The 57,671-nt window shown below is 40.6% G+C and carries 39 protein-coding genes and 1 pseudogene (1 of these 40 running past the window's edge); 27 read left to right on the top strand and 13 right to left on the bottom strand.

Features of this window, described 5'->3' with window-relative positions; translation table 11 throughout:
- The 5 genes from H6541_05650 to H6541_05630 all read left to right on the top strand — a co-directional run.
- Positions 1–493, top strand: partial view of a hypothetical protein gene (locus tag H6541_05650; protein MCB9015262.1) — the 3' portion only. 491 nt of this gene lie to the left of the window's left edge; 493 of the gene's 984 nt are visible here — the last part of the coding sequence; its start codon lies beyond the left edge, outside the window; the stop codon is at positions 491–493.
- Positions 494–550: 57 nt separating this feature from the next.
- Positions 551–1,414: an EamA family transporter gene (locus H6541_05645; protein ID MCB9015261.1), complete on the top strand. Its 864-nt coding sequence runs from the start codon at positions 551–553 to the stop codon at positions 1,412–1,414.
- A 92-nt stretch (positions 1,415–1,506) separates the two neighbouring features.
- Entirely contained in the window at positions 1,507–3,864 is a 2,358-nt protein-coding gene (locus H6541_05640; GenBank protein MCB9015260.1) for an OmpA family protein, read from the top strand.
- A gap of 150 nt (positions 3,865–4,014) precedes the next feature.
- Positions 4,015–4,908: a hypothetical protein gene (locus H6541_05635; GenBank protein MCB9015259.1), complete on the top strand. Its 894-nt coding sequence runs from the start codon at positions 4,015–4,017 to the stop codon at positions 4,906–4,908.
- Positions 4,909–4,917: 9 nt separating this feature from the next.
- Entirely contained in the window at positions 4,918–5,376 is a 459-nt protein-coding gene (locus tag H6541_05630; protein ID MCB9015258.1) for an HIT family protein, read from the top strand.
- 45 nt (positions 5,377–5,421) lie between these two features.
- Here the strand turns inward: H6541_05630 and H6541_05625 are convergent, their stop codons facing one another.
- The gene (locus H6541_05625) at positions 5,422–6,342 is read right to left on the bottom strand and encodes a DMT family transporter (GenBank protein MCB9015257.1); all 921 of its coding nucleotides are present in this window, start codon (positions 6,340–6,342) and stop codon (positions 5,422–5,424) included.
- A gap of 331 nt (positions 6,343–6,673) precedes the next feature.
- Here H6541_05625 and H6541_05620 point away from each other — a divergent pair, with 331 nt between their 5' ends.
- The 5 genes from H6541_05620 to H6541_05600 all read left to right on the top strand — a co-directional run bounded on the left by H6541_05620 (position 6,674) and on the right by H6541_05600 (position 11,197).
- A complete protein-coding gene (locus tag H6541_05620; GenBank protein ID MCB9015256.1) occupies positions 6,674–7,288 on the top strand; it encodes a YigZ family protein in 615 nt (204 codons plus the stop codon).
- A 244-nt stretch (positions 7,289–7,532) separates the two neighbouring features.
- Positions 7,533–8,969: a chromosomal replication initiator protein DnaA gene (dnaA, locus tag H6541_05615; protein MCB9015255.1), complete on the top strand. Its 1,437-nt coding sequence runs from the start codon at positions 7,533–7,535 to the stop codon at positions 8,967–8,969.
- An 84-nt stretch (positions 8,970–9,053) separates the two neighbouring features.
- Entirely contained in the window at positions 9,054–9,530 is a 477-nt protein-coding gene (locus H6541_05610) for a low molecular weight phosphotyrosine protein phosphatase (protein ID MCB9015254.1), read from the top strand.
- A complete protein-coding gene (locus H6541_05605; GenBank protein ID MCB9015253.1) occupies positions 9,527–10,471 on the top strand; it encodes a pyridoxal-phosphate dependent enzyme in 945 nt (314 codons plus the stop codon). Before H6541_05610 ends, H6541_05605 begins: the two co-directional genes overlap by 4 nt.
- Positions 10,472–10,483: 12 nt before the next feature.
- Positions 10,484–11,197, top strand: a complete 714-nt coding sequence (locus tag H6541_05600) for an SAM-dependent methyltransferase (GenBank protein MCB9015252.1) — start codon at positions 10,484–10,486, stop codon at positions 11,195–11,197.
- Positions 11,198–11,251: 54 nt separating this feature from the next.
- On the opposite strand, the gene H6541_05595 is transcribed toward H6541_05600, so the two are convergent.
- Positions 11,252–11,758, bottom strand: coding sequence for an FKBP-type peptidyl-prolyl cis-trans isomerase (locus tag H6541_05595; GenBank protein ID MCB9015251.1), 507 nt, complete (start codon positions 11,756–11,758; stop codon positions 11,252–11,254).
- 101 nt (positions 11,759–11,859) lie between these two features.
- Here H6541_05595 and H6541_05590 point away from each other — a divergent pair, with 101 nt between their 5' ends.
- Positions 11,860–12,858 carry an ATP-binding cassette domain-containing protein gene (locus H6541_05590; GenBank protein MCB9015250.1) on the top strand — a complete coding sequence of 333 codons (999 nt, stop codon included), beginning with the start codon at positions 11,860–11,862 and terminating at the stop codon, positions 12,856–12,858.
- Between the two features lie 21 nt (positions 12,859–12,879).
- Entirely contained in the window at positions 12,880–13,692 is an 813-nt protein-coding gene (locus H6541_05585; protein MCB9015249.1) for an ABC transporter permease subunit, read from the top strand.
- Here the strand turns inward: H6541_05585 and H6541_05580 are convergent.
- Positions 13,687–16,035, bottom strand: coding sequence for a transglycosylase domain-containing protein (locus tag H6541_05580; GenBank protein ID MCB9015248.1), 2,349 nt, complete (start codon positions 16,033–16,035; stop codon positions 13,687–13,689). The genes H6541_05585 and H6541_05580 overlap by 6 nt on opposite strands.
- A gap of 224 nt (positions 16,036–16,259) precedes the next feature.
- Between H6541_05580 and H6541_05575 the strand changes: the two genes are divergently transcribed.
- Entirely contained in the window at positions 16,260–16,691 is a 432-nt protein-coding gene (locus H6541_05575) for a hypothetical protein (GenBank protein MCB9015247.1), read from the top strand.
- Between the two features lie 3 nt (positions 16,692–16,694).
- Here the strand turns inward: H6541_05575 and H6541_05570 are convergent, their stop codons facing one another.
- The 3 genes from H6541_05570 to H6541_05560 all read right to left on the bottom strand — a co-directional run bounded on the left by H6541_05570 (position 16,695) and on the right by H6541_05560 (position 20,930).
- Positions 16,695–17,930: a M48 family metallopeptidase gene (locus H6541_05570; protein ID MCB9015246.1), complete on the bottom strand. Its 1,236-nt coding sequence runs from the start codon at positions 17,928–17,930 to the stop codon at positions 16,695–16,697.
- A 77-nt stretch (positions 17,931–18,007) separates the two neighbouring features.
- A complete protein-coding gene (locus H6541_05565) occupies positions 18,008–20,095 on the bottom strand; it encodes a hypothetical protein (GenBank protein MCB9015245.1) in 2,088 nt (695 codons plus the stop codon).
- A 148-nt stretch (positions 20,096–20,243) separates the two neighbouring features.
- Positions 20,244–20,930 (bottom strand): hypothetical protein, encoded by a 687-nt coding sequence (locus H6541_05560; protein ID MCB9015244.1) that lies wholly within the window; start codon positions 20,928–20,930, stop codon positions 20,244–20,246.
- A 496-nt stretch (positions 20,931–21,426) separates the two neighbouring features.
- Here H6541_05560 and H6541_05555 point away from each other — a divergent pair, with 496 nt between their 5' ends.
- The 3 genes from H6541_05555 (at position 21,427) to H6541_05545 (ending at position 24,389) form a co-directional block, all read left to right on the top strand.
- Positions 21,427–22,956: a KamA family radical SAM protein gene (locus H6541_05555; GenBank protein MCB9015243.1), complete on the top strand. Its 1,530-nt coding sequence runs from the start codon at positions 21,427–21,429 to the stop codon at positions 22,954–22,956.
- A 446-nt stretch (positions 22,957–23,402) separates the two neighbouring features.
- Positions 23,403–23,705, top strand: a complete 303-nt coding sequence (locus tag H6541_05550) for a hypothetical protein (protein ID MCB9015242.1) — start codon at positions 23,403–23,405, stop codon at positions 23,703–23,705.
- Positions 23,706–23,729: 24 nt separating this feature from the next.
- Entirely contained in the window at positions 23,730–24,389 is a 660-nt protein-coding gene (locus H6541_05545; protein MCB9015241.1) for a hypothetical protein, read from the top strand.
- Between the two features lie 120 nt (positions 24,390–24,509).
- Here the strand turns inward: H6541_05545 and fabG are convergent, their stop codons facing one another.
- The 5 genes from fabG to H6541_05520 form a co-directional block, all read right to left on the bottom strand.
- Positions 24,510–25,256 (bottom strand): 3-oxoacyl-[acyl-carrier-protein] reductase, encoded by a 747-nt coding sequence (gene fabG / locus H6541_05540; protein MCB9015240.1) that lies wholly within the window; start codon positions 25,254–25,256, stop codon positions 24,510–24,512.
- 118 nt (positions 25,257–25,374) lie between these two features.
- Positions 25,375–29,634 (bottom strand): alpha-glucan family phosphorylase, encoded by a 4,260-nt coding sequence (gene glgP / locus H6541_05535; GenBank protein MCB9015239.1) that lies wholly within the window; start codon positions 29,632–29,634, stop codon positions 25,375–25,377.
- Between the two features lie 118 nt (positions 29,635–29,752).
- Positions 29,753–31,306 carry a polysaccharide deacetylase family protein gene (locus tag H6541_05530; protein MCB9015238.1) on the bottom strand — a complete coding sequence of 518 codons (1,554 nt, stop codon included), beginning with the start codon at positions 31,304–31,306 and terminating at the stop codon, positions 29,753–29,755.
- Between the two features lie 32 nt (positions 31,307–31,338).
- A complete protein-coding gene (locus H6541_05525) occupies positions 31,339–32,622 on the bottom strand; it encodes a glycosyltransferase family 4 protein (GenBank protein ID MCB9015237.1) in 1,284 nt (427 codons plus the stop codon).
- A 52-nt stretch (positions 32,623–32,674) separates the two neighbouring features.
- Positions 32,675–34,624, bottom strand: coding sequence for a glycogen debranching enzyme family protein (locus H6541_05520; GenBank protein ID MCB9015236.1), 1,950 nt, complete (start codon positions 34,622–34,624; stop codon positions 32,675–32,677).
- Positions 34,625–35,114: 490 nt separating this feature from the next.
- On the opposite strand from H6541_05520, the gene H6541_05515 reads away from it, so the two are divergent.
- The 7 genes and pseudogenes from H6541_05515 to H6541_05485 all read left to right on the top strand — a co-directional run bounded on the left by H6541_05515 (position 35,115) and on the right by H6541_05485 (position 47,101).
- Positions 35,115–37,967 carry a S9 family peptidase gene (locus H6541_05515; GenBank protein ID MCB9015235.1) on the top strand — a complete coding sequence of 951 codons (2,853 nt, stop codon included), beginning with the start codon at positions 35,115–35,117 and terminating at the stop codon, positions 37,965–37,967.
- 185 nt (positions 37,968–38,152) lie between these two features.
- On the top strand, positions 38,153–38,842 hold the full coding sequence (locus H6541_05510) for a cysteine hydrolase (GenBank protein ID MCB9015234.1): 690 nt from the start codon (positions 38,153–38,155) through the stop codon (positions 38,840–38,842).
- Between the two features lie 188 nt (positions 38,843–39,030).
- Positions 39,031–40,489 (top strand): annotated as a pseudogene (locus H6541_05505) (N-6 DNA methylase).
- Between the two features lie 355 nt (positions 40,490–40,844).
- A complete protein-coding gene (locus H6541_05500) occupies positions 40,845–41,708 on the top strand; it encodes a restriction endonuclease subunit S (protein MCB9015233.1) in 864 nt (287 codons plus the stop codon).
- Positions 41,705–43,366 (top strand): AAA family ATPase, encoded by a 1,662-nt coding sequence (locus H6541_05495; GenBank protein MCB9015232.1) that lies wholly within the window; start codon positions 41,705–41,707, stop codon positions 43,364–43,366. The genes H6541_05500 and H6541_05495 overlap by 4 nt, the downstream gene beginning before the upstream one ends.
- A 12-nt stretch (positions 43,367–43,378) precedes the next feature.
- A complete protein-coding gene (locus H6541_05490; GenBank protein ID MCB9015231.1) occupies positions 43,379–45,769 on the top strand; it encodes a DEAD/DEAH box helicase family protein in 2,391 nt (796 codons plus the stop codon).
- Between the two features lie 597 nt (positions 45,770–46,366).
- Complete coding sequence (locus H6541_05485; protein MCB9015230.1) at positions 46,367–47,101, top strand: TerC family protein; 735 nt, start codon at positions 46,367–46,369, stop codon at positions 47,099–47,101.
- Positions 47,102–47,187: 86 nt separating this feature from the next.
- Here the strand turns inward: H6541_05485 and H6541_05480 are convergent, their stop codons facing one another.
- Positions 47,188–51,282 (bottom strand): PAS domain S-box protein, encoded by a 4,095-nt coding sequence (locus H6541_05480; protein MCB9015229.1) that lies wholly within the window; start codon positions 51,280–51,282, stop codon positions 47,188–47,190.
- 497 nt (positions 51,283–51,779) lie between these two features.
- Between H6541_05480 and H6541_05475 the strand changes: the two genes are divergently transcribed.
- The 3 genes from H6541_05475 (at position 51,780) to H6541_05465 (ending at position 55,123) form a co-directional block, all read left to right on the top strand.
- Positions 51,780–53,249 carry a hypothetical protein gene (locus H6541_05475; protein MCB9015228.1) on the top strand — a complete coding sequence of 490 codons (1,470 nt, stop codon included), beginning with the start codon at positions 51,780–51,782 and terminating at the stop codon, positions 53,247–53,249.
- Positions 53,250–53,373: 124 nt separating this feature from the next.
- Positions 53,374–53,910 (top strand): GNAT family N-acetyltransferase, encoded by a 537-nt coding sequence (locus H6541_05470; GenBank protein ID MCB9015227.1) that lies wholly within the window; start codon positions 53,374–53,376, stop codon positions 53,908–53,910.
- A 34-nt stretch (positions 53,911–53,944) separates the two neighbouring features.
- On the top strand, positions 53,945–55,123 hold the full coding sequence (locus tag H6541_05465; GenBank protein ID MCB9015226.1) for a hypothetical protein: 1,179 nt from the start codon (positions 53,945–53,947) through the stop codon (positions 55,121–55,123).
- Between the two features lie 51 nt (positions 55,124–55,174).
- Here H6541_05465 and sucD read toward each other — a convergent pair whose 3' ends face one another.
- Positions 55,175–56,047, bottom strand: a complete 873-nt coding sequence (gene sucD / locus H6541_05460) for a succinate--CoA ligase subunit alpha (GenBank protein MCB9015225.1) — start codon at positions 56,045–56,047, stop codon at positions 55,175–55,177.
- 142 nt (positions 56,048–56,189) lie between these two features.
- Between sucD and mnmE the strand changes: the two genes are divergently transcribed.
- Entirely contained in the window at positions 56,190–57,593 is a 1,404-nt protein-coding gene (mnmE, locus tag H6541_05455) for a tRNA uridine-5-carboxymethylaminomethyl(34) synthesis GTPase MnmE (protein ID MCB9015224.1), read from the top strand.
- Positions 57,594–57,671 lie beyond the last annotated feature (78 nt).

Here is a 57,671-nt window from a genome sequence, read left to right as displayed (position 1 = left end):
CCAACACGCTGACACATCCGTCAGCCTCGACGAAGTCCTGAAAACTTATTCACTAAACAAGAACACAACCATACTTTTTGATTGTATTGACCAGGTTTCCGGCATCGATACAGACCAGACAAATAAAATCAACCTGAGCACCATCAATGAATGTAATTTTTTAATTGAAGACCATGCACATATTATTTGTGGGTTATCAGTTAAAATATCAGAGTTTATCAAACTTACAGAAACAAAATGGCCTCAGTTTTCAACTTTATTATTCAGTGAGGTCCCGATATATTTAAGAGATTTTTATTCAGTCGGAAAACTTATCCATGACAAGCCAAGTATTTTCGATTTATTGAATCAGGCATACAAATGTGAAACAAGCATCATTTGCATGTTCAACGATGGAACTCAACAACAACAAAGCATTGATTCGGTGAATATTCACCGCAAATCAGATGAAACTGCAAGAGGATTACCCATTTTTTTAAGTATCCGCAAATAGCCGAAAACCTTACTTGAAAGCTGTAATGAAAGTTCTATTTTTGCCAAAAAATTCCTGATGATTTACCTGCTACTGGCAATTGCGGCTTCCACCTCAATTCTTATCACATTTAAGATATTTGAAAAATACGGTATTGATAATTTCACTGCGATTACTGTGAATTATATCATCGGAGCAATATTTGGATACAATTACATTCATTTTGACCTCTCTGTTGGTTCAGTTTTAAATGCCAGCTGGTTTGTCATGTCAGCTTTAACCGGAATAGTTTTAATCATTGGCTTTGTGGCATTTTCACTTTCAGCTCAGAAAGCAGGGATTGCGATTACAGCCATCAGCAGCAGAATGGCAGTTATTATTTCAGTCTTATCGGGCATTTTACTCTTTAATGACACAGCACATCTGCCCAAAATTGCGGGAATTGCATTGGCAATAGTTGCTTTCTATTTCACTTTGAGCAAAGAGAACGTTGATAAACCAGAATTTAAAGTCCTTTTATTGCCTTTTATGGTATTTATATTTATGGGAATGAATGATTTGGCATTAAAAGTTACCCAATTCTACTTTATTGAGCCTGGGCATGATACAGCGCAAACTGCTTATGCCGCAACATCCTTTTTATGGGCTTTTGCAATAGGCACTCCGGTGCTCATTTACAGGGCCTTTCGCTTAAATCAAAAAATAAAGCTGAAATCCGTTTTGGCCGGCATTTTTTTAGGATTGATTAACTGGTATTCAATATTTTATCTGCTGAAAGGTCTGGAAGTAATGGAAATTTCGGTTTTTATTCCTCTTTTAAACATCAGCGTTGTATCACTTTCTGCAGTTACCGGCTATTTTATATTTCACGAGAAGCTTAGCCTTAAAAACTGGCTGGGCATAATTACAGCTATTATAGCCATTTTGCTGATAGCCTATTAGTGAAAATATTGGTTAAAACTATACAGCAGGGCCGTAACAATTTCAAGTTTTTAACATTATATTTGAATAGAAGTTAAACTAAGAAAAAAGCCATGGAAAGATATCTGAAATCAACAATGATTGCTGTTAGCGTTCTATTATTGTTAACGAAAATAGCTTTGGCACAAGACATCACCCCATTCTCGCAGAGCACTTACGCTGGTGTCAGTGCACTTTCCATTCAGCCTGCTTCCATCGCCGACAGCCGTTACCGGTTCGATATGACATTACTCGGACTTAATACCTCATTTAACAACAATTACATTGCACTTAAAAGAGAAGCTGTATTTAAAACTGGCAACTGGAGTGACAAAAATTTCGGCGACAACTACCTTGTTGAAAACCTTGACAATAAAGACAAAACCGGCATTTTTCATTTTGGAGCAGTATTGCCTTCATTCATGATAAATATCTCAGAAAACAGCGCCATTGCCTTTTCTTCAAGGATAAGATCCATTACAAATGTTGACAATATTACGCAAGACTTTGCCAGGCTTGTGGCCGAAGACTTTGATTATGAACCACTTTTATACAGAACACTTACCAATGCTAATTTCAGCTTTCAAACTAACACCTGGTCTGAAATAGGAGTATCGTTTGCCACTATCCTGTTAAACAAACAGAAACACTTTTTAAAAGGTGGTGCTACCATTAAATACCTGCAGGGCATTGCATCAGGTTACGCATTTATTCGTGAATTAAACTACCGTTTTGATGGTTCTGATACCATTTCGCTCTTCCAATCAAAAATAAATTACGGATTATCAAGCAATTTTGAAGAAGATGGCATAAAACCTTTCAATGTGGTTTCTGATCCCGGCGTAGGATTTGATATTGGGTTTGTATATGAATACCGCCCAGATATTGATAATTTCAAATACCAGAAAAATGGCCGTGAAGATTTACTGAGGCCTGACAAAGAGAAATATAAATTAAGAGTGGGCTTGTCACTTCTTGATTTTGGCCGAATTAATTATAAGAAAGGATATTATAGTCAGGATTTTATTGCTGATGTACGCGACTGGAATGTTGGTGATATCCAGATTAACTCCGTTCAGGATTTAAATGACACTTTAAGAAATCGCTTCCATTTTGATGACAATGCAGAACAAACTTTTTTGATGGGTCTTCCAACTGCCTTAAGCTTACAAATTGACTACCAGGTTATTGATGGTTTTTACCTTAATTTCAGTCCATATCTTGCATTAAGAAAAGGAACCAACATGACCACTAAAACGCACTATTTTACCAATTACAGCTTTACTCCCCGATATGATCTTAAGTGGTTTGGCGTTGCTTTACCCTTGCAATTTGATCAGTTCAACAGAATCAACTCAGGAATAGGATTTCGCCTGGGGCCTGTCTGGATTGGCTCTAACAGCATATTTTCCAACGTCTTCAGCAAAAAATCATATGGCACCGATGTTTACATGGCCATTAAGATACCTGTATTCAGAAACATAGATAAGGACATGGATCAGGATGGCATATCTGATAAAGATGATAAATGCCCTGAAATAGCCGGATTGTGGGAACTCAATGGGTGTCCGGATACCGATGGCGACGGAATTGCAGATCAGGATGATTTATGCCCATACGATAAAGGATTAGCTACACTTTTTGGCTGCCCTGACAGGGACATGGATGGCATTGCTGACAAAAATGACAAATGTCCTGATCATTACGGATTGATAGAAAACGATGGGTGTCCTGACACAGATAAAGATGGCATTGTTGATTTTGATGATGCCTGCCCTGAGCAAGCCGGCCCGGCTGAACTCCAGGGTTGTCCCGACCGCGATAATGATGGAATTGCAGATAAAGATGATCTTTGCCCTGATTTAGCCGGAAAACCTGAATTTAAAGGTTGTCCGTTTGCCGATAGCGACAATGACGGTATTGCCGACGACAAAGACGAATGTCCCGCTCAGCCCGGACCGGCTAAGTTTAATGGATGCCCTGACACTGATAATGACGGAATCCCCGACAAATCAGACCTTTGCCCCAACACACCCGGTGTTGCCGAAAATAAAGGCTGTCCTCCAATTCTGAAAGAAGAAACAGAAATCCTTAACCGTGCCTTCTCAAATCTTGAATTTGAATCAGGCAAATCTGTCATCAAAGCAGTTTCCTACCCTTCACTTGACGAGCTGGCTTCTCTCCTGATTAAAAAAGAAATGTGGAAAGTCAAACTTTCAGGTCATACCGACAATACCGGAAATCCTGATAAAAACATGGAGCTTTCCAAAAACAGAACCCAGGCTGTAAAAGACTATCTAATTAAATCGGGGGTAAAGGAATTCAGAATCAAAACTGAATGGTTTGGGCAGGAAAAACCGGTGGCCGATAATAAAACAGCTGCAGGACGACAAAAAAACCGCCGTGTTGAAATGGAAATAATTTTCGAATAACACACCTTAACTTATTACTGGTTAATTAATTAGCATAAGCAATCAATGAATGTAAAAACGAATGCAGAACAATGTTTAAAAGTTGGTTTAAGGTTAAAAGGATTGCCGGTTAGAGCGCAGTTTTTATGCAGGCCGTTTCTAAAAAAAACCATGCCAGATGAAACTAAAGCTGCCATGCTTTTTTATGCAGTGGCTATTTGTCATCAAACACGTGCGCTTAAAAGTGAAACCTTGCAATTGTTTGGATGGGAGTATATTGAAGATTCATTTCTGAAACTTGCAGAAATCAACTCCTGGTTGCTTGACCCTAAAGCTATTATTCACGCAGATTTATCAACAATAAAAAATGCATTAGCTGTTGCTTTCAGCGACAATGGTTTAGCAGAGCAAAGTACACTTGACAGGCTCGGGGAACGAAGCATTTTAATGAAAGACACCAGTACTCTGGTTCTTAATGAAGCTGATGGCAGTTTCATCAAGCTGCTGCAACAAACCGACAGCTTCCTTATAAATAACGGAAAGGGATATTATGAAATACTGTCAAAGTACGATACGTTTAGCGACCCGATGCGTAAAAAATCTTCATTTCTTGCTAAATTGCTAATGGATGCCGGTCTGTTCTCGATTCGCGACAACCACCATTACATTCCTATAATGGATTACCATATGCAACGGGTACTTTTAAGACTGGGCTGTGTGGAAGTATTATCTGAATCATTGAAAAAATCACTGCAAAACAGAGAGCCACTTCCAACCGATGCTCCTGTAAGACAAGCTTGTATTGAAGCTATAAATCTTATTTCAACAGCTTCAGGAACAGCAAAATGGCAAATGAACGATTATTTCTGGACTTTAGGACGCTCGTGCTGCGACGAAACCACCCTTTGCCATGACAAACACTGCGCTAAACATCCATGCTCATTTGAATCAATAATTTCAGTTTCTGACCACAAGCACTGCAGTTTCGAACAACAATGCAAAGGTTATAGTGACATAACTTATAGAATGTTACGCGAACCTATGGTTAACACTCACTTTTACTAAATCTTAAAAATGAACAACTGCCCCTTTTGCCATCTTACCATAGCTCATAAAGCATTTGCCGAACTTGACGGTAACATTGCCGTGTATAACATTTCTCCTATTCTTGAGGGTCACAGCCTGATCATCCCCGTTAAACACTACGAAAGCCTTTTTGAAATGACCGAGGATGAAATTTCATCCTTTTTCTCCTTTGCCAGAAAAGTTACGGCATTTTTATGTGAGATTTATGAAGCTGATGCGTGGGATTGGTCTTTACAGGAAGGCGAAGAAGCAGGACAAAGTGTCAAACATCTTCATTTGCACATAATTCCCCGAAAACCATCAGATTTAAAAGAAGGAGAAGAGTGGTACCAAAAACTCAGACAGCAGCAATTTGAAGCACCTGATAACAACGGGCGTCATAGATTAAGTGAAACGGATTACAGCAAAATTTCCGGGCATCTGCGCAACAGCTGGAAAAAGCATTAGCTTAACCGGCAATGCCTGCCAGGTGAGCCGGGTTAAACAAACCAATTAAATAAAAAACAGGGAAACACCCACCACAGCGATAACAGCGCCTATAATTTCCCTTAAACTGACCTTCTCTTTCAGAATAAAAACTGATGGAGCAATAATCATTACAGGAACAATTGACATGATGGTTGACGCAATGCCTGAGGAGGTGAATTTGACAGCCATTAAAGAGAACGAAACGCCTAAAAATGGGCCGAAGAAGGCGCCAATTGAAAGGTTTTTCATTGCCGGCAGGTTCGAAAAGGCATCTTTCACCCTGAACCAGGCACCGTAAATAGTAATAACTAAAGCAAATCCCAGCACACCAGTTATTACCCTTATCTGGCTTGCAGCAAAAACATCATAATCCTGCATTCCATATTTACTAAGCACCAGCCCTACACCCTGTCCGGCCGCACCACCAAAAGCTAGAAGCAATCCTTTGACGGGATACTTAAACCTGATATTTAAGCGGTTGCCTGATGAAGATTCAGGATTTTTTTCTTTACGGGAAAGGATCGTCAGGCTGATTCCTGCAAAAGTTATCACCATTCCGGCTAATGATTGAAAATTCATCTTTTCACCAAGCATCAGCCATCCTGTAACAGCAGCAATGGGAGGTGCCAAAGCCATAATGAGCATAGAAATTCTGGCTCCCACAACAACATATGACTGAAATAAGAACAAATCACCAATTACAAATCCTACCAATCCTGAAACAGAAAGCCAAACCCAATTATGATAACTGGCATGCGCAGGAAAGAAAAACCCGGTTGAAAAAAAACCGAAGATTCCCAAAAAAATGAATGCAAGAAATAACCTGAGGATATTAACAGCCAGTGAGCCAATTTTCTTACTGGCAGATTCAAAGGCAATAGCTGTAATAGTCCAGAATACAGCTGTTAATAAAGCGGCAAGTTCGCCAGTATAGGTATGTGACATATTTTAAAAATAGTGAGCGCAAAATTAACACCCTTATAAAAGCAAAATGCAGTTTACTATAAATGTTATGAACACATTGTTTATTACTTTAGAGATTTAACTTGCAATACATTAACTACCCATATGCAAAACAAAAATCTGGAAAATGTTGATTATCAAACGACCAGAGATTTAAAATTCAATCACTATTTGGAATCTGTAAAAATTCAAAAATAAAAACACAAAAAAGCCGGATTTCACCATGTTTTTATTAAGTTTGAAAAATGTATAATGAGATGACCATTCTGCTACAAAACACTACTAATTAGCTAATAAACCATTTAATTTTATTATGTTATTTGATGACACCTACCGTACTATTGCTGCTCGGTCGACCGGACTTTATAAAGAGAAGGGAAGCAAGTTTATTGCAATAGCTACACCAGTTAAAAATGACACAGAAGTTAAATCGATACTCGAACAATTAAGGAAAGAATACTACGACGCCCGGCATCATTGTTATGCATACGTTATTGGATTTGACAAATCGCAATGGAGAGTAAATGACGATGGAGAGCCATCGGGAACGGCGGGAAGGCCAATTCACGGCCAAATACAATCGCACGATCTTACAAACATTCTGATTGTTGTAATCCGGTACTTTGGAGGAATAAAGCTTGGCGTAAGTGGTTTGATAAATGCATATAAATCAGCTGCTGCTGACGCTCTGGCTCAAGCAGAAATAGTGGAAAAGACTGTAAATGAGATTTATGAATTAAAGTTCAGCTACGAGGCCATGAATGATGTTATGAAAATAGTGAAAGATGAGAACCTTGAACTGATCAGCACTCAATTTGATCTTGAATGCAGTCTGACTTACCGAATCAGAAGAAACGATGCCGATAAAGTGAATGAGAAATTCAGAAAAACATATAAATGTAATATCATATATATCAAGTCTGAATAACTCTTATCAATCAAGGCCGGTCGCTGGATCAACGGCTTTCATTGTACGCATATTTTTCTGATTTTGCAAGTGAAAAATTTATTTTTTTTTTAACTTTTTTTCTGTCAATTTTGTTGAAAAATGCAATCAGAAGGATTAAAAACTAAAAGTTCTGACAATGAGAGAGAATGCATTTTTAGATTAATTCATTAATCAGGAAAGACCAGAAGTTATTTTTTGATTACAACTTTTTACGTAAGGGAGAATGAGAGAAGTACATCAAGAAGTTTGGGAGAATTGCCTAAAGATTATCAAGGACAACATTAATTATCAAAGCTACAAGACATGGTTTTCACCTATCAAACCTATTAAACTAGACGACAGCGTATTAACTATTCAGGTCCCCAGCCAGTTTTTTTACGAATGGCTTGAGGAGCACTACATCAACTTGTTGAAGAAAACTATAAAGAATGAGCTTGGTCCATCTGGTAGGCTGGAATACAGTATTATTATGGAAAATTCAAGCGATCAGCGAGGTCCTTATACCATAAAGGTTCCTACCAGCAACCGAAGTGTTTTAAATAATCCTTCGGTTTCAATGCCTATTGACCTGAACAAAGGCTCTTCAAAAGAGATCCCCAACCCTTTTGTGATTCCAGGTCTTCGCAAAATACAGGTTCATTCTCAGCTTAATGAATCGTATTCGTTCGATAACTTTATTGAAGGTGACTGTAATCGCCTGGCGCGTTCAGCAGGTTATGCTGTAGCAACCAACCCCGGCAAAACGGCCTTTAACCCTATATTTATATATAGTGCTAACGGCCTTGGAAAAACACACCTCGCCCATGCTATCGGCATTCAGGTGAAAAACAATTTCCCTGATAAAACAGTATTGTATGTTACCGCTGAGCAGTTTATTCAACAATTTGTGGACGCAGTCAAAAATCAAAACCAAAATGACTTCGTACATTTTTATCAAATGATTGATGTGCTGCTTATTGATGACATTCAGTTCCTTTCCGGTAAAGAAAAAACCCAGGATGTATTTTTCCACATCTTCAACCATCTTCATCAAAACGGAAATCAGCTCGTTATTACGTCTGATAAAGCTCCTGTTGAAATGAAGGGCATTGAACCCCGGCTTCTTTCGCGTTTTAAATGGGGATTGGCAGCTGATTTACAGGTCCCGGATCTAGAAACACGCATCGCTATCCTGAACAAAAGGCTTTATAAGGACGGCATCGACATGCCACAGGATGTAATTGAATACCTGGCATATAGCATCACTACAAACGTAAGGGAACTTGAAGGTGCTCTTATCTCACTGATGGCTCAATCTTCGCTCAACAAAAAAGCGATTACCATTGAGCTGGCCCGCCAGATGATTGATAAGTTTGTAAAAAACACCTCAAAAGAAATTTCAATTGATTATATCCAAAAAGTGGTGTGCGATTTCTTTAACATTCATGTGGAACATCTCAACTCAAAAACCAGGAAACGTGAAATTGTTCAGGCCAGACAACTTGCCATGTTCTTTTCCAAAAAACACACCAAATCATCGCTTGCCACCATTGGCCTGCATTGCGGAAATAAAGATCATGCCACTGTATTACACGCCTGTCGCACTGTAAACAACCTCATAGAAACTGACAAAAATTTCAGGAACTATGTAGAAGAAATTGAAAAAAAGATTAAAATCTGATTGATTGATTGAAAATATTTATCAATATAAAATAACCTCATCCGGTATATGCCGCGATGAGGTTGTTTGTTAATCGAAACCCTTATGATGAAAATATTAATGGTTTGCCTGGGAAATATATGCAGATCCCCTCTTGCTGAAGGACTTATGCGCCAGAAACTTAACAAATTTCACATTGATGGTGAGGTAAATTCCTGCGGATTCGAGAGTTTTCATATCGGAGATTCTCCCGATTACAGAAGCATTCAGGTGGCTTCAGCTCATGGTGTTGATATTACCCAGCACCGGGGAATTCAATTTAAACCATCGTTTTTCGATTACTACGATCGGATTTATGTCATGGACAGGCATAATTATATGGATGTCATCTCAAAAGCCAGAAATGAAAACGATAAAAAAAAGGTGGATTTTATTATGAATGCTGTCTACCCGGGCAAAAACGCAGCAGTGCCTGACCCATATTATGGCCAGATTTCTGATTTCGAAAAAACATGGGAATTGCTCGACATGGCCACTGAAAAGATTGCTGAAAGTATGATCAATAAACAAAAACGGCCATGATAAAACCAGATAAAACCACCATTGATCAGGCAGCCGGCCGGATAGCACCTTATCTGCACAAAACCCCTCTGCACACATGCAATGCCATCAATCACATGTTTGGCGGCCAAATATTTTTCAAATGCGAAAACTTTCAGAAAGCAGGCGCATTTAAATCCAGAGGCGCAACAAATGCTGTTTTTCAGCTCAGCGAAGCTGAAATTGCCAATGGAGTTGCAACTCACTCCTCAGGAAATCATGCTGCTGCACTTGCATTGGCCGCCAAGCGCCGAAACGCACGGGCTCACATTGTGATGCCTTCAAATTCCAACAAATTAAAAATCAAGGCAGTACAGGAATACGGAGGATTGATTACCTTTTGCGAACCCACTCTTCAGGCACGTGAAAATACCCTGCGTGAAATTCTATTACAAACCAATGCAACTGAAATTCATCCATACAACGATTTGAGAATTATTGCAGGTCAGGCAACTGCTTGCAAGGAAATGATTGAAGAAATAAACGACCTTCAAATATTGATGGCACCGGTTGGAGGTGGAGGTCTGCTGAGTGGCACAGCCTTAGCCGCTCACTATTACGGAAAAGAAATAACAGTCGTTGGGGCTGAACCAAAGGGTGCTGATGACGCATACAAATCGTTCTACTCAAAATCGTTTATACCTTCAGTTAATCCAACAACCATCGCTGACGGATTACTCACCTCACTGGGCAGCATCACTTTCCCTATTATTCTTGACTATGTTCATCAGATGACAACAGTAAGTGAATCATCTATTACAGAAGCCATGAAATTAATTTGGGAACGCATGAAAATAATTGTTGAACCTTCTTCAGCCGTTCCACTTGCCGCCATCCTTGAAGGTAAAGTAGATATCAGACAAAAGCGGGTTGGCATTATCCTCTCAGGAGGAAATGTAGATCTTACAGCATTACCATTTTAATTTCAGAAGAAGATGAAAAACCCAAAAGGTACTTTATTTCTAATCCCTTCTACCATGGGCGACTCAGAGCCTGAAAGGGTACTTCCTGCTTTCAATATGGCATTATTGCAACATATTGATGTGTATATTGTAGAAGAATTGCGCACTGCCAGACGATTTTTAAGAAAATGTGGTTATAAAAAGGACTTTGAAACAACAACTTTTCATTTACTGAATGAGCACACGCACCATGAAGAGTTACATCACATGCTTGATGAAGCCCTAAACGGGAAGGATATCGGGGTGTTGTCAGAAGCCGGATGTCCGGCAGTAGCAGATCCGGGTTCACTGGCTGTAAGAATGGCGCATGAAATGGGCATAAAAGTCGTCCCGCTTGCAGGCCCTTCGTCCATCATTATGGGGTTAATGGCTTCAGGATTCAATGGCCAATACTTTACATTTCACGGATATCTCCCGGTTAAGGAAGCAGACAGAATAAAAAAAATTAAGGAGCTTGAACGGGACATGTACCGTACCAACCAAACGCACATTTTTATTGAGGCACCTTATCGCAACAAACAAATGATAGGCTCATTGCTTTCATCGTGCAGCGACACAAGTATGTTATGCATAGCCAGCAATCTGAGTCTTGCTGACGAATCTGTACGTTCTGCCAGTATAGCCTTCTGGAAAAAAAACATACCCGATCCGGGAAAAAAGCCAACAGTTTATCTGCTTTCAAAATAAAAAAAACGGCCTCAGTCTGCTGAAGCCGTTGATTATAGTCACTTTACCAAAATCTTAGTGATGATGTCCGTGAGGGCCATGCACATGACCGTGGCTTAGCTCCTCTTCGGTTGCATCGCGCAGATCAAGAATTTTACCCGTAAAATAAAGGGTTTTTCCTGCCATTGGATGGTTGAAATCCATTTTAACCTGGTCATTTTCAACTGCAACAACAACACCGTCCATCGGATGGCCTTCATTGTCCTGCATCGGAATAATATTACCAATGGTAAGCATATCAGGATCAATTTTACCTTCAACCATAAAAATATCTATGGGAAGATCAATAATTGCTTCTTCAATAAAATCACCATAAGCATCAGCCGAAGCCAGGGTAAACTCAAAGTTATCATTCACTTTAAGATTGGCCAGATTTGATTCGAACTTGGGGAGCATGTTGCCGGCTCCATAAAGGAACACCAATGGTTCTGAAGCATCAGCCATATCAACAACTTCTCCGCTGGCATTATCAAGCTTAAGTTCATAGGTGAGCGAAACCACCTTGTTTTCTGAAATCGTCATTATTTTCTTTTTTATGAATTGATATTATCAACAGCAGTTTGTTGACTTTGACTTATTAAAGTACAAAACTACATATAATAGCCTTATCAAGACTCATTATCATGTTTTTTTGTAATTTTCAGCTGTCGTATGAGTCTAAACATATCATAACTGCACTCTGGTATTTTGGAAAATGCATAAACACTAGTAACTTGGAAGAAACAGTATTAAGAATGACCAACCTTAGCAAAAGCTATGGCAAAATTAAGGCTCTTGAGGGACTTGATCTTGAAATTGGAAAAGGACAGGTATTTGGGTTGCTGGGCCCCAATGGTAGCGGCAAAACCACTACACTGGGAATTGTTCTGGGAATATTGAACGCCCAAAACGGTCATTTCGAATGGTTTAATCAACCATTATCGACCGGTTCGCTCCAAAAAGTAGGTGCTATTCTCGAACACCCTAACTTTTATCCATACCTGAATGCGACGGATAATTTGCGGATTACTGCCCAGGTTCGGGGTGTTCATCCGGCTGACATTGATCGGGTGCTGGCGCTTGTCAACCTTTCTGACAGAAAGAAGCATAAATACCAAACCTACTCATTTGGCATGAAGCAAAGACTTGCCATTGCCTCGGCCATGCTGGGCAACCCCGAGGTACTAATCCTTGACGAACCCACCAATGGACTTGATCCAAGCGGCATAGCCGAAATCAGAAACCTGATACTGAAAATTGCAGCAGAAGGAACCACCATTATACTGGCCAGTCATTTACTCGATGAAGTGCAGAAAGTGTGCAGCCATGTTGTCGTTCTGGAAAAAGGAAGAAAACTCTTTTCGGGTAAAGTTGATGACATGTTAAGTAATACGGAAATCATTGAACTAAGCGCTGACAACATACCTTTACTTGAAACCGTTGTAAAAGCTTACCCGGCTTATATCTCGCACAAAGTTTCGGGCAACATCCTTGAACTAAAAACCGAAGGCAAATGCGATGCAGCGGCTATAAACAACTTTCTGTTTTCAAATGGAATTGTATGCTCACATATATTTATCCGCAGAAAATCGCTCGAAAATTACTTTCTCGAACTGGTTGGACACAACAATGAAATTCATTAGGCTGAAAGATAAGGCGCAATTATGAAACGTTTACAATCTGCAATCAATGCTGAATTGATTAAAATAATCAATTATCGCACTTTCTGGGTACTTACAGGACTTTATATCTTAACATTAATTGTAGTTCTGTTTGGTATTCAGGCTTTTCTAAACAATGTAACAGTAAATATTAATAACAAGTCACCTTTGCCCGTTCCATCCATAACCGTGTACGCTTTCCCTATGGTATGGCAAAATTTGGCTTATGTAGCCGGCTATTTGAAAGTTTTTCCGGCATTTTTGATCATCATTCTGATTACCAACGAATTCTCATTCAGCACTTTAAAACAGCAACTTATTTCTGGCACCAGCAGGGCAATTTATTTATCTGCCAAAATTATACTTATTGCTTGTTTTTCCATAGCCATCGCTCTAACAGTAGGCTTATGCGGACTGGTTGCCGGACTCCTGCAGCCTACGCCTGATTATTCAAAAATTATTAATCCCGGACTTTGGTTTATTGGTGCTCATGCATTCGAAATATTCAGCTACCTGATTTTTACTGCTTTCATTGCCATTATATTTAAAAGGGCCGGAATTTCTGTGATTCTATTGATGCTTTACACCCTGGTAATTGAAAAAATTCTCGTTTTCAGGCTTCCTGAAAGCCTGGGACAAAAACTCCCTCTTGAATCTATCGGCAATCTGATTCCATTACCTAACAGTCCATTGATGAAGCTTTTTGGAGTATCATTCAGAAACCATACAGCCTGGCAGGACATAGCAAGTTGTTTGATATACAACCTGATATTCATCGCCCTGATGTATCTGATATTGAGAAAAAAGGATTTATAAAGAATCAGGAAATTCTGTTTCAGGCGTTTCTATTGAAGTAGTATCGGGCTTTGTGTATGCAGAAACGCAGGAATAAGGTTTAGAAATTTCAATTTCCGGTTTACTGAATTTCCCTCTGTATTGCTTGAGTGTGGGGTCTTGCAAAACTTTCTCCATATAATATCCGTATTCAGGAAGGGCTGTGCGCAAACCTTCGCCCAGCTGTGAAGTGCGAAATCTCGTATTCCGGTGTTCTCCACCCACCCATACTCCTGAAACCAGTTTAGGCGTTATTCCGATAAACCAGCCATCCGAGAAATTGGATGAAGTACCTGTTTTGCCACCAAAATCAGTATCGTATCTGAACAAATCATACTCCCACAAACCTTGCGTGGTACCTCCCGGTTCAGTTAGTCCTGAGCGCAGCATTATACTCATCAGAAAGGCAATTTCCTCACTTATTACGCGCTTATTGGAAGGTTGGTACTCATATATCACTTTTCCTTCCTGATCTTCAATACGTGTTACAAAAACCGGCTCATTCAACATGCCTCCATTTAAAAAAGCGCAATAGGCATTCACCATTTCGAGCAATGTAACATCACTTGACCCCAGGCAAACAGAAGGCACATTTTTCAGCGGAGAATCTACACCCATGCGCTGAGCACATTCAATAACCTTGTCCCAGCCCACTTCTTCGGTCAATTGAACGGCAATGGAATTTACCGATCGCGCAAATGCATTTTTCAACGTAATACTTCCTCCTGAAAAATTCCAGTCGGCATTGTGAGGCGACCATGTTTTAGCTTCACCATTCTCTGTATACTTAATCGTTACAGGTCTGTCGGCCCGTGTATCGCAAGGACCAAGTCCATGTTCAAAAGCAGCGGTATATACAAATGCTTTAAAAAGCGAGCCTGGCTGCCTGCGCGCCTGATTTACATGATCATACTTAAAATAGTGAAAGTTCACCCCTCCTACCCAGGCTTTAATAAAACCAGTTTTTGGATCCATACTTACAAAACCGGTATTCAGCAAATGCCTGTAATATCGAATGGAGTCCATTGTACTCATCAATGTATCGTTTTTGCCATCCCAGGAAAAGATGCGAAGGCGATGTGGCTTATTCATATAATAATTGATGGAATCTTTGTTTCCATTGTATTTTTTAGATAAGCTCTCAAAATAAGGTGTTTCCTCTGCCAGCTCTTCAATAAAACCCTTAATTTCTTCACCTTTACTGTTAATCCATGGGTTTTCGCCCTTCCAATGCTCAAAAAACCTTTTCTGCAGGCGTTTCATGTGCTTCTCCACTGCCTGCTCAGCATAAGCCTGAAGTTTGGGATCAATGGAAGTATAAATTTTCAGACCTCCTGTGTAGATATTATATCCGCTTTCTTTACTCCATTCCTGTAAACTTCTGGCAACAGCTTCTTTAAAATAGGTAGCGTCATCATCATCAACTCTTTGCCTGAAATGTAACTGAAGTTTAGTATTCATCAGTGAATCAGCTATATTTTTATCCAAAAAGCCATATTTACTCATCTGCGAAAGAATGCTGTTTCTTCTTCTGAGGGCATTTTCAGGATTCTGAACAGGACTATAATAGGAAGGCGCTTTCAACAACCCAATAAGTACTGCCGCTTCTTCAGGCGTAAGCTCTGCGGGTGTTTTATTAAAAAATACAGATGCTGCTGACTTAATTCCAAAGGCATGACTACCAAAATCAACTGTATTCAGATACATGGTCAAAATTTCATCCTTTGAATAAAAAAACTCAAGCTTCAGGGCATTTATCCATTCTTTTGATTTATCAATTATAACCCTCACTCCCGGAATGTAGCCCAACAATCCCTTCCGGTTTTTATGACGGGTTTTGTAAAGGTTTTTAACCAATTGCTGGGTAAGGGTACTTCCCCCTCTTTTATCACCCGTTGCAGTACTCCATACAGCAGCCAGAGTGGCTTTGAAATCAATGCCGTGATGTTGATAAAACCTGATATCTTCAGTGGCAAGTAAAGTATTGATAATAACGGGCGATAATTCAGAAAACTCAACCGGGCTCCGGTCTTCAAGGTAGTATTTTCCAATGATTGAACCGTCAGCAGCATAAAGCTCAGAGGCAACGCTCAAATCGGGGTCTTTCAGATCAATAATCCGGGGAGAAGGACCGAAAAGGCCTAATAAATTGAAATCAACCGATAAAATGACCACCAAAATGAGCATCAGCACCTGAAATATTCGCATTAACAGCCTTTTCCAGGTGGATGATGCATAAGCAGGCAAACTAAAAAAGATGCCAAACACGAACTTCAACACCCTTTTTGCGTAAACTTTGAATACAACAAAATACTCTTTAAGCATTCACGAAATTTTAAACAGTTGATTACCAGTTTATTGTAAATTACAAACAATACATTGAAATTTCGTGCAAGTTACTACCTAATATCGATTGTTAATGCAAAGAAAGTGTAACTTTTTATCGACCTTTACCGTCAGAACTCTAACAAGGCCGCTGTTTAAACAGAAGAACAGCTTTTTTGTTAACTTTATCAACTGTTACAGGATTCCCCATTCAAGACATATTCATGAAAAAGATACTATTACTTCTGATGGTGATGCTTTTGACAAATGTAAGTTTAGTTGCATTTCCTCAAAACAAAGCAGGTCAATATGTAAGAGCCGCTCTTGAAGCCACAAAAAATAAGAACTTTTCTCAGGCTATTTTGTTATGTGACGCAGCCATAAACCTGGATAATACATATGAAACGGCCTATTATCACAGGGGATACAATAAATTACTGCTAAAAGACTACGCCGGGGCGCTGGTTGATTTTACGGTTTGCCTCGACCTTAATTCGGAGAACCTGTATGCCTACCTTTACAGGGGGCTGGCCAATCAAAGAATGGGCAACCGTTGGGCTGCAACCGAAGATTACAATGCAGCCAGAAAAATTGACGCCATGGAAACCCTCGCCTTTCTGACCGGCAATATTTTCAGATCCGGGATAGGAAAATAATTTTTACTTTTCAGTCCCCTGAATCTTCTCCAGACGCTTTTTAAGTGGTGGATGTGAATAATTTACCCAAACATATAAAGGATGGGGAGTCAGGTCTGATAAATTATCAGACGCCAGAATCCTGAGCGATGATGCCAAAGCTTCTCTGCCTGTGTGCTGCACTGCAAATGCATCTGCTTCAAATTCAAATCTGCGCGAAATATTATTTGAAAACAAAGAAAGCAGGGTTGACACCGGGCTATAAAGGATTACAAATACAATGAGTCCGAGATGGAAACTCTGACGGCTGCTTCCCAATGCTTCGTAAATAATAGGATTACCAACAATGATTGAAAAAAGGAATAACAGAAGGCCTGTTTGCAGAACAGACATAATCAGCCCTTTAATGGTATGTTTTCTTTTATAATGGCCAATCTCATGTGCCAGAACGGCCGCAATCTGATCGCTGCTCTGATGCTGAATAAGCGTATCATACAGCACTATTCTGCGACGGGAACCAAATCCTGAAAAATATGCATTTGAACGGGTTGATCTTTTTGAACCATCAATCACATATATGCCAGTGATATCAAACCCTGCCTGAATTGCCAGCGTATTAAGCTTGTCGCGCAGTTCACCGGGTTCAAGTGGGGTTTGTTTATTAAATAAAGGAACAATCAATGTGGAGTAAAACAGACTGAAAAACAATGAAAAAGCAGTGATTACAATCCATGCCAGCCACCAGAATGACGACCCAAGCAGTGAATAAAGCCATATAATAAGGGATAGCAATCCGCCGCCTATCAATACAGCTAATAACCATGATTTTATCTTGTCAAGAAAATAGGTTGCCAGTGTCATTTTATTGAAACCATATTTTTGTTCAATTACAAAGGTGTCGTAAAGATCAAAAGGCATACTCAATAAATCGGCGGCTAAACCCAAAAGCCCAAAGAATAATAAACTCTGTAAAATACGATTATCAACCCATTGACTAACCATATCATCCAAATACACAAAGCCGCCCCATAACATAAGCAGTGTAGCTGCAAATGAAAGCCAGCTCACCAACAATCCAAAGCGATAGGAGTCAGATTTATAATGTATATAAGTATCATAACGCTCTTTTGTATACACATCGCTTAAAACAGATGGAACACTGCCTGAACGTGACAAGTGATTGAGAAATGAGATCAGTTGCTCAAACAAAAAACCTGCAATTACAAACAGAAAAATGAAATAATACAAAAGCTGAGACATGGTCGGTTACTTTAATCCGGGAACAACACAAAAAACATCAAGCCATTTGGCTTATCACCATTATAACAGAAAGCAAATCAATAGCTTCCGTTATATTTGCGAATAAACCATTCTGTAGCCATCAGTAAAATAACGAGCGCGAGCAGAGGGTAAAAATTAATCAAATCGGTCAGTCGTTTTCTTACATACGTCACTGGTTTAACATCTGCCCTACCCTTGAGCAAAGCTGCAAGCTGGCCTATTTCATCAGGATATACTGACTTTCCGCCCGAAACCGAAGCCATTGAATTTAACAGGCGGTGATTGGCTATTGTGTTCATATCTTCAAGGTTCAGAGCAGTGATGGTATAACTCCCTGACTGCGTAAGAACTCCGCTGCCACTCTCCACTTTTGCCGTAAATGAATAAATACCCGGGGGGAAATTCCCGGCATTCAATGTATAAGCTTCACCTGTTGCTGTAAAATCAAACTCGTAATTCTTTTTATCTTCACCGGTGATGATGATTGAAACGGGTTTATCATTGATCAATTCATCACTTTCATTAAAAAGCGTGGCACCAAATTCAATACTTTCATTTTCAGCATAATAATTACGCCACGAGACTTTAAATCTGCTTTTTTCAGTTTCAACTGACAAATACTGAACCATCTTTCCTATCAGTTCGTCAAAAGCTGCATGAGAATTGTTCAGTGCATAATCGGTCAGTCGCCATTTCCATATGCCTTCACCTGCTATCAAACCTGTACGCCTGTCGGTTGATTGGTTAAAGAAAATAAGAGGCATCTGAGTAGTCAAATTTCCGATAGACTGATAAGAGTATACATATGCTGAATTATTCAGTTGATACCTGGCAAAAGGGCTTTGTAACGGAGGAACCTCGCTCAACAATTTTTTCAGTCCTGAAGAAGTTGTGAAAAGCGGAAATGCTTCATTAAGAACCGGTAAGGCTTCATTTACAGAACTTTTATAATCTGTGAGCAGCAAACCTGTTTTCAACGTATTTAATCTTAAAACATCGGACTGATTGCCCATAATAAACAACACCGGTTTCTTTTGCTTTGAAATCTCAATCATCAGCCCTGTAAGCGTGTTGGTAGCAGAAGGCAGCTGATGCAGGATAAACAGACTATAATCAGATACTTTTCCGGTAAAATTATCGCTGTAAAACAGTTCAGTTTCAAAATTATTGCTGTTGCCGATGGCTTGTTCAATGGCCGACAAATCAGGGTGAGGTGAATTGGCAATAATGGCAATCTTCTGTTTATTCTCTTTTACGTTGATAAAAATATCGCGACTGTTATTTGACAGATTTGTTTCATCGGTCAAAGGTTCAATGCTTACGCGATACCTTTGCTGCCCGGTTTCATCGGCCTGCAACATAACAGGCACAGTAACAACCTGATTATCTGAAGAAAAGGAGAGCTCTTGATGAAAAACCTCAGCCCCGTTATGTTCAATTTTTAAAGCAGCAGCCTCCCCAGCGGCTTCAATCGACTGCACAAGAATTTCGACAGGGAAGCGATTTCCTTTATAAGCAATACGGTTGTAATTCATCTTTTTCAACAGCAAATCGCGATACATGGTGGTGTCACCCAGATTCACGGTAAATACCGGATATGAAACACTTTTGAGCTGATACAAAGGGTCAGTTCCGGCATTATAAATTCCATCAGTTGCGATGATGACTGCTCCGAGGTTTCTGTTATAAAAACGACTGTTTACCTGATTGAAAAACGATGAAATATCTGACTGCTTATCTTTAAAATCGATTGTATCAGCCTCCATTGTCTTTTGGCCAAAGCGATATTTTACCAATTCAAAATCACCGCCAAGATTTTCGGCCAGCTGATTAAACCTTATCAACAAACTATCAGACACCAAGGTAGAGTCAGGGCCCAGAAGCACAGATGCCGAATTATCAATTCCGATAACAATCGTTGGTTTTTCAGTGGTACGGACCAATGTTTTAACCATTGGTGAAAGCAATAGAAAAGCAATCAGGCTTGCTGAAAAAAACCTAAAAAGGGAAAGTATCCAAACCAGCTTGCGGGGATAATCATCTGATGTATTTTTATAATACAGCACAATAGCCATGACTGCACCAAACAGAAAACACAAGGGCAACAGCCAGAGAGAAAAACCAGAAACAATTTGAAAACCCAAAACAAAAAGATTTGATATTAAAGTGCAAATTTCAGAAAAAAGCCAGTTAGTTAAACGCAGCAGGATTAAATTATAACAATAAAAAAAGGTTGTCGTGAAGCAGAAAAGAATAACCTCACCGACAACCTTTCATTATAAAATGACTTATTTATTCATGAAAAGCAGAGAGTACGGTATAACCCGACAAATTGCCTTTTTTATCGTATGTTTCAGTCTTCACAGCACCAATATGCCTGGCCACCCATTGTGTGGCTTTTACGGTCATTTTCATAATTGATTTGATATCCATATCGTAAGTAAGTTTATAACACTCGAAAGTACCTGCCGGAGTAGTAACACTCTCAATTGCCTCAACCTTACGATTATACATTTTAACAGACATGCTCATAATTTGCATACCACCTGACAAAACGCCCATATTGATATTTCCGTCGTTTAATGTCTGACCAACCTGCAGAACATTGGGAAACTCCAAATCAAGTCCATCAACAGTCATTTCCATATCCTTCATTCCTCCCATCGTTTTGGGATCCAGGAAGTTCTTCATATCCATATAAAAAACTCCGTTCTCACAGCGCATACCAAGTACCTGCGAAAAAGTTGGCTTATCCTTGTCATCAAATTGTTCGCTTTGTACTTTCATGGTAAGGCCTGTTGCCATAGGCTCAACTGCCAGAATGGTTTGTTGGTTGGTTCCGGTCAACCTGCCTTTGGCATCATAGCTTTTGGTTTCGATAAAAGTACCGCTCTTTGCCGGAAAGTAACCATCACAGTCCTGTGCTTTCAGTCCGGTTAAAATCAGAAGTGAGAATAAAAATAAAATTGACTTTTTCATAAGAAACTTTTGTTTAATGTTTCACAAATATATAAAGACTTGTAATCATTTAAAAACTGCAAGTCATGATTATTCATAATTTTATCAGATTAACACAGGATTTGAAGGCAGCTTTGAGCACTCATTCTGCTATAAATATTTCTGATACAAGTCATTATATTTTTAGATTACATCAATTATAAAATATCACTTGAAAATCAAGCCGTATTCAACCTGATAAATATCCCTGAAAAGCTCACTGTAAACCCTTTTGGTAAACTGTTTCATAAAAAAACGTATCTTTGTAAAGAGGTCAGATACTCAATCTGTACATTTTCAAAACAGACCCGATGGCCGGAAAAACATGGTGAAATCATATGACAGTATCCTATAGCTGTATCACCAAAATCAGGTAAACAATCCAGGTATATTCGCCTGATTCGCTCCGGATTCATCAACTTTAACTCATACTACTCATATTGCTCAACACAAGGCAATGCTAAATACTTTTAAAACAATGACGCACACCGATTCAGTTTTTTACAAACCCAGAAACTATAAGTCTATTGATTTATGGAAAGACATTACTGAAGCCCAATGGAATAGCCCCGATTGGCAATTAAAAAACTCTATAAGAACCATAGAGCAACTCAAGCTGGTCATTAAACTGGAAGAATACCAGGAAAAGGAGATTGAAAGAACAATAAAGAGCTTAAGAGCTGAGGGGAAAGATGCTTTAAGAATAACGCCCTATTATGCTACGCTGATGCATGAAGACCCCTTTCATCCGGTGAGTTTTGCCGGTGAGAAAACAGAAAATAAACTTGACCCTATTTTCTGGCAAAGTGTACCGACTCCTGCCAATCTTTTATTCCCTGACACAGGCCTGGAAGGGGCCATGAGTGAAAGCTCCAGAAGCTTTGGAGCTGCTTACCAGCGATATCCTAACAGGGTTGCACTATTTGTTGCCGAAAACACGAGCTGCGCTTCCTATTGTATTCATTGCCAAAGGGCAAAATCATTGGATAGCACCATTGAAGTATCATCAACAGAGATTAACAAAGGATTGTTTTATATTGCCTATAACAAAAACATTGATGAAGTTTTGGTTACCGGAGGCGATGCACTCAGAATAAGTAAAAACAGATTGGCCTACATTCTTGAAGAACTCAGTAAAATACCTCATCTGCGTGTCATCAGAATTGCCACCAGGGTGCCGGTGGTGATGCCGATGGGCATAACTGATGACATCCTTGAACTGATTAACACTTCGGCCAATAAATACAACCAGGGAGTTGAGAAATACGTGTATTTCATGACACATATTAACCATTTCCATGAAATTACAGAAGAATTGGCCGCTGCTGTCAAACGAATCAGACAACATGGATTCAGCATAAGAAATCAAACAGTTTTTCTGAATCATATCAATGATAATTATAAAACTTTGGCAGAAACCTTCAGAAGAATGCTCTGGATAGGCGTCCATCCATATTATTTGCTGCAGTGTCATAAAGAAAAAGGAATCGTTCATTTTATAGCTCCGATTCAGGTAGGTAAAATATATATCAGACATCTGCAAGGTTGGCTTTCAGGCATTGCCATGCCCCGTTATGCAGCCAATGTTGAAGGCGGTGGCGGAAAAATTCTTCTGATGCCATCAGGGCACGACACGCTCAATCGGGGAAATCATCTTGAAAAGAAAATTTCCGAGAGTTTTGCTGATATCTCTACCTGGGATGGCAGAAAGCTTTACAAATATGAAGCCCTGGGCCGGGCTACTGCTGAAGAATTTGAAAATGCAGTGAACATCATGGATGCATTTATTGGCCGAAAAGGAGTTTTCTTACCCAAAGTAATTATTGTTGATGAAAATGGAAATCACCTCAGCACAACAAACAGGACAAAATTACCATCCATAAAAAAAATCAAAAAAACCGAATTGTTGAATTATGAAGTTTTTGGGGAAGATATGCCACTGACCAATCCGGCTGATATTGCAGACAAACTTGAAGGATTGTTTGCAAACTCTGATTATTGCAGATAATTTATTATATCATAAATTTCCAATGCCTGTACCCTAACATACTGGCATGCACTTTCATGTTTTGCTATCATCGCGTTCCGTAATTTTCCCGGAACGCGATTTCTACTTTTGCATTTCTAAATTCCCCACACACTACAAATGGAGCATATACACATGTATCCAAACAATAAAATAAATTTCCATTCCTTGGTTTTCACAAATTTGTTTTGTATATTTAACACTTAAATCCTGCCCGAGTTACTTACCTGCGAACAACCAAACCATTTAGAATTCTACTCTAAATTAATTCACATTAGCTGAACTAAAGATAAAATCACCTGCCCCGTAAAAGGTTGTTCAAGCACTCCGGAATTCATTCTACACTATACTCCTTTGTTAGGACTCACTATTATTTTCAAAATAGTGTTCTCTGAACTTTTTATTCACATATTAAAAAGGAGGTTAGCATGTTTAAGAAAATTCTGGCACCATTGGTTATGTTTAGCATGGTGTTTTTTACGCAATGTACAGATGATTCGTTTGATCAGGAATCAAATTATCCATCACTCAAGGCCGGTGGAGGCAACGGTGGTGGTGGTGGCCACACCGAACCTGCCGGCAACAATCTGTCATTTCCGGTTTTTGCTTCTGATGGGTTTAGCATCAGTATGATATCAGAGGCTAACTTTAAATTTGAGGTTCCCTATACTGGACCATTTACCGGATTAACCGCAGAAGAACTTGTTTATCTGAATGAAAACGGCCCCTAGTATGCTCAAAAGGAAACAGGCAATTTGTGGCAGGCTGAGTTCGCCAATGCCAATCAAGACCTTTATGTCACTTTTATTGATTGGGGCGATGTTATTGAAGCAGTAAACCCTAAGATTGGTAGGCCTTTCAGACTGGAGGTTACCCTGTATTACGACATTTCAGATGCACCGATGACAGGATTTCTCATGGCATTACTTGCCAACACCAGCAGTAAGAACGAAATTCAGGGAACGAATGCAACTACGTATGAGGGAAATTGGGCAACTATTGTTTCCAATTCACCGAAGCTCATCGTGCAACCCCTTGCTGCTGATGCTATTCCTGTTTGGGATGATGATGCAGGAATGTGGATAGGCGAAGGTGTTTCGGCTCCATTAACTGGGTTTGGTTTTGCACCTGAACTAAATGTAGGAGGCAAATACATTTATGGTGCTTCACAAGGTGGATGGAAACCTACTGCTTTAGGTCTTTACCGGCTCACTTTTTACATGAGCGGTAATGGCAATGCTTCATTTATACATCTTGAAGATGCAGTCATAGGCAATTATACCGGAAATACAGCCGGGCAATGGGGTTCTCCTGAAACAACCGCATCTCAACCTGTTGTTGACACCTTGAACAATCTGAGTTATGTTGATGTAACAGTAGTTACAAGCGGAGGTGGAGGTAGTGGCGGCCACTGAGCAAACTGGTAAAAAATAATGGTGGGCTGCTGAAAGCAGCCCACCATTATTTTTTATACTACTATGCTAAACTACAAGCAATAAGTTACCACCTGTATTTAACATTAATTGGTTCAATAATTACATCTGCATACCACCGCAAACGCTTATCACCTGACCGGTTACATATGATGAGAGGTCGGAAGCCAAAAATAAACTGACATCTGCCACATCTTCAGGTTTACCGCCACGTTTGAGCGGAATACCTTCAATCCATGCTTTGCGAACATCTTCCGGCAATTTTGCTGTCATATCTGTTTCGATAAAGCCGGGCGCTATGGCATTGCAACGAATACTGCGTGAGCCCAACTCCTGTGCCATTGATTTAGTAAAGCCAATCAATCCAGCTTTAGAGGCTGAATAGTTTGACTGGCCGGCATTTCCGCCAACGCCAACTACCGAACTCATGTTGATAATTGAACCTGAACGTTGCTTGAGCATCACCCGCTGAACAGCTTTGGTCATGTTAAATACTGATTTCAGATTCACTTTAATCACCAAATCCCAATCGGCTTCTGTCATTCGCATCAGTAAATTGTCGCGTGTTATACCCGCATTATTTACCAACACATCAATACGACCAAAATCAGCCATTACATCGTTAATCAGTTTATCACTGCCATCAAATGAACTAGCATCCGATGCATATCCTTTGGCTTTCACACCAAAAGCAGCCAGCTCCTTTTCGAGGGATTCTGAGGCGGCATCATAATTTAGATCAGAAAAAGCCACATCAGCTCCTTCAGCAGCAAACTTCAAAGCAATAGCTTTTCCAATACCACGGGCACCTCCCGTAATTAAAGCCGTTTTTCCTTCGAGTAATTTCATATTCTTTGTTTTGGTTTAGTTTTCAGATTTGTTTGCCAGGGCTACCATCAATCTAACCAATGGCACTTCAATCAATTATTTTTTAAAAGCCCACTCTATTCCATATTTCTCATTCAGATTATTCTACCTGAGAAATCCATCTTATCAGGTTAAAATCCTGGCGGTGAGGCAACAATGGATGCTTTGGAAAGAGCCTGAATGCAAAATCGAATACGCCGGCCTGCAAAGTAGGAATTTCGATAAAGAAAGTCACAATATTTCCATTTACTCCGATTACGGCCATTTCTTCAACAAATGTCAGTTTTTTTACCTCATCGTTATCCTTTTGTCCGAATAAAATTTCAAGACCAACATTATGGGCTGACAATTCATTCACATTCAGAACCACTTCAGCAACAAAATTCTGACCAAGGCGCAAAGGTTTTTTAGATGAATCGGGGACATTGACCGAAACCACCTCAATACTATCCCAGCCTCTGTTTACTTTCCGTTTCCACGATGACAATAATCTGATATTTTCATAATCCTTGGCAAACATCATAGACGAGCGTCCGATAAGCTTATTATAAAACTGCTTATAGTAATCATCTATCATGCGTTTCATGGTAAATTCAGGGGCAATTCCGGCAATGGTTTTTTTGATGGATGCGACCCATTTTTCAGGAATCCCTTTTTCGTTACGGTTATAGAAATTGGGGACAATTTCTTCCACAAAAATATTGTAAATATTCTCAGAATCAAGTTCATCCTGAAACTGTTGATTATCGTAGGTTCTCTCTTCCTGAAGTGCCCATCCGGCATCGGGTTTGTAGCCTTCGGCCCACCAGCCGTCCAGTACACTAAAATTGACCACGCCGTTCATCACAGCTTTTTCACCGCTTGTTCCGGAAGCTTCGAGCGGACGGGTAGGCGTATTTAACCATACATCAACGCCTTGTACCAGTTTGGCACCCAGGGTCATATCATAATTTTCGATAAAAATGATTTTACCGGAAAACTGCGGCATTTTGGAGACTTCCAGTACGCGCTTAATCAAATCCTGTCCGGCTTTGTCGGCCGGATGAGCTTTGCCAGCAAAAACAAACTGAACCGGTTGTTTGGCATTATTGACCAGTTGAGACAAACGATCGAGATTGGTAAACAGCAGATGAGCTCTTTTATAAGTCGCAAACCTGCGTGCAAATCCGATGGTTAAAACCTTATCATTTAATGTATCAAGCGTTCTCAGGATAAACTTTGGATTTTCCTGACGACGTTTCAAATCATCTCCAAGTCTGATTTTCAGAAAATCAATCAGATCCTTGCGATGTTGCTGTCTGAGTTCCCAAATCTCTTCATCGGGAACTTCATAAATTTTTTCCCAGATATTTTTGTTTGTTTGGTTCGCAATATAATCGTCACCAAAAACTCTTTTGTACAGCGCCTGCCATTTAGGAGAAGCCCAGGTGGGGAGGTGAACTCCGTTGGTTACATGGCTGATATACAGTTCGTCAGCGAAATATCCTTCAAACATTCCCTGGAACATTTCGCGGCTTACGCGTCCGTGAATGCGGCTCACTCCATTCATTTCCTGAGACAGACGGGCCGCAAGCACGCTCATCGAAAATTTTTCATCCTGCTTGTCTTCAACAAATCTTCCCAGATTCATAAACGTATTCCACGAAATATTCAATCTATCGGCATAATGAGGAATATAAGCCCTGAGCACATCCTCAGAAAACGCATCGTGTCCGGCCGGAACTGGAGTGTGTGTTGTAAACAGCTGGGTAGCCCTTACAATTTCCAGGGCCTGATCAAATGGAAAGTTCTTTTCCTGAACAAGCAATCGCAAACGTTCAATTCCAATAAAAGCAGCATGCCCTTCATTGCAATGATACACCTGTGGTTTCATGCCAATGGCATTAAGCATGCGGATACCACCCACGCCAAGCAACAATTCCTGTTTAAACCTGTTATCCCAATCTCCTCCATAAAGCTGATGGGTAATAAAACGGTCGGCCTCGCTGTTTTCTTCAATATCAGCATCAAGCAAATAAAGCGGAATACGTCCCACATCGAGTTTCCATACTTTAGCATACAGATTTCGTCCGGGCAAAACAATAGAGATCATGACCCATTCGCCATTACTATTGCGAACCGGCTTTAGGGGCATATGGGTAAATTTCTGAGGATTATAGCTGGCCACCTGATCGCCGAACATGGAGAGGTGCTGGCGGAAATAGCCATACCGGTAGAGTAACCCCACTCCTATCATATTTGCATTTGAATCGCTGGCCTGCTTCAGGTAATCGCCGGCAAGAATTCCCAAGCCACCTGAAAAAATCTGAACAGTATCGTGCAAACCATATTCCATGCTGAAATAGGCAATCTGATGTTTTGGTTTTTCAGAGGCTTTTTTCATATAGGCCTCAAACTCGCCATAAACTTTATCAAGCTTAGCAATAAAAGCTTCATTACGCTCCAGTTGCATCATTTGCTTTACAGTGAGCGACTCGAGCAGCGACATGGGGTTATGATTCAGTGCTTCCCACTGAATCGGATCAATCATTCTGAAAAGTTCTACCGTTTCAGGGTTCCATGTCCACCATAAGTTACGCGATAAGCGTTTCAATCCTGTAAACCTGTCGGGAATACCCGGCTTAATGAGCACTTTATGCCACACCGGGGCCTGGTATCTTTTAGGCTGAAAAGCCATGAGTACATCAGGGGTCCTTTTGTCACGGAAAAGTTCTTCACGGCCTGCTACCTTATTAAGCGCAATGCTGTATGCTACACCATAATTGATTGAAAGTTCATCCCACAAGGCACTTCTTGAAATTTCAAAAGCCAGGGTTCGGGCTGCTTCAATCTTTTTGGCATCAAATCCTGCATACATCTGAATAATTTCAGCAATTTTCTCAACAACCTGAGCCTGATTTTTATCATCTCTGTCGATCACCCATGCACCGGGCTCATATTTTTCAACCTTTTCTTTAATCCACAATCCGAAGCCTGCCAGGTTGGTAGTAATAGTTGGAATATGAAAAGCAAGACTCTCGAGGGGGGTGTAACCCCATGGTTCATAATAAGATGGAAAAACAGAAAGGTCAAAACCAATAAGCAGTTCGTAATACGAAAAATTAAAAATTCCATCCTGGCCGTTGAGATAAGATGGTATAAAAACCAGTTTCACCTTATCATCAGGCCTATTCATCAGGCCAGCGGCATGTGCTTTGTTTAGAACCTGGTCGTACTCAGGGTAATGCAGCCCATGGGTCAGATACTGGCCATCGGTAGGCTGGCTAAAGTCAGGCTCATTTAACCGGGCTGCAAGCGCCTGAGAAGGGCCCGAATGGTTAGCAGGTACTGCAATAAAACCAATGATGTTTCTGTCAAGGTCCTTATTCTGATTTAAACGCGCCAATGCATCAATATAAAGGTCAATCCCTTTGTTACGAAACTCATACCTGCCACTGTTGATGGTAAGAATAGTATCTTCCGGAAGGTCAGAATTGAATAAGGCCCTGGCTACCTGCATTATTTTATTTTTGGCCATCAACCGGCGGTTGTCAAATTCAGCGGCGGGAGGCACAAAACTATCGTCAAATCCATTCGGGGTAATCAAGTCAACTTGTCGTCCAAGAAAGTGGCTGCATTCCTTTGCAGTAATTTCACTAACGGTTGTAAAAGCATCGCAGCTCTGAGCAGCAGCCCTTTCGAGCGAGAATTTTGACACAATCTCAAACCGGCGGGCTGTCATATCAGGAATATAACCGGCCATATCGCCATACAACGGAAGGTGATTACCTGCAATAGCTCTTCCCAGCGCAGTTGCGTGGGTTGTGAACACACAGCCAACCTGTGGCACATATTCGCGCAGATACAATACACCTGCCCCGGTCATCCATTCGTGAAAATGAGCAATTATCCTATCGTGAGCCGTGAGATTAAACTCATAAAAGCTTTCGATTACTTTACCGGCAGCATATCCAAATAACACAGGTTCAACATAATCCCATTGTCCGGAAATAGAATCCAGTTTAAATTTTTCCCAAAAATCAGTAAAGATTTTATCTTTAATCTGAATGTACGGAGTAAAATCAACCAGAACAACAATCGGACTACTTTCAATATTCCATCTTCCGATTCTGATATGGAGTCCGTTTGTTTCAGCATGCTCGCGCCACGATCTGTAAATAAACTTATCTTCCTTGAAATCAGGATTCTGATTGGTTTCTTTCCAGACATCAGGACCAATCAGTATATAGTTGTCTTCAAATTCCTTTTGAACTCCCGGAGCCTTTGTAGAAACCACCGTATAGATTCCGCCGACTTTATTGCAGATTTCCCAGCTGGTTTCAAATATATAGTCAGGCTTAATTATTTTATTTTCAGTCATTTCATTTATTGTAAAATTGAACAATAGAAACACTTGAGAACAAGTGTTCTTGATTTTTTACCCTTTAGTCTGGTGGTGAATGAATTCAAAAGTCAAAATTGACTTAGCATCATGATAATCAATGTTTAAACAAAGTCTGAAGCAACTCTGAAATCTTTTTCTGATGAGCGTCAATAACCGACTTCCGTGGTTTTTTCAGTGCCTGCAAAGCTTTTGCAAGTTCGTTTCGGTAGGCAACCGGAAGGTTTTTGCGGAGTTGTTCAACCTCTTCTTCTGCCCTGTTAAAAAGAGCATAAGCCAGGTTTTTCATATCTATCTGCCCGAGAGCATGTTTGAGTTCTTTTTTCGACAGGCTGAATAAGACTTCAAAGTTACCGGTTTCATTTTCATCGGCATCATCCGGTTGAGGGGTTACTTCCTGAATTTTCCTGGTAAGTTTTGAAGGATCCGGAATATTGAGTTCAGCTACAGGTTGCGTTTTCTTCTCCTGGTTGTTCTCAACCCGGCCAATAAAATCGGAAAGCACGTTCATATAATTAATAAACGCCTCATAGGGAGTGCTGTAAGGATTAAAATAATTATGAACAGCACCATCTGAAAACCATTTTGTACACATATAGTAAAAATGGTCGGAGGATTGCAGGTACAGCCAATCTTTCTGAATATCTTTATTATCAGACTTATTGACTTTATCAGCCAAATGATACAGGCTATCGAAGGCTTCATCCTGCATTTCGTTACCCAGCCATGCAGTTAAATCGCGCTCTTCATCGGCCCATGAAATGGCATGTGGCACATTTACTGCTGAAACAGGCTGCAATCGGTTAGCAATTTCAGTTGGAGTTGAAAAAGTAAAATCTGTGGTTGCAAATATCTGTCGTGGCAGAGCTTTCATAAAGTCGAAAATACCGGTTTCGGCCCATTGGTGCTCACCAAAAGTTTCGTAATCAAGAAAAATATTGACCACCTGTTGATTTTTATCATAGGCTTTGAGCCAGCCGGCAAATTTTTCAGCAGAAAGCGGCCATTCAATCCAGTTTTGATTAGAGAACCTGAAGCCAATGTCATCACTCAGCTGGTAATTGCGCAGCAAAAGTTTCAGTTTAGGATTGATGGCATTGCAATACAAGAAGTTGGGGCTTTTCCATCCCAATATGTGTTTGGCGCCTTCGGTAAGCAATACATTAAAGCCCAGGTCATGCACCATAGCTCCTATCTGATCGGAATAAATCAACTCGGTATTTCTGAAAGCTGTAGGTTTAACGCCAAAAACCGATTCAATCCGATCGGCATGTTTCTTCACCTGAAATCTGAATTCATCGGGATTTTTCAAAGCAGCCATAGAATGAGCGTATGTTTCGGCCAGAAACTCAACATTGCCGGTAGCTGCCAATTTTTTAAAGCTTTCAAGAGCTTCCGGAGCATACATTTCCATTTGGTCAATAGCAATACCCGAAATGGAGAAACTGACTTTAAATGCAGCTCCATATTCTTTAATAAGGCTGAGCAAAAGGTTATTCATCGGGATATATGAGCGTTCTGACACCCGCCTGATGATAGATCTGTTCTGGTAATCGTCGAAATAGCGGTGGTTTTCACCTATATCGAAAAACCTGTATGTCCTCAGACGAAAAGGTTGATGCACCTGAAAATAAAAACAAATTGATCTCATAATCCGAAGTATTTTTCTATTTAACCAATTAATTACCTGTAAACCTGTTCATAAACATCTTTGATATGCTTGGAGGCATTCTCCCACTTCAAATTATCAACTTCCTGGGCACCATATTTGGAGAAGACAGAAGAGAGGCTTCTGTATTGAAGCAGTGCATAAATGGCATCAGCCATTGCATCAATATCCCAGAAATCGACCTTTAAAGCATGTTGTAAGACTTCTGCCACGCCCGATTGTTTGGAAATAACTACCGGTACATTGGAGCGCATGGCTTCAAGAGGTGAAATACCGAACGGCTCTGACACTGAAGGCATTACATAAACATCACTCATGGCAAACATGCGGTCAACATTTTCGCCACGCAAGAAGCCTGTAAAATGGAATTTGGTGGCAATGCGAAGTTGAGCAACCCGGCGTATCATTTTTTCGAGCAGGTCGCCTGTTCCAGCCATTACAAATCTGACGTTGGGATCGCGCTGAAGCACCTTGTAAGCGGCTTCAATAAAGTATTCAGGCCCTTTTTGAAAAGTAACGCGTCCCAGGAAAGTGACAATTTTTTCGGGAACATGCTTTTCTATTTGCCTGATATCGGCATGTTCGGTTGGTTCCACCGCATTGTGCACGGTTATTACCTTATCAGGGTCTATCCCGTAGCGCTCAATCACGATATTGCGGGTAAGATTGCTCACTGTTATCACTCTGTCGGCAGCTTCCATACCGGCACGTTCAATATCATACACCTGTTGGTTCACATTTTCTCCGGAGCGATCGAATTCAGTGGCATGCATGTGCACAACAAGCGGTTTACCGCTGGCTTTTTTAGCAGCTACTCCGGCGGGGTATGTGAGCCAATCGTGTGCATGAATCAGATCGAACTGCGATTCAGAAGCTATTTGCGCCCCAACCAGGGCATAACGCGAGACTTCCTCAAGCAGATTGGCACCATACTTTCCTGAGAAGGTGTATCGTGCATTAAAAATAGATTCTTCAGACCACGAAAAGTAAGCTTCACCAGTTTCCACCAGGTTGTCAAATGCTTCAGGGCCAACATAGGGCACCAGGCTTGAATTTACTTCAAGATAGGTAATATTTTTCCAGAAATCCTGATGTTCAGATTTGCGGATATCGATGGTTACATCACTGGCGTTGATAAGTCTTACAGCTTCCTCGCTTTCATCACCATAGGCTTTGGGAACAACAAAAAGCACTTCCACACCGTTTTTCAACAGGCCTTTGGTCATTCCAAAACAAGCTGTTCCCAGTCCACCGGTAATATGAGGAGGAAACTCCCAACCAAACATCAGTACTTTCATTTTTCTTTTTCAGGTTTATAATCAACAATAAAAAAAGCCAATTTATCACATGCTAACGGGCAGAGCACTGCCTGATAAGCCAGTTAATCCTGAGCAGTTCGGCAACACTCCATGCCTGTGAAATTGCTCCGCCGGGTTTATGAGGCGGGTCACCGTCGTAAACTTCAGAAATGGTACCAATACCATGTTCCATCATGACTTCATTAAATCCCAGATACAATTCGGTAGCCAGCCCCAGCCCTGATTTGCCATGAATGGTCAGGTAACCTTCTATAAAATGCCCGAGAAGCCATGGATAAACTGCGCCCTGGTGGTAAGCCATATCGCGTTGGGTTTGATTTCCCGTATAAACGCCTTTGTAAAGCGGATTTTTGGGCGCCAGCGAACGAAGTCCGCGTTTGGTAAGCAATTCTGATTTTACCCGTTCAAGAATGCTATTGCGCATTTCTTCATTCAGCGGGCTGTAAGGCAGTGAAGTAGCAAAAACCATATTGGGTCTGACTGAAAAGTCTTTGTATTCACCATTGGTATAATCAGCCAGATAGCCCCGTTTGTCGTCCCAGAAATTATTGACAAATGCCTGAGGAAAAACTGCCGCAATATTTTTCCATTCATCCACAAATTCATCGTCACCAGCTTCGGTAGCAAGTTCAATGGCAAACATCATGGCATTATACCAAAGTGCATTGATTTCAACTGCATAACCAATACGCGGAGTGACCGGTTTACCCTCCACCACAGCATCCATCCAGGTAACTGCATACCCGTTTTCACCTGCATAAATCAGACTATTGTCGTGCATTTTAATATTATAGGCTGTTCCGGCACGGTAACCTTCCAGAATAGTTTTAAGTTTCTTGCCATATTCTTTCCAGATTTTGCGTGTGGTTTTTGTATAAATACCATACTGCTGCAGTGTCCAGAAGAACCAAAGGGGTGCATCGGCGGCATTATACTGGGCATACTCTCCAATACCCATATTGGGGAAAAGCGGCCCCCGCATTTCCTGAATAATATTGTCAATGGCTGCTTTTGCAACTTTAAATTCGCCGGCAACCAGTGCCAGGCCCGGCAATGCAATAAATGTATCGCGTCCCCAACGGCCAAACCACGGATAGCCTGCAATAATTTCAACCTTTTTACCACGCTTAACCACAAATTGCTGGGCAGCATTCAAAAGGCAATGCTCAAAACTGTTGCGGGGAACGCGGCGATCTATCTCACTATTGTAAAGTTTCTTTAATGATGCAGGGTTTACAGGTTCAATTCCAACAGAAAAATAGATACTCTCGCCTTTGGCAATGGGCATTTCAAAATAACCCGGTGTATATAAATCCTCCAAAAAGTCATATCCCCGCGATTTCTCCTTTATGTATTCAACATTGTAGTACCAATCAGGCACATGCACATAGTCAGGTTCTTTAGAAAACTGCATATGTAAGAAGGAATACCCTCTGTACATTCTGAGCTTTATTCCATGGTTGATAGCCTCGTAACTTGTATCAACATCATAATTGGCTTTACTGGTGGCATGAATGTTTCTGTATGCCAGAAATGGCCTGAATCTGATAATTGTGGGAGAATGTGCATCAACCAGGGTATACCTGATAATCATGCGCCCGTCTTTATGAGAAAACAGCATCTCTTTGGTAAATTCAATACCTCCAACCCCATATGTAAGTTTGGGAATAGGTTCGGTGGTGAAATCTTTCAGATATTTATGCCCCTTGGGCGAAAAATTTTCACCCTGATATTTACGTATTCCCAGATTAAACTCAGCATTGTGTTGAATCAGCGTTTCATCAAATGCCGATAACAATACATGGTTTCCACCATCAATGGCCGGTTGAGGAACAACAAGCAATCCATGGTATTTCCGGGTGTTACAATTGATGATTGTGCTGCTGGCATACGCACCTTCGCGACTGGTTCTCAATAGTTCCTTGGGTAAACTATACTCAAGATTAACCAGTTGATTTTTATCAAAATTTATATAACTCATATCAGCAACTTTGGCAATTTGATTGCTCTTTTTTTGAAGATGCAAATATACATCAATATATCTGTTTTAGGAAATGAGCTTAACCTGATACAAATCGCTTAAAAATCTTTTAAGGTCAGTTTCAAGCATCAAACAAGTCTGCGTGACGTTTGTTTGCGGGTTGTTTAAAAAAACAGTTTCCTTTATTTTTTTCCTGAAAATTTGACCACAAATACTTGAAATGATTCCTGTTTGTTTTATTTTCGTGCCGTAGCTTGTATAAGGATTTCTTTCCCTTTATTTTTCGACATTCATTTAATGTATTTTAACACATTGATTATTAAATCTATAACAAAACAAATACCTAAACAAGCTGCACAACTTCAGGTAATACCGGTGGTTCTGAATTATAAAATCCGGCTGAAGTCAACCTTTTTTTCCGGTCGGTTGTCATGATATTTTTTTTTGATGTTTACCTGACCGATTTAACGCAACTACAAAACCAACGCTCATGAAAACCTGTTTTTTTCCGCTTATAACCCTCTGCATAATTTACAATTTATTAACATTGAAAGCTGACGCCCAGTCACAAATTCCTCTTCATCAGGAAGCGTATGACAGCTGGAATAACTTGCAGGGGTCTCAAATCAGCAGCGATGGCCAATGGGTTAGTTTTGAATTAAATCCGCAGCTTGGCGATGGTAAACTAATTCTGTTTAACAATGCAAATCAAACAACCGATACCATTTACAGGGGCACTGAATCAGTTTTCTCGGCCGACAACAGCTTTATAGCCTTCAGAATCAAACCGCCTTATCAGGTTGTAAGAAAAGCTAAGCTTGACGGCAAAAAGAAAGATGAGCTACCCAAGGATTCATTGGGAATCATGGCTTTTAACAACAAATTATTCCGCTTTGCAGGGCTTAAGTCTTTCAGTTTGCCTGATTTTTCAGGCAACTGCATGGCAGCTTTGATTGAAACCCCCAGGCCAACTGTGGTGAAGGACACTTTAACGGCTGATTCAACTGTAAGTATAACTGAAAACAAATCATTAAAATCAGACAAAAAACCAATAGATAAAACCAAAAAGAAAGATAAAACCGAAACCTACACACTCAAGCTGGTTTACCCAACCGATAGTTTGATTTACTCGTGGGACAAAGTAACTTCTTTCATTTTAAGCGACAATGGCCGGGCTCTGGCTTTTGCATCCTATAACAATGACTCTGTTGCCAGGTCAGCCATTTATATTTTTAACACACAAACGCAAAAAGAGGAAAAAATATTCGACAACCCGGGCTATATCCGCAACCTTGCTTTTGACACCGCCGGTGCTCAACTGGCTTTTTTATACAGCAGCGATACCATCACGGCTAAACGCTACAAGCTGAATTATTACCATCAGCAAAGGCTGTTAACAGTGGCTGATACCAATTCGCCTGATTTACACCAGGGATACTGCCCCGGCGAAAACGGTAAAGTTTATTTTTCGCAGGATGGCAGCAGTCTCTATTTCGGCGCTGCTCCCACCCCACGACCCGAGCCGAAAGATACCCTGACCGATGATGAAAAGGCCAAAGTTGACATTTGGAACTGGCAGGACCCGCTGCTTCAACCTCAGCAACTTAAACAGCTCGAAAATGAAAAAAAACGCACATATCTTGCTGTTTTTCACCCTAAAACAGGCAAAACATTACAGCTGGCCGATGATTTAATTAAAAAGACAAGTACCGGTTACAAAGGTAACGGACGGTATTTACTTGGTTTTCATGAAGAAAGCTACCAAATTGAATCCTCATGGAAAGATGCAAACTACCGAGATGTTTATCTGATAGACACAGAAACAGGAAACCGGGAGTTGTTGCTTCAGAAACATGATGGCCCTGTAAGTTTAAGCACGTCGCAAAAATATCTGGCATGGTACAACAAAAATGACAGCCTGTGGTACACCATGAATCTGAAAAACCGCCGGCCTGTCAAACATACAGCAGGCGATAGCATTGCTTTTTATGATGCTATGCATGATGTACCGTCAGTGCCCGGCCCCGAAGGCTACGCAGGATGGACCAGCAACGACCGTCAGTTTGTTGTTTACGACAAATTTGATTTATGGGCTTTAGACCCGGAAGGGAAAAAGCCTGCCGTATCTCTTACAATGCAGGAAGGACGGAAGCAAAACACCATTTTTAGATATATTAACCTTGAGCCGGATTTGGAGCCTGTTGGTCTTGCCAATGGCGATATTTTTCTGTCATCTTTCAATAAAACAAACAAAAACGCAGGATTCTATCTTATCAGCAATCATCAAACCGGCAAACCAATCCGCCTGGCAGAAGGCCCGTATAAATACACTTCGCCTCAAAAAGCAAAAAACTGCGACACCATCATTTATACACGGGGGAATTTTAGTGAATATCCCAATTTATGGCGCAGCAGTCTGAGCCTGCAATCATCAGTTAAAATATCAGACGCTAATCCTCAGCAGAAAAACTACCTTTGGGGAAGTGTTGAACTGGTAAACTGGCTTATGCCAGATGGAAAACGTGCCGAAGGCCTGCTTTACAAACCTGCCAACTTTGATGCTCAGAAAAAATATCCGATGCTGGTTTACTTTTATGAAAGATATGCCGACCAGCTTCATCAGCACTATGTGCCCAAACCTTCGCGCAGTATCATCAGCCCCACCTATTGCAGCAGCAATGGCTATCTTGTTTTTATTCCTGATATCGCTTACCGCGATGGATATCCCGGACAAAGCGCCTATGATGCCATTATCAGCGGAACAGAAGCCATGATAGCCAAAGGTTTTGTTGATCAGCAGCACATGGGCATTCAGGGACAGAGTTGGGGCGGATACCAGACTGCCTGGATGGTAACGCGTACCAATTTATTCAAGGCTGCTATGGCTGGCGCTCCGGTAAGCAATATGACAAGTGCTTACGGAGGAATCAGATGGGGTTCAGGCATGGTCAGACAGTTTCAATATGAAGAAGGCCAAAGTCGCATTGGCGCCACTCTCTGGGAACGCCCTGATTTATATCTTGAAAACTCGCCGCTTTTCAAAGCCGATAAGGTTGAAACTCCGCTTTTGATTATGTCAAACGATGGTGACGGGGCTGTTCCCTGGTATCAGGGAATCGAACTTTTTACAGCCTTACGCCGACTTGAAAAACCGGCATGGCTGCTCAATTACAACGGCGATGAACACAACCTTGCCCGACGTGCCAACATGATGGACCTTGACAAACGAATGATGCAATTTTTTGATCACTATCTGAAAGGTGCTCCTGCACCTGAATGGATGACAAAAGGTGTACCGGCGGTAGACAAAGGAAAAGTAAACGGGTTTGCCCTGGAAAAATAATCATTTATGCTCTTCAGGTAATTTAAATGAAGTCACCTCAAATGAGCACTGCATCATCCGTAACAGTATGGCCGACTTGTGAGAAAAATAGCTTATATTAGTACCTGTCCTGGCCCACTGCCCGAAGGGTAAGGCCTTGTCCATTTCTATAATACTGACATCAACAATTATCCAAACGCCTGATAATGAAGAAAGTTTTATTATGGATTGCCCTATCCCTGATATTATTGGCAGGCGCAACGGCCGGTTATCTTTATGTTTTCACTCAAAAAGCCTGTAAAATATCAGAAGGGAGGCCAGTTGTACAAACATCACAACCCAGGGCAGCCATCATGGTAATTGACATTCAGGAAGGCATTACAGGTAAGGTTTCAAACCTTGAAGCCTATAAAATACTTGCCGATTCGCTGATATATAATGTCAACATCATTACGGCCGCTGCTGCCTGTAATGAGATTCCAATCGTTTACATTCGCAGCGAAGTAAGCGATGTAATCATCAATTTGCTGAACAGTTCCATGAAAAAAGGCAGTCAGGGTGTGGCGCTCGACAAACGGTTGAATGTTTCAGGCAATCATATTTTTTCAAAACAAAAAAACGATGCTTTCAGCAATCCGGAGCTTGACAGTTTTTTAATCAAAAACGGCATCAACCAGCTGTATATTACGGGCCTGGATGCAGCTAAATGTGTCAACAGCACAATTATGGCTGCGCAAAACAGGGGTTACAATATAGTTGTTATCGACGAGGCGGTGGTAGCCGATGACAAGATGATAAAAGAGCAAAAAATCAAAGAATTTAAAGAAACAGGTATCAAAGTCATCAGCCTGAATGAATTTTTAAATATCATGGCCGGGTGTTGTACACAATCGTAGTAAGACCGTGCGACAGTGAAAAATTTGCTGCAAAAAGACAAAGAAGAAAAACGATATAATAAACAGCCAACCCACAAAACTGAATCCTGATTTTTCAACGGGACAAAAGAGCAGTTTTTTTGCCACCGCACCAGTAGAAATTGGTACATTTGCGTTTATTGATAATGATTTTAAGACAGGATTAAATAATGTTTGAACAAACTTTTAAGAATATTGACGACATATTGCACAAAGATGCTGGTTGTGGAAGCGAATTAGATTATGTAGAGCAAACTTCGTGGGTATTGTTCCTGAAATATTTGGACGACTTGGAGCGTGACCGTGCCACAGCAGCCGAATTGACAGGTAAAACCTACACTACCATAATTGACAAAGAATATCAATGGAATAATTGGGCTGCCCCAAAAATTACAAACGGAAACGGAGCATTAAAAATTGACCATAACGCACTCACAGGCGATGACCTCACCGACTTTGTAAACAACAAACTGTTTCCATACCTCAAAAAGTTTAAACTTAGTGCCGAGAGTGCCGACACCATTGAATACAAAATTGGCGAGATTTTCAGTGAACTGAAAAACCGCATACAAAGCGGTTACAATTTGCGTGAAGTGATTAATCGTATTGACGAATTGCGTTTCCGTACCCATGCAGAAAAGCACGAAATGAGCCATCTGTACGAAGACAAAATCAAAAACATGGGCAATGCAGGGCGAAACGGTGGCGAATATTACACACCCCGACCGCTCATTACAACCATTGTAAAAGTGGTTGCCCCAAAAATTGGCGACAAAATTTATGACGGTGCAGTAGGTTCTGCGGGCTTCCTTTGTGAAGCGTTCGACTATCTAAAAAACAGTAAATCACTTTCTACCAAAGAAACCGAGATACTTCAAAAACGCACCTTTTACGGCAAAGAGAAAAAATCGCTGGCGTATATCATCGGCATTATGAATATGATTTTGCACGGCGTGGAAGCTCCCAACATCATACACACCAACACACTTGCCGAAAACCTTGCCGATATACAGGAAAAAGACCGTTATGATGTAGTGCTTGCCAATCCCCCATTTGGTGGAAAGGAACGTGCCGAAGTGCAACAAAACTTCCCGATTAAAACAGGCGAAACCGCTTCACTTTTTTTGCAGCATTTTATTAAAATTTTGAAAGCAGGTGGCAAGGCAGGTGTAGTAATTAAAAACACTTTTTTGAGCAATACCGACAATGCCACCGTTGCCATACGCAAAACTTTGTTGGAAAACTGCAATCTGCACACCGTTTTGGATTTGCCGGGTGGAACATTTACCGGTGCAGGAGTAAAAACCGTAGTGTTATTTTTTGAAAAAGGCAAACCCACGCAAAAGCTTTGGTTTTACCAGTTGAACCTCGACCGCAATTTGGGCAAGACCAATCCGCTCAATGTAAACGATTTGGCAGAATTTATAGCACTGCAAAAAACCTTTGCCGATAGTGAAAACTCATGGACAGTAAACATCAAAGACATTGACCAAAGTACTTTTGACCTGAGCGTTAAAAAACCCAACAAAAAAAAAAGAAGCAGCTCTTCGCCAACCGCAAGCCATTTTGGAAGAAATTAAAGCATTGGACGAAGAAAGTGCTGAAATTTTAAACTCAATTTTAAACTGATATGAAAAAAGGTTGAGAGAAAAAAATTAGGTGATATATGTGGTTTTGTGCGTGGACCATTTGGCGGTAGTTTGAAAAAAATAATTTTACAAGCCCGAAGGTTTACGCAGTTTATGAACAGCAACACGCTATTTACGATCCTGTTTGATGATATAAGATATTTCATTGATGAAAAAAAAAAGTGATTCAATGAAATGAAACGCTTTGAATTAAACTCGGGTGATATAATTATGAGCTGTTCTGGGAAATGGGTAAAATTGCTATTGTTCCTGAAAATATCAAAAAAGAATTATCAATCAGGCATTATTAAACTTACTCCATCTAAAAAATATCAACTGTATTTTTAAAATTATGGATGCAAAGTGAAAGCTTTCAAGAGAGTTTGAAAGAATATTCAGGTGGTGCAGCAATTCAGAATGTTGCCTCTGTTGCTATTTTAAAGCAAATTGAAATCCCCCTTCCATCTCTTCCCGAACAAAAACGCATTGTTTCCATTTTAGATGAAGCCTTTGCCGCCATAGCCAAGGCAAAAGCCAATGCCGAACAAAACCTCAACAACGCCAAAGAACTTTTAGATGTTTTTTTGCACAAATATTTCACCAACAAAGAAGAAGGATGGGAAGAAAAGAAATTAAAAGACGTTGCTGAATATTTTAATGGATTAACATATTCCCCTAAAGATGTAAGCGATAAGGGTATAATTGTTTTGCGTTCATCCAATATTCAAGATGACAAATTAGACTTTACCGACATTGTTCGTGTGACTTCTGCTGTGAAAGAGAAAATCATTGTTAGAGATGGGGATATTTTAATGTGCAGTCGAAATGGTAGTAAAAGATTGGTAGGCAAGACTGCTCCAATAGTTAATCTACCCGAACAAATGACTTTCGGAACATTTATGATGATAATCCGTAGCGAATACAACCCATACTTACTATGGTTCTTCAAATCATTAGACTTTAAAAAACAAATAAGTGGTGGAGAAAACACAATGATAAACCAAATAACAAGGTATATGCTTGATGATGTGATTGTATCTTTTCCCCCGATAGCAAAGCAATTAGAGATTGTTCAACAACTTGATGCGATTTACAACGAATCCCAAAAATTGGAATCAATCTACCAAAAGAAACTTACTGACTTAGAAGAACTAAAAAAATCAATCCTACAAAAAGCATTTGCAGGGGAAATGAAAACTGAAAAAGCATTGGCAGTATGAGAATTAGAAAAGTATGCATACAAGGTTTTCGTTCAATAAAAGAACCTTTGGAGTTAAATCTTGAACAGGTTAATGCTTTGATTGGTGCTAACAACTGTGGTAAAAGTAACATACTGAGTGCTATTTATAGAGTTCTTGGCAGAGATTGGGTAACCAAAAACACCTTCTTTGAAAATGATGTTTACAATGAAGATTACGACACAGATATTGTAATTGATTTTGAGTTTGATGAGCCATTTCAATATGAGCAATTCGTAGGTATTCCTGTTGAAATTCCCAAAGTCAGATTTTTTTATACCCGATACAAAAAGGGTGAAAATTCAGGAGAGAGAAGATTAGAGAAACAATGTTTGCAACTCAATGACAAACCAGTATTCGGTTTTAAATCAAGACCAAAAAAAGGTGAGCAGCCACAAATGGTTCCCTTAACAACAATTCCGCAAGAACTCCAAGAAGCATTTCCAGTTATTTTTATTGGCACTGATAGAAATTTAAAAAATCAACTTCCGAGTAGCAGAAATTCTATACTTGGCACATTGATGAAAGATATAAATGAAGATTTTGAAAATCCCGAAAACCTTATTGAAGTTGGAAAGGAAGGAAGCGGGAAAATGTTACCACGAATTGAAAGATTCAAGCAAGCCATTGATGAAGCAATAAGAACTTTAAGAACAGATGAATTTCTTGCTCTTGAAAAAGCAATAAAAGATAATGCCCTTAAACAACTCGGATTTAATCCTGAAACCGAAACAGACAAACTCGATTTATACTTTAATCCATTAAGTTCACTTGAATTTTACAAGTCGTTAGAAATTTACGTTAAGGAGCACGAATACAACATTAATGCAACAGAATTAGGAGCAGGTTTTCAAAATGCAATAGTATTGGCTATTCTTAAAGCATTTGAAGACAGAAAAAAGCAAGGTGCATTATTTTTAATCGAAGAACCTGAAATGTATTTGCATCCGCAAATGCAACGCTCTCTTTATAAAACTATCAGACAAATTGGTGAAACTAACCAAGTAATTTACATTACTCATTCACCACATTTTGTTACAATTCCCGAGTTCAATGAAATTGTAATTGTTTCAAAAAACAATAATGGTACACACATAAAAAAATCAACTCTTAAAACAAGTGATGCTCTTAGGAATAAGTTTAGAAAAGAATTAGACCCTGAACGGAATGAAATGTTCTTTGCAAGAAAACTACTTATAGTTGAAGGCGATACAGAAAAAATGGCTTTCCCAGAATTTGCAAAACGAATGGGAATTGATTTTGATGGTTTTGGTAGCACAATCATTGAAGTTGGTGGAAAAAGAAATTTGATTGACTTTGTTGAGTTAGCCATTTCTTTTGAAATACCAGTCGGCTTAGTTTACGATACAGATAGTTCAGACTTCAAAAAAGATGAAAAAGACGAAGAAGCAAAATATAACGAGCTTCTAAATTCATATGCAGCAAAGGGTGTTCAGGTATTTGTATTTGAAAAGAACTATGAAGATGAATGTAAAAAATTCTATACCGAAAAAATATACCAAGAGCATTGCCAAAATTTTGGCAGAAATAAAACTTTAAGAGCCAGACTGATGGCACAAGAAGAAACAATTCCAATCCCTGATTTTGTTCAACCAATAATCGATTGGCTTGGAAGCTAAAATATTAAGAAAATGAACGAAGCAGAAACAAGAGCAGAACTCATAGACCCAAAGCTAAAGGCTTGTGGTTGGGGCGTTGTGGAATGCTCTAAAGTCCTTCGTGAATATCACATAACGCAAGGGAAAATACAAACAGGCGGTGGGCGTGGTAAAAAAGAAATTGCCGATTATGTATTGGTTTACAAAGGCATCAAATTGGCGATTGTAGAAGCCAAAAGTGATGAACAGGAAGTTGGCGAAGGCGTAATGCAAGCGAAAAAATACGCCCAAAAACTTCAATTAGAAACCACTTACAGCACCAACGGCAAAGCCATTTACCAAATCTGCATGAAGACAGGCGAAGAAAGTTTAGTAACAGACTTTTTAAGCCCCGAACAACTTTGGAATAAAACATTTGCCGAGCAAAACAACTGGAGAGAACAATTTGCCAATGTGCCGTTTGAAGATAAAAGCGGAAGTTGGCAGTTAAGATATTATCAGGAAATAGCCGTTCAAAGAACCGTTGAAGCCATTGCCCAAAGCAAAGACAGAATTTTGCTAACCCTTGCAACAGGCACAGGAAAAACGGCAATTGCTTTTCAAATCGCTTGGAAACTGTTTCAAACTCGTTGGAATTTAAATAGAGACGGCAACCGCAGACCGAGAATTTTATTTTTAGCCGATAGAAATATTTTAGCAGACCAAGCCTACAATTCATTTTCGGCATTTCCAGAAGATGCTTTGGTGCGGATAAAACCCAACGAGATTAAGAAAAACGGTAAAGTGCCAACCAACGGCAGCATTTTCTTTACCATTTTTCAAACCTTTATGAGTGGCACAGATGCAGAAGAAAAACCTGCACCCTACTTTGGCGAATATCCAGCCGATTATTTCGATTTTATCATCATTGACGAGTGCCACCGTGGCGGAGCAAATGACGAAAGCAATTGGCGGGGTATTTTAGAATATTTCAGTCCCGCAGTGCAATTAGGTTTAACCGCTACACCCAAACGAAAAGACAATGTTGACACTTACCGTTACTTTGGCGAACCTGTTTATATCTATTCACTGAAAGAAGGTATCAATGACGGTTTCTTAACGCCATTCAAAGTAAAACGTATCAAAACAACTTTAGATGATTACCGCTATACTTCGGATGATACCATTGTGGAAGGAGAAATTGAAGAAGGTAAACTTTACGAAGAAAAAGACTTTAACCGCACGATTGAAATTGTAGAACGGGAAGCCAAACGAGTAAACATCTTTTTAGATGAAGCCAACCAAAACGAAAAGGCAATTATTTTCTGTGCTAATCAAGCACATGCTGCATTGGTTAGAGATTTGGTAAACCAAAATGCCAAAAGCAAAGACCCTTTTTATTGTGTTCGTGTAACCGCAAATGACGGAGAAGAAGGCGAAAGATTGTTACGTGAATTTCAGGATAATGAAAAAACATTGCCAACCATACTTACAACTTCACAGAAACTTTCCACAGGTGTTGATGCACGGAACATTCGTAACATCGTTTTGCTTCGCCCTGTCAATTCAATGATTGAGTTTAAACAAATCGTTGGACGTGGCACACGTTTGTTTGACGGCAAAGAATTTTTTACCATTTACGACTTTGTAGATGCCTACAAACACTTTTCAGACCCTGAATGGGACGGTGAACCAATAGAAGAAGAACCTTGTAAAATTTGCGGTCAAAATCCTTGCATTTGCGAGAAACAACCACCAAAACCTTGTCCGATTTGTGGTCAAAGACCTTGTATTTGTATAAGTGAACCGCCACCACCTTGTTACAAATGTGGTCAAAGTCCTTGCGTATGCAAGAAGAAAGTAAAAATCAAACTGCGAAACGGTAAAGAAAGAGAAATCAAACACATGGTTTCCACTTCGTTTTGGAGTGCAGACGGCAAACCCATATCAGCAGAAGAATTTTTAAATAATCTGTTTGGTGAATTACCTAAACTTTTCAAAGACGAAGAAGAATTACGAAAACTTTGGAGCAGTCCGATAACCCGAAGAATTTTATTAGAAAATTTAGATGCAGCAGGATTTCCCAAAGACGATTTACTGACTTTGCAAAAGTTGGTAGATATGGAAAAAAGCGACTTGTACGATGTATTGGAATACGTTTTCAATGGTGACTATATCGCAATGACCAGAGAAGCCAGAGCCAAAGCAGCCGAAGCGACAATTTTTGCCCTACTCAACGAAAAGCAAAAAGAGTTTATCACTTTCGTATTGAGCAAATACATTGAAACAGGAGTAGACGAACTCGACCAGGAGAAACTCCCAATCTTACTGACAAACAAATACCAATCATTAGAAGATGCCAAAGAAATTTTAGGAAACGTTGCAAACATAAGCAGACTGTTTATAGAATTTCAGGAACATCTTTACAAACAGAAAGTTGCATAATGACTGGAATAATGAAACATACAGCCCACGCTTCACAACTACACACAACTTGACCCGATTTTTGTTCGGGATTACCAGGTCGCTCAAAAAGCCAACCGCACGACCAATTTTTGCCATAAGTGAGAGCAGAGTCAAACTGGTTGAGCTATGCCGAGCGTAGCAAAAATCAGCGAAGCTAAAACTTTTCAAAGAGTGTATCTGTCCCAACCCACGGCAGACAAGGAGCGATGTAGCAAATTGAAAAAAAATAACAGGAATTAATAAAGGTCTGTTGGCAACAAACAATATAAAATACTGGGGTTTAAGTAGTTATTTGTACATTCTATCCCACATCAAGATCGGAGTAACTGAACAGGTTTGTAGCCCTCAATCCCCAACGATTTCATACCGCCATGCATTAGCTTCAAAGACTTATTGTTAGAACAAGTCCATCATGTATTCAAAATCTGGCCGGCCTTGTAATACGAAAGAAATGGCGAAGTTTATTTACGATTCCTGTCTGAAATAATTCAGCAACCGCTCTATCTTTGCATCCGGTTACATGACGATGACTTATGAGGTTATAAGTCATATTTCTCTTATTGATAATCAATTGATATGGCTGTTGAAATAATCTTATCACTGCTCACGCTGGTACTGCTTGAAATAGTACTGGGAATCGACAATATTGTATTTCTATCCATCCTTTCGGGAAAACTACCACATGAACAGCAAAAAAAAGCCAGGCGGTGGGGACTCATACTTGCCATGTTTCTGCGTTTGGGACTTTTATCGGTTATCACTGTAATTATGCAACTGAAAAACGAATTGTTCACCCTTTTCGGACATGGATTTTCAGGCAAAGATCTGATACTGATTGGCGGCGGACTATTTCTTCTTTTCAAAAGCACCTCTGAAATTTACCACAAAATGGAGGGCGAACACGGCGACATTTCGAGCAATATCAGAAAAATAACATTTGCCAATATACTGATTCAGATTTTGATCATGGACATGGTTTTCTCACTTGACTCCATCATTACAGCTGTTGGTATGGCCAGGCATTTGTGGGTAATGTTTGCGGCAGTCATTATTTCGGTAGGCATTATGTTGTTTGCTGCAGAGCCCATCAGCAAATTTGTAAATACCCATCCAGCTTTCAAAATGCTGGCATTGGCCTTTCTGCTACTTATAGGGTTTTCACTGATGAGCGAAGGTTTTGGCATTGAAATTCCGAAGGGATATATCTATTTCTCTATGGCTTTTTCGCTGCTGGTAGATGTATTGCAAATGCAGATGAATAAGAAGGATCTCCCTCCGGTGGAAACCCGTGAGCATTATACTGAAAAATAAAAGCTTTACGCCAGGCCGGCGGGTTCTTTTACGGTAAAAACAGGCTGTCCTGTTTTAAGCGCGCCAATTTCAGCGGCAGTCATCCATTACACATCGGCTTCGTGCAGGTATCTGTCAAGTATTTCGAGCAGATTTGCGGCCTTAACAGGCTTGGTTATATAATCATCACAACCGGCATTGAGTGCTTTTTCCTTATCGCCGCCCAGCGCATAAGCAGTAACAGCAACCACCGGAAGATGCGGGCGCATAATCTTAATAATGGAAGTGGCCTGATACCCGTCCATTTCAGGCATTTTCATATCCATCAGCACCAAATCAATTTCAGGATTATTTTTACAGGCTTCAATGGCTTCTATACCATTTTCAACATGAATAATGTGATAATTCTTTCTTTTCAGAATGGCTTCGAGCAGCTGATAATTTGCGTACACATCTTCCGCAACAAGCAGCGTTTTTTCTCTTCCATGATGACCCGATACTGAGATTGCCTGTTCGGTAGATTCGGCAGGGCCCTCTGTTTTGGGTGAAACAGGTTCGTAAGGAATGGAAAAATAAAAAGTTGAACCTTTGCCTGCCGAAGACTCAAGCCAGATTTCGCCACCAAGCAGGTTTACATAGGCTTTGGTGATAGCCAGGCCCAGTCCGTTACCGCCATATTCCTTGGTAAGGCTGCTATTGGCCTGCCTGAATCTTTCAAAAATCACATTATGAAGCTCAGGAGCGATGCCAATTCCTGTATCGGAAACATAAAATTCGAGCATCTGTTTCTGCCTGCTCACACCAAATTCAACCACGCCCTTATCAGTAAACTTCAGGGCATTCCCAATCAGATTTGTCATTATTTGCATAAGCTTGGTTTCATCTGTTTTGATAATAGCTTCGTCATTACTCAGCAATGTTTTAAAATTCAGCATCAATTGTTTGGATGCACTTTGTATTTTAAACTGTGTAAACATCAGGTCAAGCATGGCGTTAACGTCTACGGCAACCGATCTAACTTTTTCCTGACCAGCTTCAATGGTGGCAATATTTATGATATCGTTGATAATGGAGAGCAACTGCTGACCATTCTGTTCAATGATACGATGGAAATATTGTTGTTCATCAGCATCAATATCAGGGTCGTTTAAAAGACTGGTAAAACCCAGGATTCCATTCAGGGGAGTTCTGATTTCGTGAGACATATTGTTCAGAAATGCAGTTTTCAGTCGATCACTTTCCTCTGCCTTGGCCAAAGCAACCAGCAAATCCTGCTCTGTCATTTTTCTCTGAATGGAAAGGCTTATCTGATGAGAAATAAATTCAAGCATTTCAACATCTTTTTGTGAATAAGCCTGAGGATTATTATAGCTCTGCACTACAATTGCCCCAATGGCCTTATCATTTACCAGCAAAGGAACGCCCAGCCAAATCTGGCAATCCTGTCCGTATGACATAATTACCCCTTCTTTTTCGAGCTTTCCAAAAGTCTCCATATCAGCCAGGAGCGATTTTTTGTTTTTAATCACATAACCGGTAGCCGATTTTTCGGCAGGCCAGGGCTCCGAAACATCCTTCTCATCTTTAAAAAACGGAGTAGTTAACATATCCGTTTCTTCATCGTAGAAGGCGATAAAGAAGTTGGTTGTATCGACCAATGTGCTTAATTGCTCCCAGATAATTTTGAAGAGTTGCTCCAAGTCATTGGTAATCAGCACTGCGTTAGAAATCTGAAATAAAACCCTTTGGATTTTTTCAGCCCGGCGACGTTCGGTAATATCATGACCAATACCCACCAGTCCGTTTACTTCGCCCTGTTCATCAAACAGTGGAATTTTTGACGTAAGCAGCCATCGCGGCCGGCCTTCGGCATCGGTTACATCATTTTCGCTGTCGATCAAAGGCTGCCCCGATTGAATCACTTTTAAATCATCTTCGTGTCCGCGGGTTCCTTTCTCAACACCGAATAAATCGATATCTGTCTTACCCAAAGCCATTGACTCATCCGGGATTCCCAAAAACTTCAGGTCGGCCCGGTTGGCTACAATTTTGCGGCAATCATTATCTTTAAAATAAATGGTATCGGGCAAATTATCAATCAGGGTTCGCAGCAGGCGTCTTTCGCGATGAACTGCATCTTCGGCCAGTTTGCGGTCAGTAATATCAACGGCTGAAATCAAGCCACCCATTTTCCCGTTAAAAAGCAGGGATCGTCCGCTCAGGAACACCCATTTTTCTTCGCCGATTTTTGTACGGATTTTAAACTCATATGATGGAGTAGTTGAAATGCCGGTTTGCCGCTTTTGACCTCTTTCTTTCACCATTTCGCGGTAATCATCGGCAGCAATATTCCAGAAATTCATTTGATTCAGTTCCTCGGCTGAATAACCCGTAATGCGCTCTCCGGCCGGATTGGCATAAACCCAGTGGTCGTCCTGATAAATCATAATGGCATATGGAGCCGACTCGGCCAGGGTGCGAAATTTATCTTCACTTTCTTTCAGCGCCTCAATGGCCTTTTTTGTAGCAGACACATCTCGGCCGAACACCACTAAGCCTTTACGGCTACCATCACTGTTGAACAAAGGTGTTTTAATGGTTTCAAATATTCTGATATTGCCTTTGGCATCGGGAATATATTCATCCTGAATCAGTACAGAGCCCTTTGCCCATGCCTGTTCATCGGATTTCTCACAATTCATAAAAGCCTCATAGTATGCTTTATGCGTAAATTCAGCCAGTTCTGAATCTTTTTTCAGGTAATAATCAACATCTGTTAATTCAAACAATTCGAGGTCGGCCTGATTGGCCTGCAACCACCGGCCACTACCGTCTTTAAAGCAGATGATATCCTGGGTTCCGTTGATCACCGAAAGCAATTGCTCTTCCTTGAGCCTCAGGGCCTCTTCGGCCTGTTTGCGTTCCGAAATATCTTCATGCTGAATAATCACATTAAGCAACTTCCCATCTTTATCCAGAATAGGATAAGCTTTATTGACAAACCAGGCCTGCTTATCAGAACTGCATTTAAGGTTTAGTTTACGGGCCTCCAAACCTATATCAAAAAAAATCTCCCACTCTTCAATGCAATGATTGTTAAATACATTTCTGAGTTGATCTTCATTTCCATCAAGGAATACTTTTCCTTCTCTGAAAATATTGTTTTTCTTGCCTTCAATATCCTCAGCAGCAACCCCCAGCATTTCACAAAACTTAGGATTCACCCTTAAGCACCATCCATCGGGGTCTAAAATCTGGGTACTGGTTGATGATTGTTCAAATACCTGTTCAAAAAACCTGCGCTCCCGCTCAAGTTCTTCTTCAATTTTTTTCCTTTCGGTAATATCTCTTACAAAGGTTTGAAAAGTTCCATCAGGCATTGCCCGTGAGTTCATTTCAATGGTAACCTGTGTCTTGTCTTTTCTTATTATCTGCCTTTCATTTCTTACTGTTTCACCGGCAAGAAGCCTTTCGTACATTAAAGGATTTTTCTGAAGTTCATCCTTTGAAAAAAGCTTACTGATATTGAAACCTAGCAACTCCGCTTTGCTATAGCCCGTAAGCTCGCAAGCCTTATTGTTCACTGTAATCAGGTTTCCTTGGGTATCTCCCTGAAAAAAAGCATCTGTAGCAAGATCCAGCAGCATCCTGAATTTTTCTTCACTCACCCTTAACGCCTGCTCAGCATTTTTTCTTTTGGTTATTTCTCTGAAATTAAAAACAATAGATTCAAGGCCGGGGGTATTCAGTTTATTGGTCAAAGTACTTTCAATCCATTTCCAGCTGCCATCGCTTGATTTAAAACGGTAATCAACCACCCTGATAAGTGATGGATCGTTCATAATAGCCACCAATGCTTCCAACACATGAGGCAAATCTTCAGGATGCGTACTTTCCAGTGTATCAATACTGGTTATCTGCGTTGAATCATAGCCAAAAATGCGGCGCGCTGACGGGCTGGCATATTTAATCTTACCTTCCTCCGTAATTAATGTAATGCCGTCAGGGGCATTTTCAATCAAAAGCTCTGAATTAAACCTTCCGCTCTCAGTATTACTTGTCTCAAACAGCTTTCTGAGTTCTTCATTTTGTCCTTCAAGCTGTGCAATTTTCAATTGCATTTCCTCCAGCTTCAACTGCAATTCCTCTGCAGTTACCGACATATTTTTTTTACTACTTCTCAGATTGTTTGTTTCTCCCATTATCCCTTTTGCATAAAAAGTGTTACGCTGAAATCATTTTCTGCTTCGAAATCATTCAAAATCTTAACCTTATCCAACCCAAAGCGAATGCCTCAGACATCATTATCCGTTGGCCAATATTTCATCTGAAGATCAAATAACCGGATGTCGTTAAACCCATGGTAAAGTAAATTAAAAAACTAAAACAGACTAAGTCGTTTAACAAAAAAAATTACTTCTTTTGAATCTGCCTGTTCTGAAGCCACGCCAATGCTATACATTATCAGCCTTAAGGCCTTCATTCATTGCTATTTGACCATACTGAACAAAGGTGATGAAAATAACAACAACATGACGAAAGCAAACAAAACTGCCCGCGCGATTGGCCTGCCCATGTGCCCGGCAATAAAAGGCAGGCATAAACAAAACAGAAGAACTGCACAATGATTGAAACAATAAAATGCAAGCATACCCGTAATATAAGCGGAATACCTATCTTTGACCCAATAATATCCAAGATGAAAAATAAGCTGCTTCTGTTTCTCTTTTTTGGTGCATCAATAGCCATGATTTTCTCCGGCACATCGTGTATCAAAGAAGATAAAATTGACACCAACCCATCGCTTAAGCTATCCTTTTCGGCCGATACCGTATTATTCGACACCGTATTTACCAGTGTGGGATCTGCTACGCAATCGTTTCTTATTTACAACCCGTCTGACGATAAAATTATCATCAGTTCCATCAGACTGGCACGGGGAAATCAATCGCCATTCAGGTTTAATGTCGACGGCAATGCAGGGATTGAAGTCAATGACCTGGAGATTGCCGGCAAAGACAGTGCATTTGTGTTTGTGAAGGTAACCATTGATCCCAATCAGGCCAATTCACCATTGGTTCAAACCGACAGCCTGGTATTTTCAACCAACTCCAATTTGCAGGATGTTAAACTTATTGCCTGGGGTCAGGACGCCTATTTTTATAAAAATGGAATTATTGGCAGCGACTACATTTTTACTGCAGATAAACCTCATGTAATTTACGGATATCTGGCTGTTGATTCACTATACACCCTCACGGTGGAAGCCGGTGCCCGTGTGCATTTTCACAGCGGCGCAATTTTGCTCATATACCGTGATGCTTCGCTTAAAGTTAACGGAACCAAAGAAAACCCTGTCATTTTTGAAGGCGACAGGCTGGAAGATTACTACAAGGATATTCCCGGCCAGTGGGGCAGAATCTGGCTTTATGCCGGCAGTATCAACAACGAAATCAATTATGCCATCATCCGTAACGGTGAAGTGGGCATACATGCCGACACCACCGGAAATTCAGCAAACCCTACCCTGCGCTTATCCAACACGCTGATTTACAACATGAGCGGAGCCGGCATTCTGGGGCAAGGCACCTCCATTGAAGCGGCTAACTGTGTAATTGGCAACTGCGGCGGCCGTTCAGTTATGCTTAGCCTCGGCGGAAACTACGATTTCAGACACTGCACTATCGGCAATTTCTGGAACAACTCTTATCGCAGAGAAACAGCCTTGCTGCTCAACAATTACTATTTCGACACTGCCTACAATGTGCATCTCAGACCTCTTGAAAAAGCTTACTTCGGCAATTGTATTATCTATGGCGATAAAGACGAAGAAATCCAGCTTGACCAGCATAGCTCTGGTGGTGTTTTCAATTACAGCTTCGAAAACTGCCTGCTTAAAACCAAACTCAACTTTGCCGATTATCCATTGATAACCAATTGTTTAAAAAACGAAGACCCCTGGTTTACCGACCCTGAACTGGCCAAATTTCAACCTGATACGCTCATTTCAGCTGTTATTGACAAGGGCTCTGCAACTGTTTTGAACGATGCTTTTATCAATCTTTCGGTTGACATTGATGGCCACAGCCGGCTGAACGATAACGCCCCCGACATTGGTGCTTATGAATTTCAGGAAGCCGCATTGCCCGGAAGAATGCGTAAAAAATAATTTACAGTCAGCTTTAAACAGTAATTTGCCCAAAAAGTCCGGCTCTAATGATGAAACGGCTTTTTTCTATTCAGCGGAATAGCGGTATTTGAATAAGTGCACACACTGGCTCAGTTGAAATGAAATGATAAATTATCTCAGCCTGACAAAGACCAATTCATCTGCACACCCTGACTTTATCAGATGCCTGGAGCTGTATCATCAGGCCTTCCCTCCTGATGAACGCCGGCCCACAGATGCATTGACGGCACTGCTTGCCCAACAGGCCTTTTCATTCTATACCATCAGCCTGAACAAAAACCTGGCAGGTTTTATAACATGTTGGAATTTCAGCCAATTCGCCTTTATTGAGCATTTTGCCATTTTTCCTGAGATGAGATCTGCTGGAACCGGCAGCCTTGCCTTGCAAAAAATACTGCATAAACAAACCCTGCCCGTCATTCTTGAGGTTGAACTACCTGACAGTACAGAAGCCGTAAAACGAATTCGTTTTTATGAAAAAAACGGCTTCCACATTCTAAGTAAACAGTATATTCAACCAGCTTACAGTCGCGAAAAAAAGCCCGTAGAGGCGTGGTTAATGGGCAATCAACAGCCCGGCACGCTGCAACTGAATAATTTTGTAAAACATTTACATACAGAGGTCTACCCAATTATTTGATTGTTTTTTAATCACATAACCTGAAAAATCTGAGATGAAACACCAGCTTTACCTGTCAGCGATTTTTGTTACGCTGATTCAATGCTTATCACAAACATTGTTTGCACAAGAAGAGCTCGACTCGAAACTGGTTTCACGACAGATAAGTTGTGAAGACATCAGTGAAAACAGCGCCGGCTATATCGTCCACTATTTTGAAAACAACAACATGGACTCGTGCAGCATAATTTTAGACTATTGGTCGAAAAAATGCGGATATACCGAACCGGTTTCCAGGGCAAACATGATGCTGGCCCTGGCCATGCACGATTATACAGACTATATGGTCACTGATTACTACTTTAACAATCTGTTGATTTTTAACTACCGGAATGAGTTAATCAGGAGCAAAAAACAACAACAGCATTCCTTTCTCAGTCAGAATTACGACTATGTGCCCTTAGGGAAGCGGTTCGACACATGGACTTCTGAATTGGCCACTTCACTCATTCACGAATATGAGCCCGGAACGGCCGGATACCTGTTAAGCTTATTTTACTCGGGCCAATGTGATACAGTCTTCCGTTTGCTCAAGGCTGAGCCTTATAAAAGCACTGCTCCTGGCCGAATTTACGACAGTCTGGTGATGAATGCCCTCAGGATTCCCGAGCTGGTATACCATCTGTACACTGGTTTATGGATACCAACGGGTAAACTATCAGCAATGGGAGTGCATCCACTGATAGGGTTCGGACTTGGGGTAAAATCAAACAAAAACGAATACAGCCTGATGGTTGACTTTAAATTTTTGAATACACCCGAATACTATCAGGCCAAACGAACAAAAAATGGTGAAACCTTGCTCACCAATCACTTTTTCGGAGGATATATTGGTTTTGAATATGCCCGTGACCTCATTCAGCTTCCGGCCCACGAATTGTTTTACACCATGGGTGTAGCTTTCGATGGGTTCGATATGTTTGAAGAAGATACAGACTACGATCTGAAAGCCTCATCGGCCAACAGCTTCAATTTCAATATCGGCGGCGGTTACAGGCTGGCCATTAACCAAAGCTCATGGATTGGCATTCAGGGACGTTACCATGTGGTTGATTACACACTAAACGACCGTTTTTTTCTGAAAGGACACACTGCGACCATCCGGTTGTCATATGCCTGGCGGCTCAACCAATATAAAAATCAGAGATTACAACTGTTGCATTACTCCAGATAAAAAAAAACCACATCAAAAAATGTGGCTTTTATATCAACAAAGGGAATTAAGTTATTTCCCCAATAGTTCAAGCATTTTAGCACCAATTTCGGCAGGAGAATCAACCACATGCACGCCACAATTGCGTAAAATCTCCTTTTTGGCTTCGGCCGTATCACTTTCGCCACCAACAATAGCACCGGCGTGTCCCATGGTTCGTCCTTTAGGAGCAGTGGCACCGGCAATAAAGCTCACCACAGGTTTGGTCCCATTTTCTTTTATCCAGTAACCAGCTTCAGCTTCCATACCGCCACCAATTTCGCCAATCATTACAATACCTTCGGTTTCAGGATCGGCCATAAACAGTTCAACTGCATCGCGCGTGGTAGTGCCAATAATCGGATCGCCGCCAATACCAATGGCAGTGGTCTGACCCAGACCTGCTTTGGTAAGCTGATCAACGGCTTCGTAGGTTAAGGTGCCCGAACGGCTGACAATACCAACCCTGCCCTTTTGATGGATAAAGCCCGGCATAATCCCAATTTTGGCTTCGCCCGGAGTGATAATTCCCGGACAATTGGGTCCGATAAGCCTGCAATCGTGACCTTTCAGGTATTCTTTGGCCATCATCATATCTTTAACCGGAATGCCTTCGGTAATACACACAATAACCTTAATGCCGCCTTCAGCAGCTTCCATTACTGCATCAGCAGCAAATGCAGGTGGAACAAAAATAATAGAAACATTGGCACCAGTGGCTGCAACAGCCTCGGCAACAGTATTGAAAACAGGTTTGCCTAAATGATACTTACCTCCTTTGCCGGGAGTAATACCACCTACTACATTGGTCCCGTATTCAATCATTTGCGAAGCATGAAAAGTACCTTCAGTGCCTGTAAAACCCTGCACAATTACTTTTGAATCTTTGTTAACAAGTATACTCATAAGGTTATGGCTTTATGTGTCATTCGAATTTTTGAATCTAACAAGGAAAAAAGCCTAATTTTGTTCAATCATTCTGAAAAAAATGCTTATTTTTAAGCATTCTGTATAATCCTGCGGTAAAAATAGAAAAAAACTGATTCCGATGAACCCTTCATTTTTTAATAACAACGACACCATTTGCGCACTTTCAACACCTGCAGGTTCAGGTGCCATTGGTATTGTCAGGCTGTCAGGCCCTGAAGCCATCAGCATTTGCGACAGTCTTTTTCAACCTAAAAATGCAGGTTTCAGATTGGAAAAGTCTGGTTCCCATACTGTTCACTTTGGCAGAATTCACGATGGAGAAACCCTGATCGACGAAGTGCTCGTTTCGGTTTTTCTTCAGCCCCACTCCTACACCGGACAAAATATTGTGGAAATTTCATGTCATGGCTCTGTTTATATACAGCGCAGAATTATTGAATTGTTGCTCACCCATGGTGCAAGGCTTGCCGAACCCGGAGAATTTACGCTCAGGGCTTTTATGAATGGCAAGTTTGATTTGTCGCAGGCTGAAGCTGTGGCCGATCTGATTGCTTCAACCTCTGAAGCTTCGCACCGGCTGGCCATAAACCAGATGCGGGGTGGCTTTTCATTGAAAATAGGAGAACTCAGGGCCCGCCTGATTGATTTCGCCTCACTGATTGAGCTGGAACTTGATTTCAGCGAAGAAGATGTTGAATTTGCCGACAGAACTGCTCTTCGGGGCTTATTAACAACAATTAAGGCCGAAATAGAAAGCCTGAAATCGAGTTTTGCACTCGGCAACGTGATGAAACATGGGATTCCGGTTGCCATTGCCGGCAAACCCAATGTTGGAAAATCAACCCTTTTAAATGCCCTGCTGAACGAAGAACGGGCACTCGTTTCTGAAATCCCGGGAACCACCCGCGATGCCATTGAAGATACCATTAATATTCAAGGCATTACTTTCAGATTTATTGACACTGCCGGGCTTCGCCATACCGACGATACCGTCGAAAATATGGGCATTGAACGTACTTTCGACAAAATGAATCAGGCGTCGGTGGTTTTGTATGTGTTTGACATTACCTCTACTACCGAAAAAGAGATTGACGCAGCCATTGCCGAAATCCGCGAACAACTGGAAGACTCTGAAAAACAAATTATTCCGGTTGCCAACAAAACCGACATGCTGATGGAAGCCCCCCACTCATTCAAAAAGCTTGTTGAACTGGACACGCTCTTTATTTCGGCCAAACGCAGCGAAAACATCAATCTTATTGTGGAGCGGCTTTTAAAAACAGCACATACAGGTGAAACCAACGATCAAACGATTGTTTACAGTCTGCGGCATTTCGAAGCGCTTTCGCGCGCAGCCCAAAGCATCGAAAGCATCGAACAGGGTTTTGCCGAAGGCGTCCCTTCCGATTTAATCGCCATTGATATCCGCCAGGCGCTTCACCATCTGGGCTCAATCACAGGCGAAGTCACTACCAATGAGATACTTGGCAATATCTTTGGCAAGTTCTGTATCGGTAAGTAACAGGCTTCAATCCGGCAGGATGCACACTTCTGATTATGTTACTTATTTTCGCAAACTTCTATTCTGATGGCGAATTGA

The sequence above is a fragment of the Lentimicrobiaceae bacterium genome, assembly GCA_020636745.1.
GTDB lineage: Bacteria > Bacteroidota > Bacteroidia > Bacteroidales > Lentimicrobiaceae > Lentimicrobium.
The sequence above is the reverse complement of the archived record's forward strand: the minus strand, read 5'-3'. Positions and strand labels throughout refer to the sequence as shown.

Excerpts from the sequence above, each read along its gene's own strand:
- mnmE (MCB9015224.1), top strand. The coding sequence starts at position 56,190 with ATGAACCCTTCATTTTTTAATAACAACGACACCATTTGCGCACTTTCA.
- H6541_05585 (MCB9015249.1), top strand. The coding sequence starts at position 12,880 with ATGAAACGTTTACAATCTGCAATCAATGCTGAATTGATTAAAATAATC.
- fabG (MCB9015240.1), bottom strand. The coding sequence starts at position 25,256 with ATGAAATTACTCGAAGGAAAAACGGCTTTAATTACGGGAGGTGCCCGT.
- H6541_05490 (MCB9015231.1), top strand. The coding sequence starts at position 43,379 with ATGAACGAAGCAGAAACAAGAGCAGAACTCATAGACCCAAAGCTAAAG.
- H6541_05630 (MCB9015258.1), top strand. The coding sequence starts at position 4,918 with ATGAACAACTGCCCCTTTTGCCATCTTACCATAGCTCATAAAGCATTT.
- H6541_05500 (MCB9015233.1), top strand. The coding sequence starts at position 40,845 with ATGCAAAGTGAAAGCTTTCAAGAGAGTTTGAAAGAATATTCAGGTGGT.
- H6541_05485 (MCB9015230.1), top strand. The coding sequence starts at position 46,367 with ATGGCTGTTGAAATAATCTTATCACTGCTCACGCTGGTACTGCTTGAA.
- H6541_05520 (MCB9015236.1), bottom strand. The coding sequence starts at position 34,624 with ATGAGTTATATAAATTTTGATAAAAATCAACTGGTTAATCTTGAGTAT.
- H6541_05620 (MCB9015256.1), top strand. The coding sequence starts at position 6,674 with ATGTTATTTGATGACACCTACCGTACTATTGCTGCTCGGTCGACCGGA.
- sucD (MCB9015225.1), bottom strand. The coding sequence starts at position 56,047 with ATGAGTATACTTGTTAACAAAGATTCAAAAGTAATTGTGCAGGGTTTT.
- H6541_05465 (MCB9015226.1), top strand. The coding sequence starts at position 53,945 with ATGAAACACCAGCTTTACCTGTCAGCGATTTTTGTTACGCTGATTCAA.
- dnaA (MCB9015255.1), top strand. The coding sequence starts at position 7,533 with ATGAGAGAAGTACATCAAGAAGTTTGGGAGAATTGCCTAAAGATTATC.
- H6541_05530 (MCB9015238.1), bottom strand. The coding sequence starts at position 31,306 with ATGAGATCAATTTGTTTTTATTTTCAGGTGCATCAACCTTTTCGTCTG.
- H6541_05470 (MCB9015227.1), top strand. The coding sequence starts at position 53,374 with ATGATAAATTATCTCAGCCTGACAAAGACCAATTCATCTGCACACCCT.
- H6541_05595 (MCB9015251.1), bottom strand. The coding sequence starts at position 11,758 with ATGACGATTTCAGAAAACAAGGTGGTTTCGCTCACCTATGAACTTAAG.
- H6541_05515 (MCB9015235.1), top strand. The coding sequence starts at position 35,115 with ATGAAAACCTGTTTTTTTCCGCTTATAACCCTCTGCATAATTTACAAT.
- H6541_05635 (MCB9015259.1), top strand. The coding sequence starts at position 4,015 with ATGCCAGATGAAACTAAAGCTGCCATGCTTTTTTATGCAGTGGCTATT.
- H6541_05550 (MCB9015242.1), top strand. The coding sequence starts at position 23,403 with ATGTTTAAGAAAATTCTGGCACCATTGGTTATGTTTAGCATGGTGTTT.
- H6541_05495 (MCB9015232.1), top strand. The coding sequence starts at position 41,705 with ATGAGAATTAGAAAAGTATGCATACAAGGTTTTCGTTCAATAAAAGAA.
- glgP (MCB9015239.1), bottom strand. The coding sequence starts at position 29,634 with ATGACTGAAAATAAAATAATTAAGCCTGACTATATATTTGAAACCAGC.
- H6541_05525 (MCB9015237.1), bottom strand. The coding sequence starts at position 32,622 with ATGAAAGTACTGATGTTTGGTTGGGAGTTTCCTCCTCATATTACCGGT.
- H6541_05645 (MCB9015261.1), top strand. The coding sequence starts at position 551 with ATGATTTACCTGCTACTGGCAATTGCGGCTTCCACCTCAATTCTTATC.
- H6541_05475 (MCB9015228.1), top strand. The coding sequence starts at position 51,780 with ATGAAAAATAAGCTGCTTCTGTTTCTCTTTTTTGGTGCATCAATAGCC.
- H6541_05480 (MCB9015229.1), bottom strand. The coding sequence starts at position 51,282 with ATGGGAGAAACAAACAATCTGAGAAGTAGTAAAAAAAATATGTCGGTA.
- H6541_05605 (MCB9015253.1), top strand. The coding sequence starts at position 9,527 with ATGATAAAACCAGATAAAACCACCATTGATCAGGCAGCCGGCCGGATA.
- H6541_05610 (MCB9015254.1), top strand. The coding sequence starts at position 9,054 with ATGATGAAAATATTAATGGTTTGCCTGGGAAATATATGCAGATCCCCT.
- H6541_05590 (MCB9015250.1), top strand. The coding sequence starts at position 11,860 with ATGTTTTTTTGTAATTTTCAGCTGTCGTATGAGTCTAAACATATCATA.
- H6541_05640 (MCB9015260.1), top strand. The coding sequence starts at position 1,507 with ATGGAAAGATATCTGAAATCAACAATGATTGCTGTTAGCGTTCTATTA.
- H6541_05625 (MCB9015257.1), bottom strand. The coding sequence starts at position 6,342 with ATGTCACATACCTATACTGGCGAACTTGCCGCTTTATTAACAGCTGTA.
- H6541_05555 (MCB9015243.1), top strand. The coding sequence starts at position 21,427 with ATGACGCACACCGATTCAGTTTTTTACAAACCCAGAAACTATAAGTCT.
- H6541_05510 (MCB9015234.1), top strand. The coding sequence starts at position 38,153 with ATGAAGAAAGTTTTATTATGGATTGCCCTATCCCTGATATTATTGGCA.
- H6541_05575 (MCB9015247.1), top strand. The coding sequence starts at position 16,260 with ATGAAAAAGATACTATTACTTCTGATGGTGATGCTTTTGACAAATGTA.
- H6541_05600 (MCB9015252.1), top strand. The coding sequence starts at position 10,484 with ATGAAAAACCCAAAAGGTACTTTATTTCTAATCCCTTCTACCATGGGC.
- H6541_05580 (MCB9015248.1), bottom strand. The coding sequence starts at position 16,035 with ATGCTTAAAGAGTATTTTGTTGTATTCAAAGTTTACGCAAAAAGGGTG.
- H6541_05570 (MCB9015246.1), bottom strand. The coding sequence starts at position 17,930 with ATGTCTCAGCTTTTGTATTATTTCATTTTTCTGTTTGTAATTGCAGGT.
- H6541_05560 (MCB9015244.1), bottom strand. The coding sequence starts at position 20,930 with ATGAAAAAGTCAATTTTATTTTTATTCTCACTTCTGATTTTAACCGGA.